The organism is Hymenobacter sp. HDW8 (genome assembly GCF_011305775.1).
Lineage (GTDB): Bacteria > Bacteroidota > Bacteroidia > Cytophagales > Hymenobacteraceae > Hymenobacter > Hymenobacter radiodurans.
The window spans coordinates 2,354,705-2,412,375 of the sequence record NZ_CP049907.1 but is presented as its reverse complement, the minus strand read 5'-3'; the positions used below and the strand labels follow the sequence as shown (position 1 = coordinate 2,412,375).

Genomic DNA, 57,671 nt, shown 5'->3' with positions numbered 1-57,671 from the left:
GCGCGCATTCCCGATACACCGCCATGCGCTGCCCTACCGACGGAAACGGCTCTAAATCAGGAGTGTTGGGGAAGAATTCGAAGTCACCGTTGGAGCGACTATAATCAGCTAGAACCGAGTATCGCTGGCCAATGCCGGTGACGCGGTAGAGCGCGCGCAGCTTGCGTGCCTCGTTGTCGTCGAGTTGCAGGGCCTCGGCCATAAAGGTGGCAATTTGGGGCTGCGGAATAACATGGGTAGGGTTGGCTGTGCCGATGGCACACAGGTAGCTGCTCATTAAGCGAAGTATACGCAAATTACCGCCCCGGTGCCGGTGCAAGTTTTTGCCAGATTGAAAGCTCTATCAAAGAGCCTGGATATGCTTACGTAGGAGACGGAGGATCAGGTTTTTCAATGTCTGCTCTACTTGATTTCCGGCGGAAATACTCATCTCAAAATACCTCTCCGTGCGTTTGCCGCATGAGGGCGCGCACGGCTCGCGGCCAGTAGCGCAAGCCAACCACTGCCGCTTCGCTCAAAATAGGCCTGCCGAAAAGGCCCTGCACGGCCCGCCCCACCCGCAAACGCCCCCCAAAGTGCGCTTGCCACTCCCGTCGATACGTTGCTTCCAGCGCTGGCCTGGTATGCTGTCCCGTCAGAAACGCATGCACGTGTGCGCTGGCTATTTGGGCGCCGTGAATGGCCATGGCCATGCCGTTGCCGCAGAGTGGCGTAATCAGGCCCGCCGCGTCGCCGCACATTAGGATATGGTTTTCCACGCAGTTTTTGGGGGCGAAGGATATCTCGTTGATAACCTCCGGCTGCGGATACAGAAATTCCGCATCCCGTAAAATGCCCCCCAACTGGGGATTACGGGCCAGCACTTGCTCTTCCATTGCCGGAATAGTGCCGTGAGTCTTTAAGTTCTGTCGAGTAGTAAGATAGCAGAAGCAGTACTTATCGTCTTCAATAGCCGAGATGCCCGCGTAGCCATCGGCGAAGTTGTGCAAGGCAATCAGGTTGCGCGGAAAGTCGAGGCGTACGTGGTATTTGACACCCAGGTAAGGTGAACGCCTGGTGAAAAACGGCCGCTGTAACTGGCGGTCAAGGTTGGCTCGCTTGCCGTACGCGCCCAGCACAATGCGGGCCTGTAAAACCCGGCCATCGGCCAGGGTTACGTGGTGCTGGTCAGCCTCGAAGGTGACATCCGTCACGGTAGCGCCCTGGTGAAACTCTACACCGCGTGCCTCAGCCTGCTGATACAGGAAATAATCCAGCGTGTAGCGGCTCACGCCAAACCCGCCCAGATCGAGCGGAACGGTAAGCGTGCGGCCCGCTGGCGAGCTGAGCAAAAACTGCGTGATGGTGGCTGGCTTTAGTATCGCTGGGTCTACGCCAAGCCGCCGCAGATAAGGCAGCACTTCATTAGATACATACTCGCCGCACACCTTGTGAAATGGGTAGCGCTTGCGCTCCACCACCGCCACGTGGTGCCCCCGACCAACTAAGTCCAAAGCGGCCGTAAGCCCCCCCAACCCTCCACCGATAATGAGAACGTCCAAATTTTTTTTGACTATAAAATGGTGAAAAACAGGGCCGAGACCTTTATTTATAGAAGATAAGTTATATTTTATGTATCTTGTTAAAATTGATGAGCTACCTTTGCAAACCAAATTGAGCGTCTACCGTTAAGAAAATTAACCGCCGCGCCAATCGCCTAACGGTCTGATATGATGAAAACTCTACGCTTATTATTGTGTTTTTGCGCCTTGGTGCTTGGGCCGCTGGGTACCAGCGCGCCGACTGCCAATGCGCAGCCCGCCAGTCCTACTACTGCTAGTCGCCCGACTGCTGATGAAAAAAACGTGTTGGTGTACCCCAACCCCAGCACGGGTATCGTTCATATTGATATCAACGGCTTCAATGGTCGTAAAACTGAGCTGCGTATTTTAAACGTCATCGGCTCCGTAATTTACCGCGAATCATTGACCGAATTGAATGGTCGCTTCACCAAAACGCTTGATCTAAGCAAGTTCGCCAGCGGTCTTTACTATGTAAAGCTCGAATCGGACAATGCCAGTGAAATGCGAAAGCTAGTCATTCGATGACCCAATAAATTTGTCGCTCATAAAAAAAGCAGCCTCGTCATATCAGAGGCTGCTTTTTTTATGAGCGACAAACAAAAAAACGGTCCTTACAAGGAAATAAGGACCGTTTTTACAACTTTGCAATCAAGCGTTGCCTAGCGATTTGGAATCCGAATCGGCTGGGGCTTGAGCATAGCCTTAAGGTTATCCAGAGTGTTGAGGGCGATGAGGGCAGTAGCTATCATCAACCCTACAAAAAGAAGGAAAGACATACGAGTGGGAGTTTAGGGCGAGAGAGGAATAAAACCGGGGTCGACACGCCAACGCAACAGGACCGGTTAGTAAATGTACTCTCTTGAACCACAGAACTGAGCATCAGGTTTCAGCATAATTATGTGCTTTTTGATCTTTTCCATTATCGAAGTCACTGGTAGTTGCTACCTAACCACTTGTTGCTTTGGCTACGCTTTGAGCAATTGCTCTACCACATAACTTGCGTCACGGCCGACACCGCCCATCAGGGCTGAGCCTCGGCTGTTGAGCCACGGCAAGCCGAGGAAGGCCAGGCCCGGCGTGGCGGTGAGGCCACGGTAGTGTTTGGGGTAACCAGCAGCATCGAAAATGGGGGCTTCAATCCAGCTAAAATCGGGTCCGTAGCCCGTGGCCCATACCACTGCTTCCAGCGCAGGCGTATTGGCGTGGCGACCGCGCAAAATGCCCCCCGGCTCTACGCCCAGCGCCCGCCCGATGAACTGAGCATTGGAAAAAGTGCGCAGTCGGGCTAGGTCGCCACTTACAACGGGTTCGGGCTGCTGTATCATGTGTCCGCCCACCAAGGAGTGCCGCGATGCCCGGAGCAATCTGGTAGCAATGAGCATCGCCCACATCAGCATGTTGTTGGGCATAGCCGGAGTGCGTTCGTCGAAGGCAGCGTACACGGGGCGGCCGGTTGTGGCCAAATCAGCTGCAATCTGGAGGGCTGAGTTGCCACTGCCTACTATTGCCACTGGCCCGGTGCCGGCTATCTGCTGCGGGCGTTGGTAGTCGCTACTGTGGAGCTGAGCAACATTAGAAGCAAGCTGGGGGGCAAATTCGGGCCGGCGTGGGGCATTATAAGCTCCCGTGCATATCACTACCCGCTGCGCCTGATAACACCCACCGGCCACAGTACTGATCGCGTAGCCGTTTGCGTTTGGCGTTACTTTGCTGACGCGCTGGGAAAGATGAATGGGGAAATGAAAGTGTTCTGCGTAGCTGGCTAGGTAAGCAGCCGCTTCGTCTTTGGTGGGGTAGCGAAATTTGCCCCCCGGCCACTCCAAGCCGGGCAAGCTGCTGGCCCAGGCTGGTGAGAACAAGCGCAATGCCTCAAAGCGAGAAGCCCAGACGTCACCCACGGCGGCTCGCTCATCCACAATCACGAACGATACGCCCCGGCGCTGTAGATAATATGCCGCCGCTAGTCCGGCCTGGCCTGCCCCGATAATAAGCGTGTCAACCGAAAAAACGTCAGGAGCAGCCATGGGGAAGTGTTGCGGAGAGTTGAAAAGCGTACCAAATGTATTTATTGTAGCGGGTCACAAATCGAAATGCCTTAAAGCGGAACTTACGCCTGCGCTTAATTTCGATGGGCAAGCCGTTACGTCCTCTAAAAAGCCCCCCCAAGCAATTCGAGATAGCACTTATATATAGTTCACACCTTCACACGTTTAGCCCTACAACACCGGCAGCAATATGTTGGCTTCACAGGTTGCACCTTTGCTAGTGAATTGATGTCCGTTTCTTGTTCTGGCCTACCCTCCTTGTTTCCTATGAAGCACACTTTCTTTCGATGGCTGAGCATGAGCCTGCTCAGCATTTTTGCCCTTTCATGCTCCGACGATTCCGTTGCACCTGCCGAAGTCCGCGACAATCCCCTGGCGATGGGCAATCCCAGCGGCGCGGTTACTGATCCTGCTTCCTACACCAATTACCTGCTGGAAAAGCCTCAGTATGCCCTGTCATATCACCGCGACCGGGGCACCCCCAACTGGGTAAGCTGGCACTTGAGTAAAGCATGGCTTGGGGAAGCCTCGCGTCAGGATAATTTTTTGGTCGACAACACGCTGCCCACCGGCTGGTTTCGGGCTACCAGCGCCAGCTACACTGGCTCAGGTTTCGACCGAGGCCACAACTGCCCCTCCGCCGACCGCACCGGCTCCGTAGCCGATAATTCAGCTACCTTCTTGATGACCAATATTATACCGCAGGCGCCTACCAACAATCAGCGCACCTGGGCCGACCTTGAAAACTACTGTCGTACCCTCGCAGATTCGGGCAATGAGCTATACATCATTTGTGGAAGCTACGGCAGGGGCGGCACTGGCTCCGATGGCGCAGCAAATACTATAGCGGAGGGTAAAATAACGGTCCCCAACCGCATATGGAAGGTAATTGTAGTGCTTCCGGCTGGCGGCAACGATGTGAGCCGCGTCACGGCTGACACGCGTGTTATTGCTGTCAATACTCCTAATACCAACAACCTAAACTCGGAGTGGGGCGCGTATCGCACCTCCGTAGATGCCATTGAAAAAGCAACGGGCTACGACCTGCTGTCGGCTGTATCAACTTCAGTGCAAAGCGCAATAGAAGCCCGGGTGGATGATGGTCCGGTAAACTAAAGCACTGCCTCCAGTAGCTACCAAGAGAAGTATGCAATGCTAACTGTAGGAGTAAAGATGGAGCAAATTAATATTAAAATAATTATAAATAAATTAAGGCATTACTTTTGTATTCATTATTTCGAGTGAATATGGAAGGGAATAGAAAGCCGCGCTGCAACGCGGCTTTCTGCTTTTAGCAGCCTTGCTATAATGCGCATATAGCGGGAAATTCAATAACTAATAGAATTCCTCAATCTGGCTGTAATCTAAATTCAGGCGGTAGGAGCATTTTGTTGCCTATACTCGCTCTTGCTACGGCGCCATAGAGTGTTTTTATCCTTATAGCAGTTGTGCGCTTGGCTTGGCTACCAAGTCCCTGGGTTAGTAACGGGGGGCTTTTTCATGCCTTTGGCAGCAGTTCGGCTGGCTATTCTTCACCATCAGGAGGTAAGCCTACTTCTCCGTCTTTGACTACAGGCTGGCTGTTCATGTAAGACCGAAAGGCCGACGCCACATCGCTGGCAATGGCATTGGCTTGGGCCGTTACACGCCGGTCGTTGCGCGTACGTGCATTGGCGCGGTCCTGACCAAGCTGCTTTACATATTCCTCTAGAAGCACCATAACGGTGGGCTCTTTTTCCTCTGGTACCACCCGAAAAGTGCCTACACTATAGCTATAGCCCTGCTCAGTTGCCCGAAACTGGAAGTTGAAGTGCAATATGCGCTCCTGATCAGGCCCGGAGGCTTTGGCCGCCGCCATCTTAATTTTACTCGTACCCGTTAAGCTGATTTCCTTCGTTTCCGGATTGACCTGTATATCGGTTTTAGGCTTGTACGGAAATTTTTCCTGGGTCCACGATAGCGCGTGATTATAGAGAGTAATAGCGCTGCCATCTTCCACATGCACCTTTTCGCCGTACTCAATGGAGGTGGATGGGGCAGTGCCCTGGGCTTGAGTTGGTGAGGCAAACAGACTTAAGCTACCTGCCAGCAAAGCCACAATCATTTTTTTCATACGTAAAGAATAAAGCGAGGAAAGGCTCAGCAATCAGAGCGCAAATATAGGTCCCAACCTATTGTACATTGCTGAGAGTAGTAGCAATATGTAATGATGCATGTTCCGCGTTTTACACTGCGCAATTGGATGAATAACAGTTCAGGTCAAGGGTAAAAGCTCCGCATCTGACGCTTGATACTATATAAGTACTACAGCAGAACAGCTCCCTAATTTAATAAATTGTATTATAATAATAACGTGCCTGTTGTCGATTTTCAATGTTTTGTTAATGAACAGGAATAAAGAGCTTACTATAGTAGGTGGTCGAAAGTAAATGATGCGTTGATGTAAAAATTTATTTTTCAGGCAGTTGACTTCCGTCGCAGACAAATTTGGCATGTGTTTTACTAAGCATATGAATTAAGGTTGGCAACACTGCGGTGACATGAAATTAATTTATCTTCTCTTGGAGGTATGGAAAGTATTAGTACTTTTGCGTCGTGCTCCACTCTAAGACTAACATATAATGAAGCGCAGAACGCCCCATAGCGCCGTTCTGCGAGAAGACCGGAAGGTCTTTTCCCTCGTTGGTTTTTCTGTTTTTCCTATTTTTCCCCTGTTCACCGCTCCGGTTTCCGAAGCGGTTTTTTTATGTCCGGCTGAGTCGGCCTCCAGCGGGAATGTTTTGTGCTCAACCCTGCACTCATAGACACTTCAATCTTCAGGTCAACATGCAAGACAACCTCGCCCCTCAAGCCGCTGCCTTCGCTGCCACCTGCAACGTTATCCTAACTACGGAACCTAAGCGCATGGCCATCATCGAAGAATGGGATGCCATGTTCCGGGGTGCCCGTAAGTATGTGGAGGCGGAAGGAGGCATGGTCATGCACAATATGCTCCATATAGTGGGTGTAACCGATGCTTGCGAAAGCACTGACACGCTGTCGGGCTTCGACTGGTGTTTCGACTTTCACAAAGAGCACGAAGTGAAGCTGCACTCCGGTGCTGGTGTAGGCATGGCCCGCGTGGCCCAGTTCATCCTCGGCCAGAAAGACATACGCGACTGCGTACCCTTCCTGATCAACAGCGAAAACGTAATCTAGCTAGCTGACCAACAAAGCGCCCGGTGATGAACCGGGCGCTTTGCTTTTAGAGTTATTTAAGTTGAGGCTTCGATAAGAGTCAATAGTTTAAAGTAAAATCAATCATGCAGTTAGGCGCAGTTACACTTCAAAATCCTATCTGCCTGGCCGCGGCCTCTTGGCATCTGGACGGGCCGGGCTATGAGCGACTGGGGGCTATTTTTACCCGCACCGTGACCATGGAGCCCAAGCCAGGGCTTTATGAACAGGGCATTTGGCAAGTAGCCGATCAAACCCTGCTCAACGCCACCAACATGCGCACCGAAAACGCGGAGATTCTGGTGCATGAGCATCTGCCGAATCTGTTGCGCTACGGCGTGCCGGTGCTGGTAAGCATTACGGCGCCGGGTATTCCGGGCTTCCGCAAAATCGCCCGCTTCCTCAAGCGTGAGGCTGGGGGGCAAATTGCGGGCGTCGAGGTTTATATAACTTGTACTGATACGGCCAAAGGCGCCGAGATTACGCCCAAGTTTGTGCGCGACGCTACCGAGGCGGTGCGCAATGAGCTGGGGCCCGAGGCCATTATCGTAGTGAAGCTGCCCCCGTGGCCCGACTTTATTCGCGGTCTGGCGCTGGGCGCGCAGGAAGGTGGCGCATCGGCCGTAGCCGCGTGCAATACGCTTAAAGGCCTTCACTTACCCGATGATGCTACCACTAAGCCGCTTATCGGAGGGTTATCAGGCGAGGCGTTGCGGCCAGTGGCTTTGCGCTGCGTGTACGAGTTAGCCCACGATGAGCGGATCACGCTGCCTATTTTTGGTACGGGGGGCATTTTTACCAGCAACCACGTTACTGACTACTTGCGCGTAGGTGCCAACGCTGTGCAAATTGCCAGTGGCGAGTGGCTAGACCCCGGCCTGACTGCCCGCCTAGCCGAAGAATGCGCAAACGACTCTCAAAGTGACGAGCAGGATATGTCCCGCTCCAATCTGGTCAGTCGCTAATAGTAAGCTAGCAGCCTTTCCACCCACTGTAACAACCTATAGCAGGCCTCATGAACAAACTAACCACCCGCGTTCAGCAAGCCAATTCCTTACTCTGCGTCGGCCTCGACCCTACCGGCGACGACAGCTTTGTGGCCGCTCGCCTGCGTGAAGTCATCGCGCAGACTGCGGAGTTTGCTGCCGCCTTCAAGCCCAATCTGGCGTTCTTTCTCTCCCGCGAAAACGGCGTGGCCCTGCTGCGCGAAACAGTAGCGCTGATTCCCAAGGATATTCCCGTCATCCTCGACGGCAAATTTGGCGACATCGCCAACACGGCCGAACACTACGCCCAATTCGCCTATGACCGCATTGGCGCCGACGCCGTGACGGTGAACCCCTACATGGGCGACGACGCCATTGTGCCCTTCGCCCGCCCCGACAAAATGGTGTTTGTGTTGGCTAAAACTTCCAACAGACCCGCTCACTCCCTGCAAGATGTTGCCCTAACTCGTGGTGGCTACGTGAGCGACTTGGCCGCTCGCGTATCGTGCGAGCTTGATGAGCATCATCATAATATCGGTCTGGTAGTAGGTGCCACTGATGCCGCGGCCATAGCTCGCGTACGCGAAAGCTGCCCAACGCAGTGGTTCCTAGTACCAGGCATCGGCGCCCAGGGCGGCGACTTGGCTGCCACACTCCAAGCCGGCTTGCGGGCCGATGGGCTTGGGCTGCTCATCAATACTTCCCGCGCCATTTGGCAAGCGGCCGATGCTGGTGCCGCCGCCCGTGAATTAATGCAACAAATAAATGACCTCCGTCCCGTTACCGCTCATGTCTGATTCTGCTGCTGAAATGACTTCTGAGACTCGTTTTGACGCCCCCCTGCTTGAGCAGCAACTGATGCAGGAAGATGCCTTGCTCAGGGGCCATTTTCGCCTGTCCTCGGGCTTGCACTCCGATACCTACGTGCAGTGCGCCCGCTTTCTGCGCCGCCCCGAGCTGGCTGCTCTGGCTATGGCCGAGCTGGCTCAGCGCATCCGCGAAGCTGGCTTGCAGCCCGATGTAGTTGTTGGTCCGGCCATGGGCGGCGTGGTGGTGAGCTATGAGCTGGGACGACAGCTGGGCGTGCCCGCCATCTTCACGGAGCGCGACGATACGGGCCAAATGACCCTGCGCCGCGGCTTCACTCTGCAACCCGGCGAGCGAATTATTATCGCCGAAGATGTGGTGACCACGGGCAAGAGTACCAAAGAAGTAGCGCGGATTTTGGAAGGGCTGGGGGGCAAAATTTTGGGTGTCGCCAGTTTAATTGATCGCACAGGTGGCAAAGCAGAGCTTTCTTTTCCGACCTTTGCACTGCTGCCGGTCACGGCGGCTACCCACGCACCCGATGATTGCCCGCTGTGCCGGGCAGGTATTCCGGTAGTAAAACCTGGCAGTCGGCCGGAGAAAGCGTTTTCTTAAACCTACCTGCTGGCTTCGGCCCGTAGGCAAGGCATTTTCGGCGTCCCGATTGTCGGGGCGCTTTTCCGCGGCCGGTGGTCGGCAGTGGGAAGTCGAAAAATAGCAAACCTGTTCCTTTTGGAAAATCATCTTCATTCCATTCAGCTGCTGCCCAAGCCCGGCATTCACGACGGCGACGGGCAGCGCGTAGCGGAAGCCGCGCAGCGCCACCTCGGCCTGCGCACGGGCCGGGTGCAAAGCACGGCCGTTTACTCGGTGCGTTACCCGCTCACCGCCCAGCAACTTCGCGATTTCGCCGAGCAATGCCTCCAAGATCCGGTATTGCATGAGGTAGCCCTGAACGAGTTTCGCCGCGACCCTCAATTCCAGTCCTACATATTAGTGGCCAAAGGCCCCGGCGTAACCGACGACGAAGGCACCTCGGCCCAAAATGCGCTCGGCGACTTTCTCAACCAGCCCCTCGACACGCGCACTCAGCATATTTTCAGCAAACGTCTGTATCTGCTGGAAGAAAATTTGCCCCCCGCCGACCTGCGTCGCCTGGCCGAAGAGCTGCTCGGCAACAAGCTCATCAACCGCTTCGAAGTAGGCCCCGCCGATCAGATCCGCGACTTCACGCCTCGCCCCGGCACCTCCGTTGACAACACCACCCACATCATCGACCTGAATGTGTCGGATGAGGAGCTGGTGCAGTTGTCTAAGGATAACCTCTATGCGCTGAACCTAGCAGAAATGCAGGCCGTGCGGGCGTATTATCAGCTGCCCGAAACCCAGCAGGAGCGCCAGGCTAGCGGCCTGCCCGCCGAGCCCACCGACTGCGAGCTGGAAATCATTGCCCAAACCTGGTCGGAGCACTGCAAGCACAAGGAATTCAGTGCCTTAATCAACTACCGCGACGCCGAAACGGGCGAAGAATACCAGGTTGATTCCCTGTTCAAAACATACATCAAAGACGCCACCGCCGAGGTAGACCGTCAGCTCCGCGCCAACGGCAACGACTGGCTGATCAAGGTGTTCTCCGATAACGCCGGCGCCGTCCGCATCAACGACGAGTCGCTGTTTGTCTGGAAGGTAGAAACCCACAATTCACCTTCCGCCATTGACCCCTACGGTGGGGCCATTACTGGCATTCTGGGCAACAACCGCGACCCGTTGGCTACTGGCATCGGCGGGGCTCGTTTGCTGTTTAATACCAACGTCTTGTGCTTCGGTAATCCTGATTACGACGGGCCGCTGCTGACCAACCAACTGCATCCGCGCCGCATTTTTGAAGGCGTGCGCAAAGGCATTGAAGACGGCGGCAATAAGTCGGGCGTACCAACGGTAAACGGCAGCATCGTTTTCGACGACCGCTACGCCGGCAAGCCGCTGGTGTACTGCGGCACCGGCGCCGTGATGCCCATGCAACTCGCCGGCCTCGACTCCTGGGAAAAGAAGATCGACGACGGTGACCGTATTATCATGGCTGGGGGCCGCGTGGGTAAAGACGGCATCCACGGCGCCACCTTCAGCAGCATTGAGCTCGACGAATCATCACCGGCCACGGCCGTACAAATCGGCTCGCCCATCACGCAAAAGTTGGCCATGGATTTCCTTATCCTCGCCACCCGCCGCGGCCTCATCAAGTGCAGCACTGACAACGGTGCCGGGGGACTTTCTTCCTCCGTCGGCGAGCTAGCAGGTATCAGCGGCGGCGCCGTGGTAGACCTGGAAAAAGTGCCGCTGAAATATCCTGGCTTGCGGCCGTGGGAGATTTTTGTGAGCGAGTCGCAGGAGCGATTTACGCTGGTAGTGGAGCCCGACAAGCTGAATGAAGTGCTGGCTTTAGGTCAGGAAATGGAAGTTGAGCTAACCGACATCGGCTATTTCACCGCCGATGGCTACCTGGATGTTCGCTTCGCCAACGCCCCAGTGGCTCGGCTGAACATGCATTTCCTGCACGAAGGCGTGCCGCGCAAACTTATGGAAGCCGAGTGGCAGAAGCCTGAAGCTCAGGAGCCAATTTTGCCCCCCAGCCTTGACTACACCGACGTTCTACATCAGCTGCTCGGCTCACTCAATATTTGCTCCCGTGAGTCCGTCATTCGCCAGTATGACCACGAGGTGAAGGGCCGCACTGTCATCAAGCCGCTGATGGGCGCCACTGGCCAGGCGCCGCAGGATGCCGCCGTGGTGCGCTTCAACTTCGAAAGCTGGGAAGGCGTGGCCGTGAGCAACGGCATTCTACCCCGCTTCGGTGACCTGGACGCTTACCATATGTCGGCCGGCGCCTTCGATGAGGCCGTGCGCCAGATTATTGCCGTGGGGGGCAAATTACCCAACCTCACGCCCGGCGACAATATCTTCTGGTCAGTGAACGATAACTTCTGCGTTCCTGATTCAGATTTTCATCCGGTAAGCAACCCCGACGGCAAGCAAAAGCTGGCCAAGCTGGTGCACATGTGCCAAGCCCTGCGCGATGCCACCGCCGCCTACTGCATTCCGCTCACCAGCGGCAAGGACAGCATGAAAAACGACTTCAAGGCCGACGGTGTGAAGATTTCAGTGCCGCCTACGGTCTTGTATTCAATGACGGCCAAAATCGAGGATGTGCGCCGCACCGTCACCAGCGACTTCAAGCAGGCCGGCGACGTGGTGTACATGCTGGGCCGCACCTACGACGAACTCGGCGGCTCCGAATTTTACCAACTATATAAGGAGTTGGGCGCCAACGTGCCGCAAGTACGCTTCGCGGAAGCTAAGGAACTCTACACCCTCATCGGCCAAGCCAACGACCAACAACTTATCCAATCCTGCCACGACCTGTCCGACGGCGGCCTAGCCGTGGCGTTGGCCGAAGCAACCTTCGGCGATGGGCTGGGGGCCAAAATTGAGCTGACCGGCGAACTGCCGTTGCCTACCCAACTGTTCTCCGAGTCGCACTCCCGCTTCGTGGCTACTGTAGCGCTGGAAGACGTGGTAGCATTCGAGAAGATTCTGGGAGATAAAGCCACCCGCTTAGGTGTTGTTACCAACGACAACTTCCTGCTCGTAACGCATCAGGGCCAGCTCGTGATAGAAGCCGACACAGAAGAGCTACGCCAGACTTGGACCAACGGGCCGGTGAATCAGACCATCGGTTTTGGCGAACACGTAATGGGGGAGGGGAAATGAAAGAGAACATGAATCAATTCGCTGCTGTCCAGGCGCTTATCCTGACTGGGTTCGGGATTAATTGCGAAGAGGAAATGGCTGCCGCCTACCGCTTAGCCGGTGCTGAAGCGACTATCGTCCACCTCAATCAAGTACTACACGGCCAGGTCAGCATCCACGACTACGATATCCTAAACTTTCCGGGGGGCTTTTCCTTCGGCGACGACCTGGGCTCGGGGGTGGTGCTGGCCAAAAAACTGCGCTACCGCCAGACGCCCGGCGGCTTCACTTTGCTCGACGACCTGCGCGAGTTCATTGCCCGCGGCAAGTTCGTGCTGGGTATTTGCAACGGCTTCCAAGTGCTGGTAAAGCTGGGCTTGCTGCCCAATCTGGAGGGCAATTTTCAGCCCGAAGTAACCCTGACGCACAACGCCTCCGGCCGCTACGAAGACCGCTGGGTGCGCTTGAAGGTGAATGCAAACAACCGCAGCCCTTTCCTACAAGGCTTAGACTCCTTTGAAGTACCCGTGCGCCACGGCGAAGGTCGCCTGCTCATCCCCGATGCAGCCACGCGCCAGCATATCCTCGATCAGAGCCTGAACTGCCTCACTTACTGCGATTCTACTGGCTGCGAGGTGTCGCAGTACCCGCACAACCCCAACGGTGCCGACCTGAACTGCGCTGGCCTGACCGATACTACCGGGCAGGTACTCGGACTAATGCCGCACCCCGAAGCTTTCTTGTCGCTCTACAATCACCCCGATTGGGCGCGCCGCAAGCGCGTAAATAAGGAGTTGAGCGAAGAAGGAGATGGGCTAAAGCTGTTCCGAAATATTGTGGAGCATGTAGCCTCGTTGCCGCATCGCTCAGCTTCCGCAGTTTCACTGCAATCAGTAGAGACGCCACTTCGCTAATTCGCCCTTTCCTCACCAAGACACAAATCATTCACTGGCGTCAGGCTTCCTATTCGAAAAAGCCCCCCAGATGAGCTAAATAGAAAAAAGGCCTGCTGACCCCGCAAATGAACACTCTGAACCACTTCACCACGCCCCAACTCGAACTTCTCCACCGTGGGAAAGTCCGCGACTCGTACCGCGCGCCCTCCGGTGAGCGGCTTATCGTGGTTACCGACCGGCTGTCGGCGTTCGACTCGGTGTTGGAGACGCCCGTGGCCCACAAAGGCGCGGTGCTGAACGGGTTGGCGGCTTTCTGGTTTGAGAAAACCCAGCACATCATTCCTAACCACGTCATTGCCCTGCTCGACCCCAACGTGACGCTGGCCAAGGAAGCCGAACCGATTCGGGTGGAAATGGTGGTGCGCAACTACCTCACCGGTTCTATGTTGCGCGGCTATCAGCAAGGCCAGCGCACGTTCTCGGGCGTGACGGTACCTGATGGCCTGACTAAGCACCAGCAGTTTCCCGAGCCCATCGTGACGCCGACCACCAAGGAAGAGTCGGACCGCGAAATCACGCCGGAGAATCTGGTGTCGGAAGGCTGGGTATCGGCTGAGCTGTACGAGCGGATGCGGGTGAAGGCGTTGGAGCTGTTCAATTTTGCCTCTCAGTGGATGGCCGAGCGCGGCATCATCCTGGTGGATACCAAGTATGAATTTGGTTTGCTGAACGGGGAGTTGATTCTGATCGATGAAATCCACACGCCCGATTCGTCGCGCTTCTGGAGCGCCGAGGACTACGCCAGTAACCCCGAAACGGCGGAGCAGATGGATAAGGAGTACGTGCGTCAGTGGCTCATCGCCAACAAAGTAGATGGCCAGTACCCCCGCGCTCTCACCCCCGAAGTTTCCGCTGAAGCTACCCGTCGCTACCTCGATATCTACGAGCGCATCACCGGCAGCCCGCTACCCACTGGCAACGAAACCACTCCCGGCGGCGACGTGCAAGCCCGCCTCGTGGGCAACTTAGTGCGCGCTGGGATCATGAAAGAAGCTTAGGAACCTGCTATGCTTGCGCGATCAACTCCTCAAGGAAATCAAGAGTACTAATGTCACCGACGCTGAGTCGCGGTATAGTCAAACCAATGGAAGCCTCTGATTTTAAACGACTCGTTCAAGCTTACATCGAAGCATATAACTGCTTCGATGTAGACGGGATGGTGCGCCATCTGCACGAGGAGGTGGAGTTCAGAAACATTGCCAACGGCGAGATTAATTTGACTACAACTGGCAAAGAAAGCTTCCGCCAGCAAGCAGAGCAGGCTAAGCAGTATTTCTCCCAGCGGGAACAGCGCGTCACCGACTGGCAGATAGCTGATAACCGCGTGGAAGTGCTGATTGACTACACTGCAGTGGCCGCCATGGAGTTTCCCAACGGCTTGAAAGCGGGCGATACGCTGCAACTACAGGGTAAGTCAGTGTATCAGATTGCTGATGGTCAGATTACTTCCATTGAAGATATCAGCTAGAAAATCTCTGTATTCTCAACCCGCAATCCACAACCACTTCAAACACCAACCTTGAGCACCAACACCAAACATATAGTTCTTCTCGGCGGCGGTGCCCGTGAACACGCCATGGCGTGGAAGCTGACCCTCGACGGGGCTACCGTGCATGTGCTGCCCGGTAACGGCGGCATCCCGAATAGTCACCCCGAAATTAGCCCCCTAGACTTCCCAGCAGTAGAGAATTTCTGCCGGGAACATGATATCAAGCTTATTGTGGTGGGCCCCGAGGCTCCGCTGGCGGCTGGTGTTACGGACTATTTTGCCAAGACCGATATTCGAGTGTTTGGGCCAACTCGGCAAGGAGCGTTGCTGGAAAGCTCTAAGGTGTGGAGCAAGAAATTCATGCGCCGCCACGGCGTAGCTACGGGCTTATCCTGGACCTTCCGTAGCGACGAGATGCAGGCCGCCCGCGCCAAAGCAGCCGAGCTGGGGGCAATTTGGTCATCAAATACGACGGTCTGGCCGCGGGCAAAGGCGTATACGTGTGCAGTTCCGTGGACGAGGCCAACGAGGCCCTAACTGAGCTACAAGACCAGCATCCCGAGTGGTTTTCGTTTCTGTTGGAAGAAAAGCTGAGCGGCCCCGAAATCAGCATCATCGGTATCACTGATGGCAACCGCATTCGGCTGCTGGCACCATCGCAGGATCATAAGCAGCTGCTGGCTGGCGACAAAGGTCCAAACACCGGCGGTATGGGCGCTTACTGCCCGGTGCCCTTCGCTGACGACAATGTACTAGCTGCTATCCGTCGCGACATCGTGGACCCTACCATGCGCGGCCTGCAAGCCGAACCATTTAATTTTAAAGGCTTTATTTACTTCGGTATCATGCTCACCCCGCAGGGTCCGAAGCTGCTGGAATACAATGCCCGCCTCGGCGACCCCGAAGCGCAGGTATTGCTGCCGGCGCTGAAAAGCAGCTTGCTAGAACTGATAGAAGCCACGCTCGACGGCAACTTGGCCCAAACGACCGTATGGCAGCGCAACGGCACTTTTGTAGGAGTGGTGCTGGCTTCGGGTGGCTATCCAGCCGCTAGTTTTCCAACTGGCTTCCCTATCAGCGGCCTAGAAAACGAAGCCAATTTTGCCCCCCAGACCTTGGTTTTCCACGGCGCGACTCGCCGTCAAGCTGATGGGCCGCTCACCACAAGCGGCGGCCGTGTTCTGACGGTGGTTTCGCGGGGCAATGACCTGGAAGATGCTGTGCAGCAAGTGTATGCCGAGTGCAAAAAGGTTACCTTTGAGGGTGTTTACTACCGCTCCGATATCGGCCAACGCCCCATGCCGGAACTGACGGCTGCTAAATTTTAGTCCTATCTAAGATGAGCCAGACTCCTTCCCCCAGCGAAAATCGGCCGACGTCCTTCCTTCCCGAAGGAACGCGCTCTGAGCAGACGCGGGGACTAGAGCGGGAAGGGGAGCAGCCCAGCGCTCCGCGCAAGCAGCGGTTGGCCATTTTGCTGTCCGGTCGAGGTTCCAACATGGTAGCGCTGGTCGATTCCGTACAAATGGGTGCCCTGCGCGAACTTGCTGAGGTGGCCGTGGTGTTCAGCAACAATCCTGATGCGCCGGGCTTAGCTACGGCCGCTGCCCTGGGCTGTCAAACGGCTAGCCTGGGTCCCGCCGGCCGCAAACGAGCCGATTATGATGCGGCGGTGGTGCAAATGCTGCGAGAGTATGAGCCTGATTATCTGGTATTAGCCGGCTATATGCGCATTCTCTCACCGGTGCTAGTGCGAGCTTACGCCGGGCGCATTCTGAATATTCACCCCGCCGATACCCATCAGCACCAAGGCCTGCACGCCTACGAGTGGGCCTTTGAAAACAAGCTTCCCGAAACAAAAATTACCGTCCACCTCGTGGATGAAGGCCTCGATACCGGCCCCGTGTTAGCCCAGCGCCCCGTTGATCTGCGGGGGGCAAATACGCTGTCCGAAGTCGAGCGCCGCGGCCTGCTCGTAGAGCACGAGCTGTATGCTGATACGCTGGTGCGCTTGTTTCGAGGCCAGATTTCCCCTTCCACCCCCGCCAGCTGCCCGGCCGCCCCGCCTGACAACCGGCAACTGACAACAGAGAATTGATATGTGCGGAATAGTTGGTTTTTACGGTCCTGAGCCAGTAGCCGCGGACATTGTAGTTGGCTTAACGGCCCTGCAACACCGCGGTCAGGATGCGGCCGGTATTGTCACGTTTGACGATAATTTCCACCTCTGCAAAGGCAACGGGCTCGTCAATGACGTGTTCAAGCCCAAGCATATAAAAAAGCTCAAAGGCAACATTGGCATCGGCCATGTGCGCTACACTACCCAAGGCTCCAATGATTCGGAGCTGGCCCAGCCCTTTACCACCAGCTACCCCTTCGGCCTGGGCATGGTACACAACGGCAACGTGATCAATTTTCGCGAAGTCGCTCAACGTCTGCATGATAAGTACCATGTGCTGCCCAAAACCAGCAACGACCTGGAGCTGATCATGTACACCTTCGCCTCGGAGCTGCGCATCAAAGACCTCGACCACCTTTCCGTAATCGACATCTTCGATGCCGTTGAGACGACGCAAGAACTGGTAAAAGGTGCCTACGCTACCATCACCGTTATTGCCGGCCACGGTTTGCTAGCCTTCAACGACCCACTGGGAATCCGTCCGCTGGTGCTCGGCTGCCGCCAAACTCCCGACGGGCCAGTGTACGCCTTCGCCTCCGAGAGCACCTGCTTTGATTATCTGGGCTTCGACTTCGTGAAAAACGTAGGACCTGGTCAGGCCATCTTCATTGATAAAGACCTCAAAGTCCACTACAAGAACCCATACAATGTGCCCAAAGCGTTCTGCGTATTTGAGCACATTTACTTTGCCCGCGAAGACTCCGTTATTCACGGCCGCCTAGTAGCCCGTGAGCGAGTGCGGTTAGGTAAAATACTGGCCCGCAAGGTAAAAGCTGCCGGAATTGAACCTGATATGGTAATTGACGTGCCATCGTCAGGCTACTTCGCAGCTTCCGGCTTGGCCGAAGCTATTGGCGTGCCCTACCGGCGCGGACTGGTGAAAAACAACCACATGGGTCGCAGCTTCATTGTCAGCAGTCAGGCCGGCCGTGAGGATGTGGTCAAGAAAAAGCTCAATCCCATTCGCGAGTTTGTAGAAGGCAAAAAAATAGCCGTGGTCGATGATAGTATCGTGCGCGGCACCACCTCGCGGCGCATCGTGCGCATCCTGCGCGAAGCGGGTGCGCTAGAAGTATACTTCATCTCCTCCGCGCCGCCCATCGTGAGCCCCTGCATCTACGGCATCGATATGGCCATGAGCACTGAGCTGATTGCCGCCAACTACACGGAGGAAGAAATCTGCCGCTACATCGAGGCTGATAAGGTTATCTATCAGGACCTGAGCGACTTGCAAGATTTATTTGCCGAAGAGCGCGGCCACGGCGGCTGCTTCGCCTGCTTCTCCGGCCGCTACCCCACCGGCGACGTCACCAAGTACCTGCGCCACATCCAAGAGGAGCGCGAAAGCCACCGCGACAAGAAAGACCGTCACCAAGTAGTGTCATCAGTAAGCGCTAAGGCTCCCGAGCCAACGGAACACTAGAACGTCAAACTCCCCTCCTCATCTGAGGAGGGGATGCGGCGGCGCAGCCGACGCTGGGGTGGTTGACCGGCGTTGCTGCTGTTGTTTAGCTTAAGTAATGAAAAGAGGTGGTCATGCAGAGCAAAGCGAAGCATCTCGCGTGCTGATGGCTGATTACCAATTCCACTAAACATGCGAGATGCTTCGGCCCCGCCTCTGCATGACGTTCTTTCCAATAACTAAACAACCAAACAACGACCTCAACCACCCCAGTCCCCGCTACGCGGTGACATCCCCTCCTCCTCTGAGGAGGGGAGTTTGCTTACAACTCCAACGATTACCTCACGCTTCATGTCCACTGCTTCCTCCAAACCTGCCGGCTACGACATCGACCTCGGCAACGCCTGCTCCCGTAACGCCTATGCCTGGGCTAAAAAAACCTTTCCTAACCGCGCTGGCCAGCCCGGCGAGCCGGCGCAGGATCTGGACGGGGGCTTTTCCAACGAAATTCGCTTCGGACAAGAGCGCCTGGGCATCAGCTCCGACGGTATCGGTACCAAAATCGAGGTGGCTGAGCGGGTGGGTCGGTTTGATACCTTGGGCTACGACCTGATTGCCATGGTGGCCGACGACCTAATTGCCGGCGGCTTCGTGCCCAGTAATCTGTCGAACATCATTGACGTGAATACCCTGGATTACGACGTAATCGACGAACTAATGCGCGGCTTGCACGACGCAGCCAACTTCAGTCGCATTGCCGTGACGGGGGGCGAAATCGCCGAGCTGGGCAACCGGATTGGCGGCTGGCCCGGCGCCCGCATGAACTTCAATTGGTGCTCTACGGCCGTGGGCGCCTTGCATCCGTCGCTAAAAAGCCCCCTAAGCGGCGCCACCGCCCAGGCTGGCCACGCAGTAGTATCACTTCGCTCCCCCAGCTTCCGCTCCAACGGCTTTTCCCTGGCACGTCGTACGTTGCAAGGTCTCTACGGCGACAACTGGCACACGGCGCCTTACACCGGCTCCGACGCCGCAGAGCTAGGCAACACGTGGGGGGAAGTACTACTGGCTCCGTCCCTGATCTACGCGCCCGCCGTAGCCCGTCTCCTAGACGCTGGCCTAGTTCTGCACGGCATTGCCCACATCACCGGCGGCGGCATTGCCGATAACTTCCAGCGCGTACTCAAAAACAACGGCGTTGGTGCCGAACTAGATAATTTGTTCGAACCCCTGCCCGCCATGCAGAATCTCACCAAACTAGCCGGCATCTCGCCCGCCGACGCTTACCTCTACTGGAACATGGGCAACGGTATGCTACTCGTCACCGAAGAAGCCCAAGCTACCGCCGTTGTAAGCCAGCTGCAAGCCGATGGCTACCAGGCCCAAGTAGCAGGCCGCATTACCGCTGAGCCGGGTATTAAGCTGAAAGTGGAGGCTGGTGAACTGACGTATTAGGTAGCGTCTTTGCTTAATTATTCACCAAAAAGCCCCCGACGAGAGTTGGGGGGCTTTTTCATATAACGACAATCAAACATTGTTTAAGCCGTACGTCATGCAGAGCGGAGCGAAGCATCTCGCGTGTTTCACTGGATTACTAATCTCACTACCGCTAGCGAGATGCTTCACTTCGCTCTGCATGACCGCCTATCATATTTATATGAATCTGATTTATATTAATCTAAAAAGCTCGAGCACTGAAAAAGCCCCCCAGAACCATTCTGGGGGCTTTTTCAGTGCTGATAACGGCTGCTACAACTTATAAAGCAATTTTACTCCTTCCTTAAGGGAAGTGGGTTTTCGACCTAGTGCCATTTCCAAATCGGAGCTTACTTCGGCTTCTTGCCCGTGCTTGATGTCGGCCATAAAGCCGGCGGTTCGTTGGATGGCAAGCTCTGGTACCCCGCGCTCCTGCATGCTGGTGGCAAAGGTGGCCTGCTCGATGGGCATGTAGGTTACTGGCTTCCCGGCGGCGGCGGCCAGGGCGTCGGCTACGTCGGCGAAGGAGTACGCCTCGCTGCCAGTGAAGTGGTAGGTACGGTTGTCGCAGGTACTTCCGAGCAATACGTTGGCAATGGCCTCGCCCATTTCGCTGCGCAAGGCGTAGGCTACTCGGCCCTGGCCCGCGGGCAGGCGAATGCCGGTTTCGAACACGCGCGGCCCGGTGAACAGCGGCAAAGTATCCATATACAGGATATTGCGGAAGAAAATGTAGTTCAAGCCGCTCGCCTGGATGTAGTCTTCCGTCTGGAAGTGCCGTACCATCAGCTGGTTAGCCAAGGTTCTGGGATTTTTTAACGCGCGACTTGTGTAGGCCAGGCAACGCACGCCGGCCCGCTTGGCGGCATCTACCACGTTGTAATGCTGCTGGAGTGCATCGTCTTCGCCCCCACCCGAGATAAGCAGCACTTTTTCAACGCCTTGCATGGCTTTGTCCAGCGAGGCTACATCCGTGTAATTGCCTACACGGATACTTACGCCCCGCGCTTGCAGGTCGGTGGCTTTTTGCTCGTTGCGCACCAGGGCGGCCAGCTGAGTGGCGGCGGTTTTTTGCAGGAGAGTGTGCAGTACGGCCGTGCCGAGCTGCCCGGTAGCACCAGTTATCAGGATCATATAAAAGTTGTTGTAGTTGACGAATAGGTTCGGACACCCGCCGCTTGGCCAAACCGGTGGCAAGCGGCTGGCGTCCGAAATTCATCCTACAAAACTCGGCGCTACCGCCAGCAGAAGAAATGGCCAGATGGCGGTAAGGTGTAGCCAAAAGGCGGCAAACGGGGTTAGCCTGCCTGCCGGTAGGCCGTGGGCGAAAGGCCGGTGCTTTTTTTGAAAAATCGGCTGAAGGCAAACTGGTCGGTGAAGTGCAGGCTGGCCGCGACCTGCTGAATACTCAGCGCCGGGTTTTGCAGCAAGGTCTTGGCTTCCAGCACCGCGGCGGCGGTTATCCAGTCGCCCGCAGTGCGGCCGGTTACGTCTTTGACCAGCTCCGTGAGGTGCTTAGGTGTGATACACAGCTGGCTGGCGTAAAAGGCGACGCCCCGCGCCGTGGCGCTATGCGTCTGCACGAGCTGCTTGAAAGCCGTTGCCAGCAATTGGCTGCGAGGTTTGCTCGTCGGGAGGGGCGCGGGCTGCTGCTCGTAGAGGGCGCCAATCTCAAAGAGCAGACTGTTGATGATGTTCTTTAGGATGTTATCTCGCTCAGCAGTTGAGGAATAATACTTCTGTTGCAAAAAGCGCAGGGAAACCGCTAAGCCAGCCGCCTCCGCCGCCGACAACGAAAGTACGTAGGTTGTGGGCGCCACCAAAAAGCGGAGCTTCCCCGTCGCCGCATTGTTGGCCGTGATAAACTCTTTAGTGAAAAAGACGGACAGCGTTTCGTAATCAGCGGGGATGTGCAGCCATTGCTTAATCACATCCGGCGTAGCCAGTACCAGGCAGTTGGGGGTTATAGTGTACGTTTCTAAGTTCGCTTTTAGCTCAGCCCTTCCCCGTAAGCACAGGCTGATTTTGTAATAGTCGCCGCGGTAGGGGCGGTCCAGGGGAATCCGGGGCTTTACGGATGCGTAATCCGGGAAATACACCTCCGTAGGCGCGTCGTTATAGCTGGCAAAAGCCTGAAGCTGATAGGTAGGAATATGTTCGCTCATCGGAAAGGATATAGCTCAGTGTAGACGAATTGTATTAGGTAAGCTACCTTTTCATCTGAAGTTGCCGTCGGCTCACTTTACCTGCTAAAAAAGCCCCCAGAACACTTCCGGGGGGCTTTTTTAGGTAGAGTTGGATGCAGTAGGAAGCTTACGCTGCCTGCCGAGGCTCAATATCAAAGCCGGCTTGGGCTACGGCTTTCATCACCTGCTCGGGAATGACGTTTTCGCCCTCCACGGTCAAGATTTTGTCGGGGTTGTTCGTGTCCACGCTCCACTTCTTCACGGTAGGTTCCGCATCCAAAAAAGGCGTGACGGCGCGCAGGCAGTTGGCGCAGTTGATCGAGGTTTTGAATTGTAAGGTAGGCATAGGAGCAAAGGTTGAGCCGCGGCAGCAACTGAGCAGCTTCAGCGGCGGATGATACTAAGATAACAGTGCATGTGCTACAAAAGTATCAACGTGAATAACGCCGGGAGGTATAGACTTTGGCTGATGAAGTGCAGAGTTTTGGCTTACTTAACCACTATTCAGCAATACATATGGTTCCTTGTTTATTCTTTCTCTTGTTCAGCTTATTCGGCTGGCAAATTCCCGCAGACAACCGCTTGTCAGAGGAAGCGCGACAAGTACAAGCTGCTTATAAGAGATTTAAGAAAGAACCAGCATCGTTGCAGGTTCAGCAAAGGTTCGTCGTCGCCTTTCCTGCTTCTCAGGCCGCATTCATTCGTGTATTTCACCCTGCTGATTTTGGTCAACTCTACGCAAGTAGCGATAAGTACATACAGACATTACAACAAGTAGGAAGCAACTATCCGAAAGAGGTGCTACACAAATGCTTGATTATCAGCAAAGACTTAGTGTGGGACGCAGATGCAACCGGATTCTTACAGCACGCTACAGCGAGGATGGGAGCGGCGCATCCCCGGATTTTTATGCAAGAAGCACGACAACTCAGTTTGGTAGAGCAAACTAAATTGTTTCGATTTTTAGCTGATGTTGAAAACCACAACCAGTATCCAGAATACCAATTGTTAATGAAACAGCTCAGCGAAATAGGCGCTACCGATCTAACTCAAATGATGCGTCAGGCTAAGGAGCAAAGAGTGAAACAAAAAGGCCATTAAAAGTGAGCATCCTCCTACGCCGGCCGCACTGCCCGCTTCTTTAGAATCAGCTGTATACGGAAGGTGTCAAAGCTTTCTTTAGGCTTTACCGAATACATGAGGGGTAGGTTAGCCAAGCTAACCTACCCCTCATAGTTGAATCTTAGACCCACCTGAACGGTTACTCATTTCTAATTCCATCCGCCACCTAAGGCTCGATAAACATTCACCTTAGCATTCAACTGCTGCATTCTGGTTTCGATAAGGTCAAACTTTGATTCTAGCGCCTCCCTTTGGGTAAAGAGAACTTCCGAGTAGTCAGCCCTGGCTGAGCGGAAGAGACTGTTGGAAATAGTGCTTGACTCGTTGAGAGCCTGCACTTGCTTTGCTTTCTCATCGTACCCCTTCTCCAAATTACTAATGTTGGAGAGTTGGTTGGCTACTTCAATGTAGGCATTAAGCAGAGTGCGTTCATAATTGTAGACGGCCTGGGTCTGCTGAGCGTTGGCATTGGAATACGCAGCCTTTATTCCATTTCTGTTGATGAGCGGCGCTGCCACGTCGCCAGCCAGCGAGAAAAGCATGGATTCGGGGGTGCTTACCAACAAGCCGGGTCGGAACGCCGCCAAACCGACGGCTCCGGAGATACCCAGTGAAGGATAAAAGTTGGCCCTGGCCACCTGCACATCCAGCTTGGCCGCCACCAGATTCTGCTCCGCCTGCCGGACATCGGGCCGGTTGCTCAGCAACTGGGAGGGAAGCCCCACCCGAATGGCTTGCGGTACGGCGTCGTTGAACGCCTCATCGTTGCGGGAAATAGGCCGTGGGTACCGACCCGCCAGAAAGTTGAGCCGGTTCTCCGTTTCGGTAATGCGCTGCTGGAGGGCGTACTGAATGCTGCGGGTGTTGTGCACCTGCGCTTCAAAGCGGCGCACGGCCAATTCAGTCACCCGAGCTGCTTCTTTTTGCAAGCGTACGATCTCCAGAGCATTGCTTTGAATCTCAATGTTCTGCTTCACGATGGCCAATTGATTATCAAGCGCCAGCAGTTCGTAATACGAGTTGGCAATTTCCGCAATCAGGTTCGTCACCATGAAGTTTCGTCCCTCCACGGAAGCTAGGTATCGGCTCACGGCCGCTTTCTTCGCGTTGCGCAGCTTGTGCCAGATATCCACTTCCCAGGTAGCAAAAGCTCCCACCTGAAAATCGGTTAACGGATCGGGCGTTCGTCTTTCCGGCTTGATATCGACGCTTTCCTCTGTTGCTCCCTGAAGCGTGTATCGCCCTACTTTATCGACGCCAGCCTTAGCACCTAAGCCCACAAAAGGCAAATACTCTCCTTGCCGGGCCCGGATTTCATTGCGGGAAATCTCAATCTCCTGCAACGTGATGTTCAACTCCTGATTGTTTTGCAGGGCAGTGTCAATCAGGGATTTCAGGTTTGGGTCGGTGAAAAACTCCTGCCACCGGACTCTGGCCGTGCTGCTACTGTCTTGCACGGAACTGTTGTAGCTAGCCGGAACCTGGCGGCTTTCATTCTTGACTACTAGCTCCGGCGTTTTACAAGCGGCAATGGTAAGCGCCAAGCCGGCGGCGCTCAGGCATTGATAAAAGCGTCTCTTAAGCATAAGGCTCTGTTTCTTCAATTAATACGCGAGGCTCAATGCCCTCCAGCATCGGGTATTCGTTTTCGTCCCGAATCAGCTTGCTCTTGCCGGCCAGCGTGCCGAAGAAGTAGTACAAGCCGGGAATAATAATTGCCCCGAACACGGTGCCGAACAGCATGCCGCCGAGGGCCGAACTGCCAATAGTGCGGTTGCCGATGGCGCCAGCACCCGTGGCCACTACCAGCGGAATAAGGCCTGCTATGAAGGCAAAAGAAGTCATCAGAATGGGGCGGAAACGAACCCGCGCTCCTTCAATAGCCGCGTCGCGCACCGACATCCCTTCCTCGTGTTTCGAGGCCGCAAATTCCACAATCAGTACGGCGTTCTTCCCCAGCAAGCCCACTAACATGACGAGGCCCACCTGCGCGTAAATGTCGTTGGCCAGGCCAAAGATTTTAATAAACAAGAACGATCCGAAGACCCCCGCAACAAGGGAGAATATTACCGCCAGCGGCAGCAGGAAGCTCTCATATTGTGCGGCGAGCACTAGGTACACGAACACCAGCACCACCATGAAAATAACGGTGGACTCGTTGCCACGGCTCACTTCATCTTTCGACAGGCCACCCCAGTCGATGCCGTAGCCGTGGGGCAGGTCTTGCGCCACTTCCTGTACAGCCTTAATGGCCTCGCCGCTACTGTAGCCCGGCGCCGCCCCGCCCCGAATGGAACCAGTGGTGTACATATTGTAGCGGTTGATTTCGTTGGCGCCCTGGGTCTTCACGATTTTCATGAAGGCCGAGAATGGCACCATCTCGCCCTTGTCGTTTTTGGCCCACATATTCAGGATGTCCTCGGGCAGCTTCCGGTACTCCGGTGAGGCCTGCACGAACACCTTAAAGAAGCGCTGGTATTTAATGAAACCTAGCTCGTAGGTAGAGCCTACCATGATACTTAGCGTATTCATGGCGTTGCCGATGCTCACGCCTTTCTGCATGGCCAGCTCATTGTCAATCTTGAGTTCGTACTGCGGATAGTTGGCCGAGAAGAAGGTGAACAGGCCTGCTAGCTCTTTGCGCTTTTTCAGCTTGGCCATGAACTCGTTGTTCACTTTTTCCAGCTCTTTGTAGTCGCCGGAGTTGGTTTTGTCGAGCAATTGCAGCTGGAAGCCGCCGGCGGCGCCGTAGCCCGGCACCGCCGGCGGCTCGAAGAATTCGATGGTCGCGCCGGGAATTTCGTGGGCTTTTTCTTCCAGGTTTTCGATGATTTCAGCAATAGACTCCTTGCGCTTCGACCACGGCTTTAAGTCAATCAAGCAAGTGCCAGCATTGGAGCCGCGGCCTTCCGTCAGTACTTCGTAGCCCGCCAAGGTTGAGATGTTGGCGATGCCGGGCACTTCCTTGGCCATGCTAGCCAAGCGCTGCGATACGGCGTTGGTTTGCTCCAACGTGGTGCCGGGCGGCGTCTGTACAATAGCGTAAATCAGGCCTTGGTCCTCACTTGGAATAAAACCGGCGGGTAGCTTCGCCGTGATGGCCCAGATACCCAAACCAAAGGCGATAAGCATAGCGAAGGTGATGATTCGGTTGGCTACAATCCGTTCCAACAGGCCGGTATAGGCATTGGTAAGCTTCTCAAACCCACGGTTGAACCAGTCGAAAAAGCGCTGCATAGGCGTTTTCTTCTTGGGCTGGCCGTGGTGGTTTTTCAGAATCATAGCGCAGAGTACCGGCGTCAGCGTGAGCGCAACCACCCCCGAAATCACGATGGCCGTAGCCATGGTAATGGAGAACTGCCGGTAGAAAATGCCCACCGGGCCGCTCATGAACGAGACGGGAATGAACACGGCCGTCATCATGATGGTGATGGCGATGATGGCCCCGCTGATTTCGCCCACCACCTTGCGCACCGCGTTGTAGGGCGAGAGATGCTCTTCCTCCATTTTGGCATGCACGGCCTCAATCACCACAATGGCGTTGTCGACCACGATGCCAATCGAGAGCACCAGTGCAAACAGGGTAATCATGTTGATGGTCAGCCCAAATGCTTGCATGGCCGCGAATGAGCCCACCAATGACACTGGTACAGCCAGCGCCGGAATCAGCGTGGAGCGCCAGTCGCCGAGGAACAGGAACACCACCAAGGCTACCAGAATGAAGGCGTCGCGCAGGGTGTGAATTACGTTTTCAATAGACGCGTCGAGGAAGTTCGACACGTCGTAGGTGATTTTGTAATCCATGCCGGGCGGAAAGCTGGTTTTCTTCAGCTCCTCCAGCTTAGCCTTCACTTCTTTAATTACGTCCGAGGCGTTCGAGCCGTAGGTTTGCTTTAGCACGATGGCCGCCGATGGGTACTGGTTCAGGTTGGAGTAGATATCGTAGTACTCCGAGCCCAATTCTACGTTGGCTACGTCGCGCAGGTGCAGGCTTTCGCCGTTGGCGTTAGCCTTCAGAATGACGTTTTTGTATTGCTCCACGTCATTAAAGCGGCCTTGGTAGCTGAGTACGTACTCCAGCGACTGCGCCTGCTTGCCGTCGGAGCGGCCAATGCGGCCGGGCGAGCCGATAACGCTCTGCTCGTCCAGCGCTTTCATCACGTCGTCGACCGAGATATTATACGCACGCATCCGGTCGGGCTTGAGCCACACGCGCATGGCATACTGTCGGCTACCCAGAATGCTGGCCCGACCAATGCCACTCAGACGCTGCAACTCAGGTATCATGTTTACCCCAGCGAAGTTGAACAGGTACTTCATGTCGGTGTTCTTGTCCTTGCTGTACAAGTTCACATACATCAGCATGTTCGGCACCACGCGGTTTACCACCACGCCCTCGCGCTGCACCAGCAGCGGCAGGCGGTTGAGCACCTGTGCAATGCGGGTATTCACGTTCACCACGGCCTGGTCGGGGTTGGTGCCCAGGTTAAAGACAATCTGGATGTTGGCTTCGCCGGCGCTCACGGCGTCGGAGGTCATGTATTTCATGCCCGGTACGCCGTTCACGGCTTGCTCCAGCGGAATCAGCACCGACTCGGTGAGCACCTTGGCGCTGGCGCCGGGGTACGACGCGCTGACCATGACCAGCGGGGGCGAAATTTCGGGGAACTGCGACGTGGGCAGCTGCATGATGGCCAGCCCGCCCATGAGCAGGATGACAATCGAAATAACGATGGCAAAGACGGGCCGGCGAATGAATTTACTAAACATAGTATGGCTATTCTGATAGGGGAAACCTTACTCGCTGTACACTTTCAGGTGCGCGATGACGGCTTTTGGGTCTTTGTAATTGAAGCTGATTTTGTCGCCATCCTTCACCTTTCGCAGACCTTCCAGCAGAATCTTGTCGTTGGCTGCTAAGCCGCCTTTGATGACGTACAGGTCCGGCATCTCCGACCCAATGGTGACCTCCCGCTGGTGCACCACGTTCTTTTTATCGACCACGAAGACGTACTTCTTTTCCAGATTCTCGAATGTGGCTTTCTGCGGAATCAGCAGGGCATCATTAAGCGGCACCGTCATCAGGACGCTGCCGGTTTCACCGTTGCGCAGGAGCCCCTCGGGGTTAGGGAAAGTGGCCCGGAAGGCAATGTTGCCGGTTTCGTTATTGAAGTCGGCTTCAATAGTCTGCACCAGGCCGGGCTGCTGAAACACCTCGTTGTTGGCCATCCGCAGCTTTACTTTTGCGGCCTTGTCACTGGCCTTGGCCTGCTGCTTATAATTTAGGTACTCCGCCTCGGGTACGTTGTAGTAAACCCACATTTTGCTGTTGTCAGACAAGGTGGTCAGCAAGTCTCCCTCATCAACTAAGCTGCCCAGCCGGCCCTGAAAGTGGTCCATGTAGCCACTGAAGGGAGCCCTGATAGTCGTGAATTGCAGATGCGTTTGGGCTAAGGCTACTTCCGCTTTGGCCTTGTCGAACTTGGCCTGAGCCAGCGCCAACTCATTTTTTGAGACAATATTGGTATCAGCCAATTTCTTGGTGTTCTGATATTCCAGCCCCACGTAGTTGGCTTCCGCCTGCGACTTTTTCAGTTCTGCCTGATAAACCAGGGGCATAATCTGAAACATGAGTTGCCCTTCTTTCACGAATTGGCCCTCGTCTACATAAATCTTTTGCAGGTAGCCCTTTTCTAAAGCCCGCAGCTCGATGTGCTGTACGGAGTGAATCTGGGCCACATACTCTTTGGTGATTGTTGTGTCTTTAGCCAACGGGCTGGTAACCAAAAGCTTGATGCGCTCTTCTTTCACTTCTTTTGCTTCCGAGCAGCTTGCACAGTAGTACAAGGCACACCAGCTCATGAGCATCACTATTCTTTTCATATGTATGTTGAGTAACCTGGGGCATTTATATACTCCTAGCCACGAGTGGTTAAGAGAAGTAGGCTGAGTAGAGAGCTTGACCCCGGCGGGGCATTAGGAGCCTGCGCCGACTGATGGATCAGCCTATCTACCCAATGATTGGCCCATTGATATTCCGGCAAGTAGTGGGGCCAGACGACGTAACTCCTTGAGTGGTTGGAGCGGCCTAGCGTGTATTCGCTCATGCTTCGCGGTCGACTTTACTTTTGAAGCAGGAAGTCGGCGAAAATGCCAGTCTTAACCCGAGGCTGGGGGGCAAAATCGCGGAAAAATGCAGGCGCTGCATAGCTTGTGTCTTGTATTGAAGACACAAAGAAACCGGGGCAACATGAAGCTAAGGTGAACGAATGGGCAGGCCCTTGCCTCACCTAATTCCGTCCTGCTGGGGGGCTTTTTATAATGTGCCTACTACGACGTAGCTAATCGAAAGCTTCGTTGGTCTGAGTGAATGAGCTTTCACCCAGAAAATGGGCAACAGAAATACCTATACAAGCAAAAAGCCACCCGTGGAACAGGCGGCTTTCTGCTTTTATGATTGAGGTAGTAAGGCTAGGCTATGCTGGCCGCACTGCGCGCTTTTCCAGAATCAGCTGCATGCGGAAGTTATTCAGGCTTTCCTCCAGTCCCACGGGGTACACATGCGGATTGAGGAAGCGCCGGATGCTGAGGTCGAGGGCGCCCACTTCGCGCTGGGCTTTGGCGCGGCTTTCCTCCAGCGTGGGCAGCTCCGCTACGAGTTTGCCAGCCCGGAACACCGGCTCCAGCAACTCCCGAAACTGCGTGGAGCGAATAGGGCGGCGGCGCGTGGGGTCGAGTGGGTCCACAATAGTGAGCTCATTGGGGAGAGGCTCGGCTGTATTGTAGAGCATATCGGCACGCGGCTGGCCTTTTTCCGTTTCGTAGCGGCGCACCTGCAAGATGCCGGGGATGCTGGTTTTGGCGAGTTGCTCAGACAGCTTGATGGTATAATCCCAGTCGCTGTCGGCCGATGGGCGCAGAGCAGCCAGCTTATAAACGCCCCCCAGGGCCGGCTGGTCGTGGGCCGTGACGAGCTTGGTGCCGATGCCCCAAGTGTCGATGCGGGCGCCTTGCTGCTTGAGGCTGGTGATAAGGTGCTCGTCGAGGTCGTTGCTGGCGACAATGCGCGTTTTCTGGAATCCAGCCTCATTAAGCAAAGCGCGAGCTTCGCGGCTGAGATAAGCCAAGTCGCCGGAATCGAGGCGAATGCCCCCCAGTTCGTGACCGTTGGCGCGCATCTGCCGGGCCACGCTGATAGCATGGCGTACACCTTCCAGGGTGTCGTAGGTATCGACCAAGAAAACGGAGTCGTCGGGGAAAGCGTCGCCGTAAGCAGCAAAGGCCGCTTCCTCTTCCCCAAATGCCTGTACCCAACTGTGGGCGTGGGTGCCGCGCACCGGAATACCGAAGCGCTGGCCCGCCATCAGGTTTGATGTGCCATCGACGCCACCTAAGTAAGCAGCCCTACTGGCGCTCAGGCCACCATCGAAGCCCTGCGCCCGGCGCAAACCAAACTCAAATACCTGGTCGGAGCCGGCGGCCTCCCGAATGCGGGCGGCTTTGGTGGCGATCAGGGTTTGGAAGTTAACCAAGGTCAGTAAGGCCGTTTCCAGTAGCTGGGCTTGCAGCAGGGGGCCTTTTATGCGCAGCAGCGGCTCATTGGCAAATACCACCGTGCCCTCGGCTATGGCGTCGATGTCGCAGGTGAGGCGCAGCGTACGCAGATATTCCAGAAAATCCGGGTCAAACATAGCATTGTCGCGGGTGCCGCGCAGACTACCCAAGTATGCCAAGTCATCTTCGGAGAAGTGAAAATTTTTGACCCAATCCACGGCGTAAGCCAGACCCGCGGCTACCGCGTACCCCCCATTGAAGGGCGGCTTGCGAAAGTACAAGTGAAAAACGGCTTCCTGATTCTGCTTGCCCTGCTTCCAATAGCCATAGGCCATGGTAAGCTGGTAGAGGTCGGTGAGCAGGCTAAGTGAGGGGCCGTACAGGCCGGAGAGGGGCGCGGAGTTCATGGGCTCAAAATACGAGGAACCCCGCAGTGAGTTGTGAACGGCAGATGGACGAACTGTAAAGGCAAAAAAGCCCCCAGCGAGTTTCTGCGTCAGAACTCCCTGGGGGGCTTTTTGCTTAATACCAAACGGAGGAAATGCCACCTATACGGCATCTGACCGGATGCTAGGACAGTGCAACGCCCCAGCCGGCCGTGGTAGTGGAAGGTGGCGGGCTGGTAGCCTGATGAGCCGCATGACAATACAATTCTGCGTCGAGCAACGTGGGAACGATGGGGGGGCAGGCCTCTTCCGGAGTCGTTTTTAAGCTATCCTGTACCTCATCGGTCAGGTGGCAGAGTACAAGCTGGGTATTGCGCCGACGTAGGCGCTGGCAATAGCTGGTCAGCAGCGCCAGCGCCCGACCGGAAATGTGGCGCAACGAACTGCAATCGACCCAAATGCTGGGTTTACCGCTCCGCGCGGCTTGTTGTAAGGCTCTGGCTAATCCGTATTCTTCGGAATGTGTATGGTCTTCGGCCAAGATAAGCAAATAGCTTTCTGGCAAGATTTCGCGATAAATCTCCATCAGGAGTAGATAACTTCAGTCGTTTTCAGGCTGTGCAACGAAGCGCACAGAGGGCAGGGGCAGCAGGAAGAGGCCGCGCAAGGCAGCAACGGGGAGCCAAGGGGGCCAGACCATGGAGTAGGGCACCACTTACTTACCTAATCTGGTCCGCCAACCTGGGTCGGGGTAGAGTCAATAGGAGGCTACCCGAAGCGGAAAAAGAAAGAGCTATCTGGCCAAAGAGCCATGATACAAAAGACACATTGTCAACGAAGACAGATGCGTATCCTTGCAAATTTAGTAATACGTATTACTAGTAAGCTCAGGCAATATACTGATTTTCAGTGTAGTTGCCTATACCAAGTTCTAGGTATTTATAGCGTCCGTATCTATACTTAGCTCTGCGTGCGACCAGAAAAAAAGGAGAAGCGACATGGCGGCGCTTCTCCTTTTTTTCTGGTCTTTCCTGTTATGCCGAGGCCAGATCCTGATTCGCTGGGCCAATAAGAAGTTTGCCCAGCGCATCGAATCGGGAGCCATGGCAGGGGCAGTCCCAGCTGCTTTCCAAGCCGTTCCAGTGTACTACGCAACCCAGATGCGGGCAGATGGCCGAACACTCATGCGTCTGGCCTTTAGGGTCGCGGTACACGGCTACTTTCGTGAGGCCGCGCCGCATTACGGCCCCGGAGCCGGGCTCGATTTCGTCGATGCTTGCTACATCGCCTCCGGTGAGTAGCTCGGTGTACTCGGTGGCCACATTCAGGTTTTCCTTTACAAACTCATACGCTGAGGCCGGGCGCAGGGTCACGCGGCCGGGGTCGTAGAGGTCGGCCCACGGATTGGCGCGGCCCTGAATAAGATCGGTAATAATAATGCCCCCCAGCGTGCTGTGCGTCATGCCGTGGCCCGAGTCGCCGGTGATGATGTACACGTTATCTTGGTCCAGTGGATTGCGGCCGGCGTAGCCCAGGCTGTCGCTGGGTTCCTGCACCTGTCCCGACCAGGCGTGGTCGATCTGCTGTATCATCGGAAACCGCTCGCGCGTCCAGTCTTCGAGGCGTTGCAAGCTTAGCTCAGGGTCGCCCTGGCCGACTTTATGGTCTTCGCCGCCCACAATGAGCAGGTCGTAGCGGGGCGTGCCGCCGCGTGGGCCTTCGGCTATTTCCTGCAAGCGAATGTAGTGGTATGGGTCGGGCGTGTCCCAGTACAGCGCTTTCGTTACGGAGCCTTTCGGAATGCGGGCTGCAATAGTGTAGGTGCGGTACGACGACTGCTTAGTATGCATCACCACGCGGTCGTTGGCGGGCGTATTGGTGGCCATCACTACGGCTTTGGCGCGCACCGTATGGCCGTTGGCAGTGGTCACGCTGGCCTCCGATCCGCCCTGCACCTCCGCCACGTGGGTGTTGGTATAAATTTGCCCCCCGCCGCCTTTAAACCGGCCAATTGCTTCGGCCAGGCCATACAAGTATTTCAGAATATGAAACTGGCCCTGGTTCGGAAATAGGAGGCACTCGCCGGTGCGGAAGCCCTGAGTAGGAGAGTCAGAAAGGCGCTCGACGCCGGTGAGGCCGGCGCGGTGGGCGGCTTTCAGCTCTTTGTCCAACTCGCTGGGGTTGCCATCTTCGGGCAGAAACAGGTAGCCGTTGAGGCGGGTGAAGTTGCAGTCGATTTTCTCCTCCTGTATAATCTGCTCGATCCGGTCGATGGCAGCGCTGTGGCTTTCGGCGGCCAGCTGGGCACCTTTCTCCCCAAACAAATGCTCCAACCGCGTGTAGCGGTCGTCGAGCGCGTTGGAGAGGTGGGCCGTGGTGCGGCCCGATTCGCCGCTGACCAGCTTTCCGCTTTCCAGCACGATTACTTTCTTGCCTTCACGCAGCAACAGATACGCCGTCGTAAGGCCCGCAATGCCCGCACCGACTACCACAACATCGGCAGTCATATCCTGGGTGAGAGAAGGAAAATCGGGGGCGGGGCCAAGGGTGCCAAACCACGAAGATTGGGTAGCGGCGGAAGTTTGTTTCATAGCAGAGAGTAGGGGTAGAGTTCGGGTTCAGGTTTTACGCCAGGCCTATAGGCCAAGTTTAATTGTCACTTCCTGTAGCGCAAGAAGCCATGCAGGGGCGTTTATAAATGCAGCTCCGGTGGAATCGGCATCTGATATGTTTCCCCTTCGCCCAGAAAGTGCAGCCGCAAGTCGCGAATGGTAAAAGGCGTCTCGGGCTGAATTTCGTGAATGTTGTTGCCCGTACACTCAACCCCATCCAGAATGGTAACCAAGCCGCTGCCAATTACTTCCAGCTGGTAGCCATCGCGCACTAATACGGCAGTGTCTTCTTCAAGCCCCAGTCCCATACAGGTAGGGTTGGTAGCAATGATCTGCGCCATACGCACGATGCGGCCCCGCGCAATGAAGTGCGTATCGATGGCTACATCGTGCATAAACTGTAGCCCGGTAGTAATGGATATTTCGCCTTTGCGAAAACCCGCATCGTTGAGGCCCTGATAAATCATGGGGGTGGAAAGAGCCGACGCGCCGGCACTGGTGCCCCCGATGAGAATCTCCTCGTAGGTATAGCGTTCTTTTAGCCGCAGTAGCATTTTGGTGCCCCCCAGCAGGGCTGTCAGGCGCAGCTGGTCGCCGCCCGTAAAGTAGAAGCCGGCAGCATCATCTACCAGCTTAAGCGTGGCTTCGCTGTTGGCCTCTTCCCGCTCCCGTATATCCAGCATTTGAACCCGAGTAATACCCAAATCGGTAAATATTCTCAAATAGTCTTCGGCGGCTTCCTTGGGTTCGGAGGAGGCAATGGGTAGCACAAGCACCAGTGGATCATTGCCTTTTAGCTCGTCACAGAAGCGTCGGAGGATGGATTCAGGGGCAAAGTTCAAGTTTTCGTCCTGATTAGACCCTCTTTCGGGCCCTTGCCCCTTGTTTTCGTGTCCGCCGACGACAAGCAACTTACCCTTTGGTGTAGGGCAAGTGTGCCTATGGGGGTGTAAATGACCTCGTTGGGACGGAGGAGCTTTCTTTTTAGTAGGCATCACAGGTGGGATTGTGGGAAAGTCTTTGTGCCGATAGAGCGCATCCTGCATGCGTAAATCCGGCTCTTTGAGTTGCGCGCCTTCCCGACCTTGCCCGAGGTCCCATACAAACGTAACTGGGGGGCTTTTTTAGCTGATCATCGGCTTACTATCTGCTATTCAACTAGTTGTATAAATAACTGGTACTCGCCGCCAGAAAAGGTAGCTGAACTGTGGTTAGTGTTTGCCGATCGAAAAATACGTACTACTCCCACCTAAAATAGGTATGTATTCGGTAGCCCTACCAAGCTTATTCCCGTTTATTGACTACTACTAAAAAAGCCCCCCAACGCATGCCAACGTGCGCGGCGGGTGTAGTATCCACTCTCGCTCTCGCAGACTCTATTTACCTAGAGGCCTTTCTGCGCTATGAAACAACCAAAACTACCTTTAAAACAGGAACGGCCGCCCCAAATTGGGCGGCCGTTCCTGTTTTAAAATGCTCGTAGTGGGTTATTCAATCAGGCCTTCACTCACGGCGAACTTGATGAGGGCGGCCGTGTTTTTGGCCTGGGTTTTCTCGATGATGTTCTGGCGGTGGGTCTCGATCGTGCGCTTGCTGGTGAAGAGCTTGTCGGCAATCTCGGCGTTGGTCAGGCCTTCGGCAATGAGGGTGAGCACCTCCAACTCCCGCTTCGATAGATCGTTGGCTTTGCGGGTTGTGGCCTCTGGCAGCGGGCCGCTCACGCTTACCTGCTGAAGTAAGTTCAGGCCTATTTCGGTGCACAAGTACTGTCGGCCTGACGCGACCGTGCGAATAGCATGAATGATTTCGGCTACGTCGGCATTTTTGAGCACATACCCCGAAGCGCCTGCATTCAGCATCCGCACTACATAATTGGGGTGGTCGAGCATGGAGAGAACAAGCACCTTCACGTCCGGGAAATCACGGCGCAGGTGCAGCATGGCCTCAAACCCATCCATCACGGGCATATTTACATCCATAAGCACCACGTCGCAGGGAGTCGTGGCCAGCTTATCCAGCAATTCCTGGCCATTGCTGGCCTCTGCTGTAATTTCCAACCCAGCATCCTCGGTAAGAAGCGCACGAATACCATCACGAATGATAGCGTGGTCGTCGGCCAGAATTAATCGAATCATAATACAGGGATTAGTTGGCAAGCAAGCTTCACTAGCTTTTAAGGACAACGCCAACTACAGTTAAATCGGTTCTTTGAAAAAGGAATGGGCTTGATGAGCAACGAGTTATATGCGCAGTTTCCGTTTTGCAACAGCGGCAAATGCAAATAGCTCGGCGGGCATGAAGCGCTACGAAAATGGGGTTTGGAGCTTTTCTTACCTCAGGTACTAGCTTACTCCCTATTCGGTTTCAGCGTTGTCTTGGCCAATGGGTTTTTAGCCGTGTAAAAGCGTATTGGCTTCTTAAATGTTTGCGCATGCTGCTGAAATGCTGGCTTATAAGTCCTAAAAAAGCCCCTCATCTGCGAGCAAGCTTCAATCGGCCGCGCCCGGTGCGGATACCAAGCGAATAGAAAAGAGAAAGCCCTGACGACTACTACGGGTTTATTACTATTCAGAAGCCGCGTCTAACTGTTTCGCCCGCGGTAAATACAGGTTTTAGCCGCTGAAGTTGACTGCGCAAACCGGTGCCTTTATCTTGTGAAAATTCGTGGCAAAAAACCAGGGGTCAAGCCGAAACAACTGCGACCTATTTCGGTTACCATCTGCATTCCCATTATCCTATTTCCTTTTCATGATCCGCATCATTTTAATAGATGATCACGCTATTATCCGCGACGGCATCCGCTCACTACTCCGCGAAGAACCCGAATTAGAGGTGGTAGGAGAGGCTTGTAGCGGTCAAGAACTGCTAAACACTCTGGCTACAACCTCCTGCGACGTAGTGGTGCTTGACCTGAATATGCCCGGCACCGATGGCTTTGCCACAATTCCGCTGCTTCGTGAGCACTACCCAGCGGTGCATATTCTGGTGCTGTCGATGCTGGATAATGAGCGCTACGTTGCTCAGGCCATCGAACTAGGAGCTTCGGGCTATGCCCTCAAAAGCAGCGGCCGCGCTGAGTTGGTGTATGCTATCAAGACGGTCGCATCTGGGCGGCAGTACTTGTGCAGCGTTATTGGGCTGGCCCTGCTGCGTAAGATGCACTCCCTGGAGTCGGCGGGGGGCGCTAGTGCCCGAGCAGCCAGTGGCTTATCGAAGCGGGAGCTGGAGGTGCTCACCCTCATTGCCGAAGGCCTGACCAACGCCGAGATTGCCGACAAGCTCTTCACCAGCAAGCGCACGATCGAGACCCACCGCCAGAACATCATCGAGAAAACCCAGGCCAAAAACACGGCCGCCCTCATCAAGTTCGCCGTGAGCCAGGGCATGCTAGCCGATTAAAAAGCCCCCCAACCGTCGGGATTTACATAAAACGAAAAAAGACCTTTCCGCTCGAAAGGTCTTTTTTCGTTGATGCTATTCTGAAAGATCAAGACAGTGTGGCCAGTAATCTGTTTACAGCTTATCCTGCCGAATCAGGCGCCGATACAAGTGCAGCAGGCGCTGTTGCGGTAGGCCCAGCCAGTAAAGCAGCGTTAGGAGCGAAAACACAGCCTGTAGCCGAAAAACACCGTTGTGCAAATATTTGCGGGCGGACGTAGTTACCGTGCCGGGCAACACCCGAAACGAGCCATACCGCCGTAACCGCCGCACAATTTCCTGATCTTCCAGCATAATCATGTCGGCACGGTAGCCTCCAGCCTGCTCAAATACCGCGCGCCGCACAAACAAGCTCTGGTCGCCGAAGCGCACCGCATCGATATCAAAGCGCGTAAACCAGCCGCTCAGCCGCAGAAACCAGTGCGGATGGTCGAAGGCCAATCGGTAGCAGCCGCTACTATAGCCGGCCGGCCCCAGCGCGTGCCGAATATCGGATAGAAAGGTAGGCGGCGGGTAAGTGTCGGCGTGCAGGAAATAAAGGATTTGCCCCCCAGCCGCGCCCGCCCCAAAGTTGAGCTGGGCGGCGCGCCCTTTCTGTGGACAAAGTACCACGCGCGCCCCAGCTTTCCGCGCCAGCGCAGCCGTATCATCAGTGCTGTGCCCATCCGCCACGATGATTTCTACGCCCAAATCCTGCCTGCATACCTCGCCCAGATAGCTAAGCAGCTCCCCAATACCGTCCGCCTCGTTGAAAGTGGGAATAATAACGCTTACGGTATCGGGAGCAGCTGAACCGTGAATCATGGCGAACTATACGCAGGTTATATAGAGTAGCGTACGCTGGAAGAACGGTAGCGTTGAAATTTGTTCGTGCAGTATTGTATTGAAGACAAAACCCACTTTCCAAAGCAGAAAGTGGGTTTTATGTGGCCCCGGCGAGAATCGAACTCACATCTAAAGTTTAGGAAACCCTTATTCTATCCGTTGAACTACGGGGCCAGATGCGCGTGTGGGGCAAAGGTAGCCCCAAACCATCGGCTCGGCCAAACCCGGTGCTGGGGTGCCTGCGTATAGGCGGCAGGGGCGACGAGCGTTGCCTCGTTCGTTTTAAGGTTTTTGGTTGTTGTATGGGCTTACTGGAGGATTTGCACGCGTCGCGACGGGCAGCAGGTAGCGGGCGAAAATTGCCCCCGGTGCCGATAGTGATGGGATGCAGCCGGCCCTGTTGTTTATTCCGGATATCAGCGGCTTTACGCGCTTCATTGAAGCCTCAGATAATCCTCAGGCCCCCTTTCTGATTGCTGACCTGCTTGAAATCCTTATCGAGGCGAATACGCTGGATATGGAGGTGTCGGAGATTCAGGGCGATGCTATCCTGTTTTATCGGCTGGGGCCGCCGCCGCCAGTGCAGGAGCTGGTAGCGCAATGCCGCCGCATCTTCCTCGATTTTCAGAACTACCTCCGCCTGGTGGAGCGCGACAATTCCTCGGCGCTGGGCGCGGCGCTGCGGACCCACGACCTGACCCTGAAAATAGTCGTGCACTACGGCCGGGTGAACGTGGCGCACATTCGGGAGTTTACCAAGCTGATGGGTCGCGACGTGATTGTGGTGCATCGCCTGCTCAAAAACAACATCATGGGTGGCGAGTACTTGCTGCTGTCGGAGGGCTACCTGAAAACGCAGAGCCTCACCGACCTGACGCGCAGCTTTTCCTGGACGCGCCTGCTGGGGGGCAAAACCACGTATGAGTACCTCGGCGACATCAATTACCGCTACGCCCACCTCACGCCCCTGCGCCTGCTGCTCAATGGGCACCACACGCCCGACGGGGCGCCGAGCGGCCGGGGCAACTCGCTGAAAGTGCGCCATACAATGCGGGTGCCCGCAGCGTATGCCTTCCGCTTGGTGCGCAATCTGCGCTTGCGCTACGTGTGGCTGGAAGGCGCTACCGCCGTGCATTACGACCTCAGCAAAGCCGACCGCTTGGGCGTGAGCTACAAAGTAGATGTCAACAAAGGGCAGATTGATTTCCAAACGGTGCAAAGCTTTCAGGGCGAGGAGCGTATTGAGTACGTGGAGAAAATTTCGCACTTCCGACTTTTCCCCAATTCCCTGCTATTCTTCTTTATTGAGGCCGTCGACGAGCATTCCTGTCTCATTACCCTCGATTTTCGCTATGGCTACGTGGCCAGCCCCAGCTCCCTGATTCGCTATGGACAGCTACGCCGCGTACACCGCTTTTGGGGCCGCTCGCTTCGCAATCTGGTTGCTTTAGGAGAGCGCATGGCCAACAAGGTATCGAAATGACGTGCAGCATCTTGGTAATCAATAAAAAAGCCCCCCAGATTGCGTCTGGCGGGCTTTTTTATTGATGGATAACGCGTCGGCTCTAGGCTTTATATAATAGCACAATACCGAACGACAACGCCGTCAGAATCAGGCCCACCATAAAGATGGTGTAGCTGATGCGCAGCAGCCGATATTTCCGGCTGAGCACCTCACCCAGATAGTAGATATCGGTGATCATGTTGGTGTACATCAGGTCTTTATCGCGCATCAGCTCGTTCATGCCGCCCTGAAACGCATCGAGGCTGAGCTTGGTGAAATTGCCGAAGAACAGGATGTTGATGCGGCGATTAGTAGCAATGGCTGGGCTTTTCTTGAGCCACTTAAAGGTCGTTACATCGGGTTGGGCCGAGAGAATAGCCGATACCACCGAACCCAGCGCCGTGGCTACCAGAAGGCCCATCGGCACCGTCAGGATAGGATTGCGGGTGAATGCCGGCCCGATAGAGGAAGTTTTGGCTCCCAAATAGGTAATCAGGATAGACAGGATAACCGCGTTCAGACTGATCATCATATTGGCCTTGTTATCAGCCATCTGTGAGAGGGAGACGTGGTTGTCGTACGTCGTCCGAAACATGGTTTCTACGCCGCGCTTGCCCTCCGCAAAGTTGCCCTGAACTTCCTCTTTCTTCTTTTTCTCCTTTTTCTCGGCTTTCTTCAGTCGTTCCTTCTGCTCCTTAATATTCTGCTTGTACTGCTCGCCGTAGCGCTCTTTGGCCGCTGGCGACCGAAACTTGGACGCCACCAGGAAGTCAAGCTGAATTTCGGCCCATTCGGTGTTCGAATAGCTGCGGCCCAACATGGTTTCCCACTCAGCGCGCATGAGCTCGCCGGAAGCGCAAAAATCTTCCCGGCCCATGCTGCACAAATCCGCGTCTACCAAAATTTGCTGCATCTCCGTTTCGCGCGGCTCGTCGCGGTGGGTGGCTCTGATTAAGTCCTGCACAACCGCAATCCGATCGGCGGGGTAGCCCTGCGCCTGTAGCCATTGTCCGGCCCGCTCCATGCTGCGGTACTCGTGGCCGTCGTACGTATCTAGATAGCCTGTGTCGTGAAACCAAGCGGCCAGCTCCAGTGCTTCCTGGTCGTGGGGCTCCAACCCGGAGGCCTCTCCCAACGCCCGGACCTCCTTCACCGTGAGGGCGGTATGTTTGAAGGAATGATAAACGAGCTGCTTAGGCAACTTTTCCTCGAAAAGTGTCGTGATATAAGCCTTAGCCTGCCGCAGAATTTCGGCTTTAGCCTTTTTAATAACAGGGGTTGTCTCCATGAGGGAAATTGAGATGCCGGGCTGACGGGAAGTACCCAAAGCTCCTAATTGGCTTAAAACGCGAATTGGTTCCTGAGGTTTTTTGCAATAGCTCAACCGCACGGCGTCTGCCTGCGTAGGGCAGGCCATTGCAATGCTTGTTGATGAGCCAATTTGGTGGTCAGTGGCTTGAATTTTAAGTTTACCAATTTTTAATTAAACTTTTAGTAGGTTTTTTTAACTTCGGTACACCTCCAGATACAGGCTGCTTTTGTTTTTAAAATCTTTACAATAGCTGTTTATACTTCCTTATGAGAAGGTTTACTCTGTCTTGTTATCTGCTGCTCATGAGCTCTTTTGGCTTACCCATGGCCATGGCGCAGACAACCCAAGCTCCCCATCCCGAACGTCCCAACTACAACCATGGAGGGGAGAACTGGAAAACAAGAACGCCCCCCGACAGCAGTACGCTGCGTTACTCTGTGTTCTTGATCGGCGACGTTGGTGCTCCCGAGCTAAAAGCGCCCGGTGAGCCCTCGCTCAACTTTATGCGCCGTCAGATGCTGGCTACTGGCTCGAAAAGCACGGCTATTTTCCTCGGCGACAACATTTATGAGTACGGCCTGCCCGAAGAAGGCGCCTACGACCGCAAAGTTTCGGAGCAGCGCATCACCGCTCAACTCGATATTTTGCGCAATTACGAAGGCGAAAAATATATGGTTCCGGGCAATCATGACTGGAAACAGGGAAACAAGGGTAGCTTGGAGCAAGTAAACCGGCAGCAGCGCTTCGTGGAGGACTACATGATGCGCGACTCAACGGCCTTTTCCTACACCGGCGACTTTTTTATTCCGCGCGATGGCTGCCCTGGTCCATTTGAGGTGCGCCTGCAGGATGATCTTGTAATGGTTGCCATTAACTCGCAGTGGTTTTTGCAGACTGCCGAGCGCCCATACGGCTCCAATAGCGGCTGCGGTGTGGCCAACGAAACAGACTTTTATACGCAGCTTGAAGACATAATTCAGCGCCACAAAGACAAGAACGTGATGGTGATTGCCCACCATCCACTGTTTTCGGATGGCATCCACGGGGGCTTTTTCACCCTCGCCGACCATATTTTCCCGCTGTCTATCGTCTACAAATACGCGTTTGTACCGTTTCCCATCATTGGCTCCGTTTATCCCTTTGCCCGCAAGTATGGCGGCATAAGCCAGGATATTCCGCACCCTTTGTATCAGGCCTACAAAAAGGGGCTGATGGATATCTTTCAAAAATATCCGAACGTGGTGTACGCCAATGGGCACGAGCACAACCTGCAATACTTTAAGGTAGATGCCACGCACTTTATCACGAGCGGCTCGGGCTGTAAAACCCAGCACGTACGCACGGGCCGCGATGCCGGCGCCATGTTCTCCGATAAAGAGAAAGGCTTTTCCCGGGTTAATTACTACGCCAACGGCGAGGTCTGGACAGAGTTTTGGGTGCCCAATGGCAATGGCGAAACTGGCCGGTTGGTGTTTCGTAACCCCATGTACGCCAAGCAGTCAGCGCAGGTGCTGGCGCAGGCCCAAACTGATTCTACTAACGCTTCCAATGCACTCGGCCCGCGCCGCGACTTCCGCGACAGCACCGTAACGATGGCTGTCAACCCGCGCTACGCCAAACGTAGCCGGTTTTTCCGCACCTTCTTCGGCGACCATTACCGCGCTGAATGGGCCACGCCTGTTCGCTTCCCCGTGCTTGACCTGGCCACCGAAAAAGGCGGTCTGACACCTTATCAGATTGGGGGTGGTAAGCAAACAGCTTCGCTGAAAGTGCGCAACGAGGAAGGCCGCAACTATACGCTGCGGGGCATCAACAAAGATCCGTCGGCGGTATTGCCAGAATCGTTGCGTGATGGCGCTGCGAAGGACATTTTGCAGGACCAGATTTCGGCCCAGCATCCTTACGCCTCTTTTGTACTGCCGCCGCTGGCCTCGGCGGCGGGTATTCTGCACACCAACCCGGAGTTGCGTTATATTCCGCAGGATCCGCTGCTTGGTCAGTACTACGAGCGGTTTTCGAACACGCCAGCAGCCTTGGAGGAAGACCCTAAGGACGACCAAAGCAACGTGGCTTCATTGGGGAATGCGACTAACCTAGTGGGCAGCGACCGGGTGCTGGAGCGCCTGATTGAGGACAACGACAATAAGGTAAAAGAGAAAGCCTTCGCCCGCTCCCGCCTCTTCGATATGTGGATCGGTGACTGGGACCGCCACGAAGACCAATGGCGTTGGGCCGAAAAGAAGGATGAAGAAGGCGACCGAACCTTTACTGCCGTACCCGAGGACCGGGACGTTGCCTTTTTTAAAGGTGACGGCATCTTGCCTTACCTGATCAGTCGGGGCTGGGGCATTCGCAACTTTCAGAACTTTGGCTACGACTACGCTGACTATAAGGGTCTCAACCTGACTGCCTTAGCTAATGACCGGGTGTTTCTGGCCTCAGTAACGAGAGAAGATTGGGTGAAGCACGCAGAGGAACTGAAAGCTTCTCTTACCGATGAGGTCATTGAAAAAGCATTCCGAGAGCGGTGGCCAGAGCAAATCTATAAGTTGCACGGCCCCGAAATCATTGCCAAGCTGAAAAGCCGCCGGGAGCTATTGCCGGAATTGGCCGCCAACTACTACGAGGTCGTTTCTAAGATTACGGAGGTGAAGGGCAGTAGCAAGAACGAGAAGTTTGTGGTGGATCGCCTGCCCGATGACAAAACCCGCGTAACAGTTCAGAAAATCAATAAGGACGGCGAGTTTACCAAAATCCTTTACGACCGTACGTTTGATAACAACGTCACGCAGGAAGTGCGCCTCTACGGTTTTGCCGGCAACGACATATACCAGATCAACGGCGATGTGCGGGATGGATTGAAGCTGCGCATCATTGCCGGCACCGACCGCGACTCGATTGTAGATAAATCGAACGTGCGCGGCATCGAGCACCAAACGCACATTTACGACGCCGATACAGGCAACGTTATCATTACGGGCCGCGACACGCGTCTGCGCCTAGAGCCTGGTATTGATGTGAGCCGCTACGACAACCCGAACCGGGCAGACCGCAAAGATTACCGCCTCGATTATCTGGGCCCCGCGCTGTACTTCGGTTACAACGTAGACGACCGGCTGTTTTTTGGCGGTGGCATTACTTACCGCAACTACGCTTTCCGCAAAGAGCCTTTCGCCTCAGATCAATCGTTGGTGGCCAACTATTCGCCTTCGCAGAAAGCGTATAATGTGCGCTATCGGGGCCAGTTTACCGATATGTTTGGCAAGTACGACTTGAACGTAACCGGCCAGCTCTACGGTCCGCAGTTGCTGTACAACTACTTCGGCCTGGGCAACGATACCAAAAACGAAGCTCCCGGTGAGGGTGGCCGCGTCCGCAACCGCGACATTAATGAAACCTACCGCATCCGTTTCTCGCGCTTTTACTTCTCGCCGGTGCTGGAAAAGGATGTGTTTAGCTTCCTCAAAATCGGCTTTGGTCCCCAGTATGATCAGTTCCACGTAGAGCGCGACCCCATTGGCAGCCAGATTGCCGCGGGCCTCGACGAAGATAACAACGGTGTAAGCGGCGCGGCCGTGGGTATCCGTTCTTCCGACTTTGGCGTGAACCGCTACGCTGGGGGGCGTTTTTACCTGAATATCGACGCGGCCAGCTCGCCCAAAAACCCGCGCATTGGTCTGCGTTGGTACAACTCGGCGGAGTATAACTTCCAGATGAACGGGGAGAAGCTCAACTTTGGGCGTTTGGCTTCGGAGTTCCGGTTTTATCTCACTCCCAACTTTCCTTTCCAAGTTACCTGGGCCGGTCGCATCGGGGGCGCCCGCAACCTCGGCGACTACCGCTTTTATCAGGCCAATACACTGGGAGGCACTACCAACCTGCGCGGCTACCGCCGCACGCGCTTTGCGGGCCGCAGCACTGTGTATGCCAACGCCGAAGTACGCCTTCAACTCTTCACGTTCAACGCTTATCTTTTCCCCGCCAAGATTGGGGTGATGGGTCTCGCCGATGCTGCGCGGGTGTATAGCCAATACGACGAGCGAACTGGCTTGGGCGCTTTCCATTCCGGCGTAGGTGGCGGCGTATGGGCCGATATTCTGAAGCAGTTTGTCGTTAATGCTACCTACTCGGTGGGCGAGGAGAACCTGGTTTTTGTGGGCTTCGACTTCCTGTTTTAAAGGGAATTCTACCCGCAGAAAATGGTCAGGTGGCAGTGGTTGATAATAGCCCGCCACTTGACCATTTTTTTTGAGCTTAATGACCTACTGGGTCGGCCATTTTTTGCAAAAAGACGTTAAGCCCAAAACTGAGCACTGGTAGCTTTTGGAGGAAGATTTTCCCATTTTAATATGATATCTATTTCTGCCTTTTTGCGCCGTGGGGGGCAAATTTTAGGGCTAACAGCTTTCCTCTTACCTGGTATTTGCGCGGAGGCGCAGGTGAAGCCTCCCCGCACACCTGTGTACCCGCGCCCCGCGCCGCCCGCCACCGATTCGCTTGCGCAGGATCAGGTGGGTGAAGACAAGGAATTTGCTAATCCCTCTGTGTTGGGGCAGGGTCCTAGCAAGGGCCTTATCTTTCACTATGAGCGCACTGCCGCTTTTGATATCACCTCCAAGTCGAGGAGTGAAGATTTTGAGGACCGGAAGGGTACGGTGAGCAATAACGACCGCTTTATCGTGAAAGGCTACATTCCGGTCTGGAATCGGCCGCACCTAAAAATGGTGGTGGGGGTAAACTATGAGCGGGAAGAGTTTGAGTTCAAAGACCGCCCCACCGGCTATACGCTCTACGACGAGCTGGAGGAGAAGGGACTCAAAACGCTGGGCACCCAGCTGGTGGTGCTGCGACCCCTCAATGAGGATAACTTCGTGCTGGGCCGGGTGAAAGGCGAGCTGAACGGCGATTACACTTCCTCGGCGCTCCAGCTCAAGGATTACCTGCGCATGTCGTACGAGCTGGTGTACGGCTGGAAGAAGTCGCCCACGTTTTCGTGGGGCATTGGCGCGCAGCTGGGCTACACATTTGGTCGGCGCAGCATCTACCCAGCCATCCTGTATAATCGCACCTGGAGCGACCATTGGGGCGTAGAGGCCCTGTTCCCGGCGCGCGTGCTGGTGCGGCACAACGCTTCGGCTAAGTCGCTGCTCTTCGCTGGCTACGAGGTAAACGGCCTGAGCTACATACTCAAGTTTCGGGAAACCCTGCCCATCGACCCGACCCTCACTACCGTGGAGCTGCGGGAGACAGAGGTGAAAATGCGGGGGCGCTGGGAGCGCGAAATTTATGATTTCCTGTGGTTTGGGGCCGAAGGTGGCTACCGCTACAACAATTCCTTCGACGTATTCGACCGCCGCAACGGCCGCACCAAGGTTATCGACAACAAGCTAGCCGGCACTCCTTACTTCAGCTTGGAGCTGTTCATTGTGCCGCCCCGTCGCTTTTTAAAGAAATAAGCATTAACGAGGAAGACAAAAAAGCCCCCCAGACTTACTCTGGGGGGCTTTTTATTGACCAATGACCAGTGTTGGCCACGGCTAAGCTGCTGGCTTCTTGCGGGGGGCTTTTTTGCCTGCCGGTTTAGCCGGAGCTTTCTCGGCGGGCCGGGCTTTACTGAGCTTTTTCAGGTATTCGTAGGTGGCTAGCTGAGCGCGCACTTGGGGGCTTTTTTATCGTCCTGTCCGATGAAGTTGTTATGAAAATCCCGGGACTTCACGTTGTCTTGGCGCTGAAGGTCGAGCAGGTGGCGCACCTCGGCGCGTATTTTAGGGTCGAGAATCGGGAAGCCAACCTCCACCCGCCGGTCTAGGTTGCGAGCCATCCAGTCGGACGACGCTACATATACTTTCTCGTCGCCGTCATTCCCGAACACATACACGCGGGCGTGCTCCAGGTAGCGGTCCACGAGGCCGCGCTGCTCTATGTTTTCGCTTTGGCCGGGCACCTGCGGAATAAGGCACGAAATGCCCCGCACCAACAGCTCCACGCGTACGCCGGCCGCGCTGGCCTCGTAGAGCTTATGAATCATGCGCTCATCCTGCAAAGCGTTTACCTTCAGGATGATATAAGCATCCTTGCCCGCTTTGGCCAGCTCTATCTCCTGGTCTACCAGCTCGTTGAGGCGGTCGCGCAGCTCGAAGGGCGCCACTAGCAGATACTCAAATCCGTCTTTGGCCTGACGGTCGAGGAAGTAGTCGAACACGCGACTTACTTCCTTAGTCAGGCGGTCATCAGCCGTAAACAGCCCGTGGTCGGCGTAAATCTGGCTGGTTACTTCGTTGAAGTTGCCCGTGCTTAGGTAGGCGTAGCGCTTGGGTTTGCCGTCCTCGGTGCGCGTCACCAAAGCCAGCTTACTGTGAACTTTGAGGTCAGGAATACCGAAAATGACGTTGGCGCCGGCCTTTTGCAGCTTCTCGGCCCAATACATATTCGATTCTTCATCAAAGCGAGCCTTCAATTCTACTACTACAGTCACCTGCTTGCCCTGCTTGGCGGCCTTCACCAAAGCTTTGGCCACCTCACTTTTGGCTGATACCCGATACAGAGTCACGCCAATGCTGGTTACATCCGGATCGAGGGCGGCTTCCGTGAGGAAGCGCGTAACGTAATCGAAGGACTGGTAGGGGAGGTGAAGCAGGTGGTCGCGCTCGGCAATGGCGGCTAGCATGCTGCCTGTGCCGCGCGGCAACGTCGGATGAGGCAGCGGCGGCTGGGGTGGATACGTAAGATCGGGGCGGCCAACGTCGGGGAAGCCAAAAAAGTCGCGGAAGTTGTGGTAGCGACTTCCTGCCACCAACTCACCTTTGCCAATACCGGTTTTCTGCATCACGGCCCGCAACACTTCCTGCGGCATGGCCGGGTCGTAGAGCAGGCGCGCCGGATAGCCCGTTTCGCGCTTTTGCAGGCTGCTCTTAATTTTGGCCATCAGGTTGCCGGATACTTCTTCCTGAATATCCAGCTCGGCATCGCGCGAAATCTTAATGGCATGTACCTGTACGCGCTTGTACTGCGGAAATAGCTCGGTGGCGCAACACCGAATCACGTCGTCCAGAAACAGGACGTAACGCTCATCGCCTTCAGCCGGCAGCTGCACAAAACGCCCCCCATGTCGCTTGGTGGGTAGTTCCATCACTAGGATTCGCTCGTCGGGCTGATGCTTTTTCTCCTTCACCGGCTCGGTCAGCAAGAAGGTGAGGTACACACTTTGATCCTTGAGAAACAGGTGGTGCAGGTTATCGTCGAGGCTGACGGGGGAAAGCAGGTCGCGCACGTTGTCGCGGAAATAATCGCAGACCCACTCCAGCTGCGTCTCGCTCAGATCGTGGTCGGAGAGCAGATGAATATGCTGTCGATGCAACTCCGGCAGGATGCTGCCCCGAAATGTGTCGCCAAAGGCTTCCTGCTGCTTATTTACCTCGGCCAGCAGGTTTTTGAGCTGTTCGGCCGGATCCTCGCCCAGCTTGGCGCGGGTTTTTTTCTTGAGCTTTACCAAGCGGCGCAGCGTGGCCACCCGCACTTTGAAATATTCGTCGAGGTTCGACGAGAAGATGGCCATAAACTTCAGCCGCTCCAGCAACGGTACATCCGGACTCTGTGCCTCCTGCAGCACACGGGCATTGAATGCCAGCCAGCTCAACTCCCGGTTCAGCAAAGTGGGGTGGGTCTTGGGGGGCATTTCCATGTGTTTTAAAAGGTAGTTAGATGATGATTCCAGCCAAATTATACATCGGCCAACTGCCTTATACGGCCAGCAGCCTGAATATGAGGTTCTCGGGTGGTATTTCCTGACGAGGTAAGGCTATTCCTTGTGCCGCGGATGATCGTAGAAGTAGTACTCGGCGTTGGTGCGGTCAACATGGGCCCAATGGTTGGTATCGAAGCGCAAACACAGGATAGCGGCCGTAGTCATCTCCGGTATTTGGCTGGGAGAGAGTAGGTTGGCGAAATCGGTGATGGTGTTGTTGTGGCCCACCAGCAACACGGAGTTGGCTTCATTGGGCAGTTCATGCACCACCCGCATCAGGTCGTTCACGTCAGCCTGGTATATTTTCTCCACTACTTGAATCTGGTCGTGCGGATACTTCAATACGCTGGCCACCAGCGCTGCCGTGCTCAGGGCGCGCACCGCCGGAGAGCTAACCAGCAGGTCGAGCTGCACATTGCGCTTCTCCAACGCCTCGCCCATCGCGGGCGCATCTGTACGCCCCCGGCCATTCAGGGGCCGCTCCCGGTCGCTCAGGTCGTCAAAGCTCCAACTGGACTTTGCATGGCGCATCAGATATAAGGTTTTCATAAAGTAAGAGGGTGGAATGAGGATTCGATACTACAAACGTTACGGGAGTTTTAGCTAAATGCCAACCTATGCCCACGAAGTTAAACGATTCGGACAGCGGGAAAATAGACGAGCATAGAGGTGAAAAGTCCCAAACAACAAGTCAAAATACGGCTGGTCGGGTCTAGGATGCTGCAAATGACAAGCCGTGATTTTTGGGAGCAAAAAAGCCCCCCAGATTCATTCTGGGGGGCTTTTTAAGTACTTGCTTAATGATTTATTCTTCCGGCACAGGTTGCTGATTGGGGTAGCGCTGGTAGTGCAGCTTAGCCACATGCCGAGCCAGCAGGCTCCGCAGCTCATCAATATTGGTGCGCTCCTGCGCCGAAATGAAGATAACTGGGTCGTGCATTTTGGCCATGTAGGTGGCCTTCAACTGCTCCAACGAAGGTCGCTCGGGAGCATCTTCGTCGGCATTCATCCCTTCAAACTGCTGCTCCGAAGTGTTGGCCGTGTCAGTGCTGTACTGATCAATCTTGTTGAAGACCAGCAGCATCGGCTTGTCGGCGGCGTTGATGTCCTTGAGCGTATCGTTCACCACCGCAATCTGCTCCTCAAATGACGGATGCGAAATATCGACTACATGCACCAGCAAGTCGGCCTCGCGAATCTCATCCAGCGTCGATTTAAAGCTTTCAATCAAGCGCGTGGGCAGCTTGCGGATAAATCCTACCGTGTCGGAAAGCAGAAACGGCATGTTTTCCAGCACCACCTTCCGCACCGTTGAGTCGACGGTAGCGAACAGCTTGTTTTCGGCAAACACATCGGAGCGCGAGAGCATATTCATAATGGTGCTTTTGCCCACGTTGGTATAGCCCACTAGCGCCACGCGCACTACACCCGTCCGCGACTTGCGCTGGGTATTGCTTTGCTTGTCGAAGGTCTCCAGCTTTTCCTTCAGAAAGTCGATCCGGTCGCGCACCACGCGACGGTCGGTTTCAATCTCGGTCTCACCCGGTCCACGCTGCGACACGCCACCGCCCCGTTGCTTGTCCAAGTGAGTCCAAAGACCCGTCAGACGTGGTAGTAAGTATTGGTACTGAGCTAGTTCAACCTGCGTGCGCGCCGTGGCCGACTTCGCCCGCCGGGCAAAAATGTCGATGATCAGCAGGGAGCGGTCCACGATTTTTACCTTCAGTTCTGCCTCCAAGTTGCGCAGCTGCGAGGGCGACAACTCATCATCGAAGATGACCATGCTCGCCTTCGTATGATTCACGTAGGCCTTGATTTCGGCCAGCTTGCCCTCGCCCACAAACGTGCGGGTGTCGGGCTTTTCGAGGCGCTGCACAAAGCGCTTGGTAACCTGCGCCCCAGCCGTTTCAGCCAGAAAGGCGAGTTCATCAAGGTACTCCTGCGTGGTCGTGTCGGGCTGGCGTTTGTCGGGCACGGCTACTAGAACGGCTGTTTCGGCCACTACGGCTGTATTATAGGTGCCCGTTACGGGGTCGCGAGTGGGCTGGCTGCTGTCGGCGCTATCGGTGGTATTGTGCCGGTTGCTGGTGGTCGGGTTCCAGCTATGTGAGTTTGTCTTTTTTGCCATATCAGTAAGAGTAAGTTTTCAGCCGCTACAACGGCCGCTACGAGGCGTCGTTGAGTGGGTAGCAGCTAGTGTAAGGTGAGGGAGTATGCGGCTACCTGCTCAATTTCTTGTTCGGTGAGTTGGTCTTTGAACGCCGGCATTTTGCCCATGCCCTTGGTAACAATGTACACGCGCCCATTGCTATTTAGGTTGCTTTTGGTCAGGTCGCGGGCGCCATTATTTCCCAGCTTTCCATCGGGGCCGTGGCACACCACGCAGCGCTCCGCAAAAATCGCCTGGCCCGCGGCCAAGGCGTCCGTTTCTAAAGCGCCCAAAATTGCGGCCGGCGCGGCCGGATCAGGCGCGGGCAGCGGTGTGGGGGCCGACTGCACCGGATCGGCGGATTGGCAAGCCGCCACACTCACTAAAAAGCCCCCCAGCACCCACTGGCGCATTACATAAGCAGTTGATACTTTCATTTCTGGACCTATAACACACAAACGTCGCGCAAAGTACCATCGGTAATGTGCTTGGTTGCAATCTTTTCGCGTAAGGCCTTCTACCTTTGCGCCAAATTTTGCCTGCCTGATGCGCGTTGCTATTGTTATTAATACCTCTTGGAATATCTGGAATTTTCGCCGCAGCTTGGTGAAAGCGCTGCAGGCTGCCGGCCACGAAGTGCTGGCCGTAGCGCCCCCCGATGAATACTCCGCCCGCCTCGAAACTGAATTAGGCTGCCGCTTCGTGCCCATCCGCATGGAAAACAAAGGGACTAATCCGGTGAAAGATGCCCAGCTGACGCGGCGCTTCTATAAGCTCTACCGCCGCGAACGGCCCGATGTAGTGCTGCACTACACCATCAAGCCCAATATCTACGGCACCTTGGCCGCCAAAATGGCCGGTATTCCGAGCGTGAATAATGTGTCGGGTCTGGGTACGGTGTTCATTATCCGTAATATGGTGAGCCGAGTGGCGCTGGGCCTGTATCGGTTTGCGTTTCGGTTTCCGCAGCGGGTATTTTTTCAGAACAACGATGACCGCCAGCTTTTTCTGCAGCACGGCCTTGTACAGCCTCATATAACGGACCTGCTGCCTGGCTCCGGCGTAGATACTAAGCGCTTTCGACCTGCTGCAGAATTCGTTCGGCAGCAGCCCTTTACGTTTCTGATGGTAGCCCGAGTGCTGTATGAGAAAGGTGTGGAAGAGTATTTTGAGGCTGCCCGTTTGGTACGCGCCGCAGTGCCCGGCACCCGCGTACAGTTGCTCGGCGGCGTAGATGAGTCGGGAAATATTGGAGTAAAGCGCACGGTACTGGATGAATGGCTCCGCGCCGGCCACATTGAGTATCTGGGTACTTCCGATAATGTGGCCGAACACTTGGCCCAGGCCGATGCAGTAGTGCTGCCCTCGTACCGCGAAGGCACTCCCAAAACCTTATTGGAAGCTGCGGCCATGGCGAAGCCCATCGTTACGACTGACGTGCCGGGCTGCCGAGAAACCGTAGAAAATGGCGTGAATGGCCTGCTCTGCCAAGTGCGCGACGCCGCAGATTTGGCCGCCAAAATGCTTCAGATTCTACGCCTCAGCGACACCGAGCTGGCTACCATGGGTCGCGCGAGTCGCCGGCTCGCCGAGCAGAAGTTTGATGAGCAGCTGGTGTTGGATAAGTATCTGCGCGTAGTAGCCGAGGTGGATAAGCAACGTGCGTAAGCTGCCCGATACCTATAGTTTAAGATTAAATTGAATAGAAATAATGGAAATTAAAGAACACGCCATCAGCGGCGTTTTTGAATTTACGCCGCGCGTATTCACCGATGCCCGGGGGGCTTTTTTTGAGTCGTTCAGTGCCCGGCAGTTGGCTACGGTTGGCATCACAGACGAGTGGGTGCAGGATAATCAGTCATCCTCGGCGCGCGGGGTGTTACGGGGCCTGCATTTTCAGAAGCCACCGTACGCCCAAGCCAAGCTAGTGCGCGTAGCTGCCGGTCGCGCGCTTGATATCATCGTGGATATCCGATCCGGTTCGGCTACTTACGGCCAGCACCTTAGCGTGGAGTTAGATGCGCAGCGCTGCAATGTGCTGTACGTGCCCATCGGCTTTGCCCACGGCTTTGTGGCGCTCGAAGACGACACGCTGTTTCTGTATAAGTGCTCTAACTACTACCACCCCGGATCCGAGGGCGGCCTGCATTGGAACGACCCCACGCTTAACATTGACTGGCAGGTAACCAACCCTAATGTATCGGATAAGGATCTGATACTGCCGTTTTTCAAGGATTTCGCGAGTCCTTTTTAGAAAGCATCACTACACGGAAGAAAAGCCGCTCACGCCGATAGTTCTGGCGTGAGCGGCTTTTCGGGTTTCCGGGGAAAGCGCTACAGCAGCTCCACCAGCGTTTCCAAGCCCATTCCTCGGGACCCTTTTACCAGAATCTGAGAGCCGACTGGGGGGCTTTTTTGCAGCCACGCGGCGGCTTCGGCCTTGGTCGGAAAATAATGAAAGGCTGCATTCGCATCGGCGGCATAGCGCATATCGGTGCCGCAGAGCACGATGGTATCCAGATTTTGCTTCGCCAGCAATTGACCTAAGGCGCGGTGCTCGGCCTCGCTTTCCGGGCCCAATTCAAACATATCACCCAGAATCACCATTTTTTGCCCCCCGCCGGGCCGGGCCGCGAAGCTACCTAGCGCCGCCGCCATCGACGACGGATTGGCATTATAGGCATCCAGAATGATTTCGTTGTGAGCGGTGCGCACCAGCTGAGAGCGGTTGTTGGTGGGCGCGTAGCTAGCCAGCGCCTCGGCTATGTCGGCGGCGGGTACACCAAAAAAGCCCCCCACTGCGGCGGCGGCGGCCAAATTAGGGAAGTTATAGCTGCCCGTGATTTGCGCCTCTACCGTAGTGCCATCAAAGAGCCGAATAACTACTTGCGGATCGGTGCTTAGCAGCTCGGCCGGATAGGTGTCGGTGGGGCCGGGGTAGGTAATCACGTGGCTGATATTGGCCGCCAACGCTGGCAGCTTAGGGTCGGCGGTGTTTAGAAAGGCCGTACCGCCGGTCGCTGCCAGAAAGGCGAATAGCTCGCCTTTGCCTTTGGCTACGCCTTCCTCGCCCCCAAACCCTTCCAGATGCGCTTTGCCAATGTTGGTAATCAGGCCGTGGGTTGGCTCGGCTAGCTCGCTCAACATTGCAATTTCGCCTTGGTGATTGGCTCCCATTTCCACGATGGCCAACTCATGCTCATCGGGCTGAATGCTGAGTAGCGTAAGCGGCACCCCAATGTGATTGTTGAGGTTGCCCCGGGTGTACTGCACCCGATAGCCCTTGCTCAATACGCTGTTAATGACTTCTTTGGTCGTAGTCTTGCCATTGGAGCCCGTGATAGCCAGCACTGGAATGCGAAGCTGCCGCCGGTGGTGCTGGGCCAGTTGCTGAAGCGCCTCCAGCGGGTCGGCGGCGTAGGTGTATCGGTCAGGGTCGGTAGCAACCAGGTCCGCATCGTCCACGACGGCGTAGCGGGCGCCTTTGGCCAAAGCCTGGGGGGCAAAATCGCGGCCTCGGAAGGTGGGGCCATTCAAGGCAAAAAACAGGGTGCCCTCCTGAGCCTGCCGCGAGTCGGTGCTGACGGCCGCGCACTGTTGAAACCGAGTGTAAAGGGCCGCTATATTTTTCATGAATGTTGGTCGAAACTTAGGGACGAAATCTGGGTTCTTACTCGTTACTTGTACTGTATGCTGCTACCTACTCGCTCCCGCTGGTTACTTGTGCTATTCTTAATGCTCCCGGCGCTCGGAGCGTGGGCCCAATCGGGGGTACCGTTTGGATTTGAGCAGCGGGCGGTGGCAAAAGTAACGCACGGCTCCCAGACGCTGGCTAACCCGTGGGTTGGGGGGCTAAATTCGCCTCAGTTCTCCGCAATCGACCTGAATAACGATGGTCAATCGGACCTGTACATCTTTGAGCGGCAAACTAATCGGTCCCTCACTTACCTTAATGTAGCGGCTCCTGGCGGTGGGCGTGCTTGGCAATATGCGCCTGAGTACGAAGCTTTATTCCCCACGGACCTGCTCAACTGGGTGCTGCTCCGCGACTACGACTGCGACAATCGGCCCGACATCTTCACCTTCGCCAACGGTGGCGACATCCGTGTATTTCGCAACGTAGCGGGCGCGTCCGGTCGGCCTTCTTTCGAGCTGGTCAGCAATCAGCTTACGTTTTTCAATAACACCACCAACAACGGCAACATCGTAACGGGCAGCTCCAATCTGCCTGCTATTCAGGATGTAAACGGCGACGGACGGCTGGATATTCTCAGCTTCGACTTTGCCAGCAGCACCCGCGTGGAGCTCTATTTGAATACGGCCGCCGGCAACTGCGGTAATTTGCAGTTTCGGCAGGAAGCCGACCGATGGGGGAATTTCTCGGTGTGCTTGCCAGGGTGCAGTACGTTTGCCTTCGGCAGCCAGACCTGTCCGGGGGGCAAACCTACTCACACCACAGGCTCCAATCTGCTGACGTTGGACCTCGATGGCGACGGCGACCAGGATATTCTCACGGCCCGCGATGCTTGCCCCGAGCTGGTTAGCCTCACCAATCAGGGCACGGCCGCCGTGGCCAATATGACCAGCGCCAGTCTCAATACTAATTTTCCATCGGCCGCCGCGCCGGTGCGGGTAATCAACTTTCCGGCTGGTTATTACCTGGATGTGACCTTCGACGGCCGCCCCGATTTAATTGCTGCCCCAGCCCTTTTCGATAACCACGACCAGGTGAGCACGACGCAATCGGTGCGACTGTATGAGAACGGCAGCGCCACTGCCGTGCCCAGTTTCACGCTGCGCCAACCCGATTTTTTGCAAGGTGAGATGATGGATGTAAGCGAAGCCGCAGCACCTGCTTTCGGTGACCTCAGCGGCGACGGCCTACCGGACATGGTGGTGGCTGGCACCGATCGGCGCGCTGCTGGCTACGCTACTTATCTGCACTATTATCGCAATATAGGTACCGCTACTGAGCCTAATTTTCAGCGCGTCAGCGATGATTATCTGGCCTTAGGGGGCAAAAAATACACAGGCATCAAGCCGGTCTTAGTCGACTTAAACCGTGATGGGGCGCTTGATATGGCCTTTTCGGCTACCACCGGAACCACCAGCCAAGTGTTGTATGTGCTCAACCAAGCGGCAACCGGGCAGCCCGCCATCTTTGATGTAGCGCAAGCTACGGCCATTGCTAATATGCCCAACCGCGCCCACGATGCGCCCTGCTTCACCGACGTAGACGGCGACGGCAACCTCGACTTGCTGCTCGGTACTAATGTCAACACGGCTACTACGGGCACGGCGCGCTACGGCATTCAATATTTCCGTCACAACGGAAGCGCGTCGCTGGCGCAGGCTTACACGCTGAGCACGGCTACTTTTGGGCAAATCCAGAGTGCCGCTGGCAACTTGCACCCCACCGTAGCAGACTTCGACGGCGACGGAAAACCTGACTTGCTGACGGCTGATGCCAGCGGAGAGCTGCGGTTTTACGCCGATTTTCGGACCCAGCTTCTTACGCCTGCCACTCCATTTGTTGGCCGGGCTGACATTCTATACAACGGACTGCTGAATACGTATCGGCCAACCCAGTTGGGCGTGCAGCGGAGTGCGGAAGGCAAAAACCGTGTGGCGCCCGCCGCGGCTGATCTGAACGGCGACGGCGCGCCCGAGCTTTTGGTAGGAATGGAAGGTGGTGGCATAACTGCTTTCGCCGCCCGTGGCCGCGTGCTCAGCACCACTCCGGCTGCCGAGGCCGCCCTAGAACTTCGTCTGTTTCCCAATCCGGCTACCGGCACTACCAGCCTCGAAGCGGCTCAACCCGTTCGTCTGACGGTATTTGACCTCACGGGCCGCCGCATTCATACCGCCGCTGCGCCCGCTCGCCGCCATACCCTCGACCTGACCAACGTAGCCGCTGGGGTGTATTTGGTGCGTGCCGAAAGCGTAGATGGCGAAATGGCTGCCGTCCGACGCCTTTTAGTGCGTTAATAGGCTGTTTGTTGATAAAAAAGCCCCCACGCTAGCCTCAATGGCCGCTGGGGGGCTTTTTTGGTCTGATATCACTTAACCGCTACTGGCTGACCGATCATGAATTCATCGGCGTCGAGCAGGGCGGGGAAACGTTCTCGAAAAGCGTCTAAATCTTTGCGGCGTAGGGTGCGGGTGATGCCCGTCTCCTGGTTGCCGACTTCTACCAGATACTCGCCGCTCATGTCAAGCAGGGCGGAATCGCCGGCGTAGGCGTGGTCGTTGCCATCAATACCAACGCGGTTTACGCCCATGGTATAGGCTACGTTTTCAATAGCGCGGGCCCGCAATAAGGTCATCCAGGCCATCCGTCGAACTGCCGGCCAGTTAGCTACATACAGCAGCAAATCGTAAGGAGCTGCGGCCGGATTCCGACTCCAGACGGGGAAGCGCAAATCGTAGCATACCAGGGGACAAATGCGCCAACCGCGCCACTCCTCTATTAGCAATGTATTGCCGGCTGCATACACGTTGTGCTCACCCGCCATCCGGAACAAATGCCGCTTATCGTAGTGGCTGAGCGTTCCGTCGGGTCGTGCCCAAATCAGGCGATTATAATACTGTCCGTCTTCGTGGATAATCAAGCTGCCTGTCACCACAGCGTTTCGACTCTCGGCGGCGGCCAACAGCCAAGCGACGCTTGGCCCATCCATGGTTTCGGCCAGCTCGGCGGCCTTCATAGAAAAGCCCGTCGTAAACATTTCCGGCAGCACAATGAGGTCCGTGGCCACCGGCAGATCCTGAATATAGCGTAGCAGCCCGTTTCTATTCGCCTCGGGGTCATGCCATTGCAGGCTGGCTTGTATAAAAGAAACCGTCAGATCAGTCACGGGAGCAACAGGGTAAAAGGGTGTTTATACTAACGTAAAAACTACGTATTAGTAGCACCAATATCGTGCCTTTTAGAATAATGTATATATATTTTTTAATTATTTAATGACGCTTACCAT

General features: G+C 55.4%; 47 protein-coding genes and 1 tRNA gene (2 of these 48 running past the window's edge). 23 read left to right on the top strand and 25 right to left on the bottom strand.

What is annotated here, in order from left to right:
• Together G7064_RS10045 and G7064_RS10040 are read right to left on the bottom strand one after the other, a co-directional pair.
• Positions 1–277: the 5' end (the start) of a type III polyketide synthase gene (locus G7064_RS10045; RefSeq protein WP_166073466.1), read on the bottom strand. 842 nt of this gene lie to the left of the window's left edge; 277 of the gene's 1,119 nt are visible here — the first part of the coding sequence; the start codon lies at positions 275–277; its stop codon lies beyond the left edge, outside the window.
• A 154-nt stretch (positions 278–431) separates the two neighbouring features.
• Positions 432–1,541, bottom strand: a complete 1,110-nt coding sequence (locus tag G7064_RS10040) for an NAD(P)/FAD-dependent oxidoreductase (protein ID WP_166073465.1) — start codon at positions 1,539–1,541, stop codon at positions 432–434.
• A 168-nt stretch (positions 1,542–1,709) separates the two neighbouring features.
• Between G7064_RS10040 and G7064_RS10035 the strand changes: the two genes are divergently transcribed.
• On the top strand, positions 1,710–2,087 hold the full coding sequence (locus G7064_RS10035) for a T9SS type A sorting domain-containing protein (protein WP_133271466.1): 378 nt from the start codon (positions 1,710–1,712) through the stop codon (positions 2,085–2,087).
• Between the two features lie 440 nt (positions 2,088–2,527).
• Here G7064_RS10035 and G7064_RS10030 read toward each other — a convergent pair whose 3' ends face one another.
• Positions 2,528–3,586 carry a flavin-containing monooxygenase gene (locus G7064_RS10030; RefSeq protein WP_166073464.1) on the bottom strand — a complete coding sequence of 353 codons (1,059 nt, stop codon included), beginning with the start codon at positions 3,584–3,586 and terminating at the stop codon, positions 2,528–2,530.
• Between the two features lie 288 nt (positions 3,587–3,874).
• Between G7064_RS10030 and G7064_RS10025 the strand changes: the two genes are divergently transcribed.
• A complete protein-coding gene (locus G7064_RS10025; RefSeq protein WP_166073463.1) occupies positions 3,875–4,723 on the top strand; it encodes a DNA/RNA non-specific endonuclease in 849 nt (282 codons plus the stop codon).
• Positions 4,724–5,132: 409 nt separating this feature from the next.
• Here G7064_RS10025 and G7064_RS10020 read toward each other — a convergent pair whose 3' ends face one another.
• A complete protein-coding gene (locus G7064_RS10020) occupies positions 5,133–5,720 on the bottom strand; it encodes a DUF4468 domain-containing protein (protein WP_166073462.1) in 588 nt (195 codons plus the stop codon).
• A gap of 713 nt (positions 5,721–6,433) precedes the next feature.
• On the opposite strand from G7064_RS10020, the gene G7064_RS10015 reads away from it, so the two are divergent.
• The 13 genes from G7064_RS10015 to G7064_RS09955 all read left to right on the top strand — a co-directional run bounded on the left by G7064_RS10015 (position 6,434) and on the right by G7064_RS09955 (position 19,841).
• Entirely contained in the window at positions 6,434–6,805 is a 372-nt protein-coding gene (locus G7064_RS10015; protein WP_166073461.1) for a hypothetical protein, read from the top strand.
• Between the two features lie 104 nt (positions 6,806–6,909).
• On the top strand, positions 6,910–7,788 hold the full coding sequence (locus G7064_RS10010; protein WP_166073460.1) for a dihydroorotate dehydrogenase: 879 nt from the start codon (positions 6,910–6,912) through the stop codon (positions 7,786–7,788).
• A 50-nt stretch (positions 7,789–7,838) separates the two neighbouring features.
• Positions 7,839–8,606, top strand: a complete 768-nt coding sequence (pyrF, locus tag G7064_RS10005; RefSeq protein ID WP_166073459.1) for an orotidine-5'-phosphate decarboxylase — start codon at positions 7,839–7,841, stop codon at positions 8,604–8,606.
• On the top strand, positions 8,599–9,231 hold the full coding sequence (gene pyrE / locus G7064_RS10000; RefSeq protein ID WP_240935435.1) for an orotate phosphoribosyltransferase: 633 nt from the start codon (positions 8,599–8,601) through the stop codon (positions 9,229–9,231). Before pyrF ends, pyrE begins: the two co-directional genes overlap by 8 nt.
• A 117-nt stretch (positions 9,232–9,348) precedes the next feature.
• Positions 9,349–12,384 (top strand): phosphoribosylformylglycinamidine synthase subunit PurL, encoded by a 3,036-nt coding sequence (locus tag G7064_RS09995; protein ID WP_166073458.1) that lies wholly within the window; start codon positions 9,349–9,351, stop codon positions 12,382–12,384.
• Between the two features lie 8 nt (positions 12,385–12,392).
• Positions 12,393–13,277, top strand: coding sequence for a phosphoribosylformylglycinamidine synthase subunit PurQ (locus tag G7064_RS09990; RefSeq protein WP_166073457.1), 885 nt, complete (start codon positions 12,393–12,395; stop codon positions 13,275–13,277).
• 107 nt (positions 13,278–13,384) lie between these two features.
• Positions 13,385–14,317 carry a phosphoribosylaminoimidazolesuccinocarboxamide synthase gene (gene purC, locus G7064_RS09985; protein WP_166073456.1) on the top strand — a complete coding sequence of 311 codons (933 nt, stop codon included), beginning with the start codon at positions 13,385–13,387 and terminating at the stop codon, positions 14,315–14,317.
• Between the two features lie 86 nt (positions 14,318–14,403).
• Positions 14,404–14,787, top strand: coding sequence for a nuclear transport factor 2 family protein (locus G7064_RS09980; RefSeq protein ID WP_166073455.1), 384 nt, complete (start codon positions 14,404–14,406; stop codon positions 14,785–14,787).
• Positions 14,788–14,838: 51 nt separating this feature from the next.
• Positions 14,839–15,345, top strand: coding sequence for a hypothetical protein (locus G7064_RS09975; protein ID WP_166073454.1), 507 nt, complete (start codon positions 14,839–14,841; stop codon positions 15,343–15,345).
• Positions 15,264–16,136, top strand: coding sequence for a phosphoribosylamine--glycine ligase (purD, locus tag G7064_RS09970; RefSeq protein WP_166073453.1), 873 nt, complete (start codon positions 15,264–15,266; stop codon positions 16,134–16,136). The genes G7064_RS09975 and purD overlap by 82 nt, the downstream gene beginning before the upstream one ends.
• Before the next feature lie 11 nt (positions 16,137–16,147).
• Positions 16,148–16,906 carry a phosphoribosylglycinamide formyltransferase gene (purN, locus tag G7064_RS09965; RefSeq protein WP_166073452.1) on the top strand — a complete coding sequence of 253 codons (759 nt, stop codon included), beginning with the start codon at positions 16,148–16,150 and terminating at the stop codon, positions 16,904–16,906.
• Between the two features lies 1 nt (position 16,907).
• Positions 16,908–18,410 carry an amidophosphoribosyltransferase gene (gene purF / locus G7064_RS09960; RefSeq protein ID WP_166073451.1) on the top strand — a complete coding sequence of 501 codons (1,503 nt, stop codon included), beginning with the start codon at positions 16,908–16,910 and terminating at the stop codon, positions 18,408–18,410.
• A gap of 330 nt (positions 18,411–18,740) precedes the next feature.
• Positions 18,741–19,841, top strand: coding sequence for an AIR synthase-related protein (locus tag G7064_RS09955; protein ID WP_166073450.1), 1,101 nt, complete (start codon positions 18,741–18,743; stop codon positions 19,839–19,841).
• 294 nt (positions 19,842–20,135) lie between these two features.
• On the opposite strand, the gene G7064_RS09950 is transcribed toward G7064_RS09955, so the two are convergent.
• The 3 genes from G7064_RS09950 to G7064_RS09940 all read right to left on the bottom strand — a co-directional run bounded on the left by G7064_RS09950 (position 20,136) and on the right by G7064_RS09940 (position 22,394).
• Positions 20,136–20,996: an SDR family oxidoreductase gene (locus G7064_RS09950; RefSeq protein WP_166073449.1), complete on the bottom strand. Its 861-nt coding sequence runs from the start codon at positions 20,994–20,996 to the stop codon at positions 20,136–20,138.
• Positions 20,997–21,160: 164 nt separating this feature from the next.
• A complete protein-coding gene (locus G7064_RS09945) occupies positions 21,161–22,027 on the bottom strand; it encodes an AraC family transcriptional regulator (RefSeq protein WP_166073448.1) in 867 nt (288 codons plus the stop codon).
• 148 nt (positions 22,028–22,175) lie between these two features.
• A complete protein-coding gene (locus tag G7064_RS09940; protein ID WP_133271482.1) occupies positions 22,176–22,394 on the bottom strand; it encodes a heavy-metal-associated domain-containing protein in 219 nt (72 codons plus the stop codon).
• Positions 22,395–22,510: 116 nt separating this feature from the next.
• Between G7064_RS09940 and G7064_RS09935 the strand changes: the two genes are divergently transcribed.
• The gene (locus G7064_RS09935; protein WP_166073447.1) at positions 22,511–23,149 is read left to right on the top strand and encodes a hypothetical protein; all 639 of its coding nucleotides are present in this window, start codon (positions 22,511–22,513) and stop codon (positions 23,147–23,149) included.
• Positions 23,150–23,319: 170 nt separating this feature from the next.
• On the opposite strand, the gene G7064_RS09930 is transcribed toward G7064_RS09935, so the two are convergent.
• From G7064_RS09930 to G7064_RS09895, 8 genes are all read right to left on the bottom strand, one after another.
• Positions 23,320–24,756 carry a TolC family protein gene (locus tag G7064_RS09930; protein ID WP_166073446.1) on the bottom strand — a complete coding sequence of 479 codons (1,437 nt, stop codon included), beginning with the start codon at positions 24,754–24,756 and terminating at the stop codon, positions 23,320–23,322.
• Positions 24,749–27,940, bottom strand: coding sequence for an efflux RND transporter permease subunit (locus G7064_RS09925; protein ID WP_166073445.1), 3,192 nt, complete (start codon positions 27,938–27,940; stop codon positions 24,749–24,751). The genes G7064_RS09930 and G7064_RS09925 overlap by 8 nt, the downstream gene beginning before the upstream one ends.
• 27 nt (positions 27,941–27,967) lie before the next feature.
• The gene (locus tag G7064_RS09920) at positions 27,968–29,053 is read right to left on the bottom strand and encodes an efflux RND transporter periplasmic adaptor subunit (protein WP_166073444.1); all 1,086 of its coding nucleotides are present in this window, start codon (positions 29,051–29,053) and stop codon (positions 27,968–27,970) included.
• 593 nt (positions 29,054–29,646) lie between these two features.
• On the bottom strand, positions 29,647–31,131 hold the full coding sequence (locus G7064_RS09915) for a nicotinate phosphoribosyltransferase (protein WP_166073443.1): 1,485 nt from the start codon (positions 31,129–31,131) through the stop codon (positions 29,647–29,649).
• A gap of 163 nt (positions 31,132–31,294) precedes the next feature.
• On the bottom strand, positions 31,295–31,696 hold the full coding sequence (locus G7064_RS09910) for an STAS domain-containing protein (RefSeq protein WP_133271488.1): 402 nt from the start codon (positions 31,694–31,696) through the stop codon (positions 31,295–31,297).
• A 448-nt stretch (positions 31,697–32,144) separates the two neighbouring features.
• Positions 32,145–33,701: an FAD-dependent oxidoreductase gene (locus G7064_RS09905; RefSeq protein ID WP_166073442.1), complete on the bottom strand. Its 1,557-nt coding sequence runs from the start codon at positions 33,699–33,701 to the stop codon at positions 32,145–32,147.
• A 101-nt stretch (positions 33,702–33,802) separates the two neighbouring features.
• A complete protein-coding gene (locus tag G7064_RS09900) occupies positions 33,803–34,564 on the bottom strand; it encodes a cyanophycinase (RefSeq protein WP_240935434.1) in 762 nt (253 codons plus the stop codon).
• Positions 34,565–35,209: 645 nt separating this feature from the next.
• Complete coding sequence (locus tag G7064_RS09895) at positions 35,210–35,857, bottom strand: response regulator transcription factor (protein WP_166073440.1); 648 nt, start codon at positions 35,855–35,857, stop codon at positions 35,210–35,212.
• A 613-nt stretch (positions 35,858–36,470) separates the two neighbouring features.
• Between G7064_RS09895 and G7064_RS09890 the strand changes: the two genes are divergently transcribed.
• On the top strand, positions 36,471–37,121 hold the full coding sequence (locus G7064_RS09890; protein WP_166073439.1) for a response regulator: 651 nt from the start codon (positions 36,471–36,473) through the stop codon (positions 37,119–37,121).
• A gap of 114 nt (positions 37,122–37,235) precedes the next feature.
• Here G7064_RS09890 and G7064_RS09885 read toward each other — a convergent pair whose 3' ends face one another.
• Both G7064_RS09885 and G7064_RS09880 read right to left on the bottom strand, forming a co-directional pair.
• Complete coding sequence (locus G7064_RS09885; RefSeq protein ID WP_166073438.1) at positions 37,236–37,964, bottom strand: TIGR04283 family arsenosugar biosynthesis glycosyltransferase; 729 nt, start codon at positions 37,962–37,964, stop codon at positions 37,236–37,238.
• Between the two features lie 123 nt (positions 37,965–38,087).
• Positions 38,088–38,159, bottom strand: a tRNA-Arg gene (locus G7064_RS09880).
• A gap of 211 nt (positions 38,160–38,370) precedes the next feature.
• On the opposite strand from G7064_RS09880, the gene G7064_RS09875 reads away from it, so the two are divergent.
• A complete protein-coding gene (locus G7064_RS09875; protein ID WP_166073437.1) occupies positions 38,371–39,468 on the top strand; it encodes a DUF2652 domain-containing protein in 1,098 nt (365 codons plus the stop codon).
• An 82-nt stretch (positions 39,469–39,550) separates the two neighbouring features.
• On the opposite strand, the gene G7064_RS09870 is transcribed toward G7064_RS09875, so the two are convergent.
• Positions 39,551–40,777 carry a Pycsar system effector family protein gene (locus G7064_RS09870; protein ID WP_166073436.1) on the bottom strand — a complete coding sequence of 409 codons (1,227 nt, stop codon included), beginning with the start codon at positions 40,775–40,777 and terminating at the stop codon, positions 39,551–39,553.
• Positions 40,778–41,103: 326 nt separating this feature from the next.
• On the opposite strand from G7064_RS09870, the gene G7064_RS09865 reads away from it, so the two are divergent.
• Together G7064_RS09865 and G7064_RS09860 are read left to right on the top strand one after the other, a co-directional pair.
• Positions 41,104–44,979: a metallophosphoesterase gene (locus tag G7064_RS09865; protein WP_166073435.1), complete on the top strand. Its 3,876-nt coding sequence runs from the start codon at positions 41,104–41,106 to the stop codon at positions 44,977–44,979.
• A gap of 171 nt (positions 44,980–45,150) precedes the next feature.
• On the top strand, positions 45,151–46,257 hold the full coding sequence (locus tag G7064_RS09860) for a DUF6268 family outer membrane beta-barrel protein (RefSeq protein ID WP_166073434.1): 1,107 nt from the start codon (positions 45,151–45,153) through the stop codon (positions 46,255–46,257).
• A gap of 185 nt (positions 46,258–46,442) precedes the next feature.
• On the opposite strand, the gene ppk1 is transcribed toward G7064_RS09860, so the two are convergent.
• From ppk1 to G7064_RS09840, 4 genes are all read right to left on the bottom strand, one after another.
• Positions 46,443–48,476 carry a polyphosphate kinase 1 gene (gene ppk1 / locus G7064_RS09855; protein WP_240935433.1) on the bottom strand — a complete coding sequence of 678 codons (2,034 nt, stop codon included), beginning with the start codon at positions 48,474–48,476 and terminating at the stop codon, positions 46,443–46,445.
• A gap of 123 nt (positions 48,477–48,599) precedes the next feature.
• Complete coding sequence (locus G7064_RS09850; protein WP_133271498.1) at positions 48,600–49,094, bottom strand: SixA phosphatase family protein; 495 nt, start codon at positions 49,092–49,094, stop codon at positions 48,600–48,602.
• 256 nt (positions 49,095–49,350) lie between these two features.
• The gene (gene hflX, locus G7064_RS09845) at positions 49,351–50,673 is read right to left on the bottom strand and encodes a GTPase HflX (RefSeq protein ID WP_133271499.1); all 1,323 of its coding nucleotides are present in this window, start codon (positions 50,671–50,673) and stop codon (positions 49,351–49,353) included.
• A gap of 65 nt (positions 50,674–50,738) precedes the next feature.
• Positions 50,739–51,131 carry a c-type cytochrome gene (locus G7064_RS09840; protein WP_133271500.1) on the bottom strand — a complete coding sequence of 131 codons (393 nt, stop codon included), beginning with the start codon at positions 51,129–51,131 and terminating at the stop codon, positions 50,739–50,741.
• Between the two features lie 109 nt (positions 51,132–51,240).
• Here G7064_RS09840 and G7064_RS09835 point away from each other — a divergent pair, with 109 nt between their 5' ends.
• A complete protein-coding gene (locus tag G7064_RS09835; protein WP_166073433.1) occupies positions 51,241–52,362 on the top strand; it encodes a glycosyltransferase family 4 protein in 1,122 nt (373 codons plus the stop codon).
• Between the two features lie 43 nt (positions 52,363–52,405).
• Positions 52,406–52,948 carry a dTDP-4-dehydrorhamnose 3,5-epimerase gene (gene rfbC / locus G7064_RS09830; protein ID WP_166073432.1) on the top strand — a complete coding sequence of 181 codons (543 nt, stop codon included), beginning with the start codon at positions 52,406–52,408 and terminating at the stop codon, positions 52,946–52,948.
• An 80-nt stretch (positions 52,949–53,028) separates the two neighbouring features.
• Here rfbC and G7064_RS09825 read toward each other — a convergent pair whose 3' ends face one another.
• Positions 53,029–54,327 (bottom strand): UDP-N-acetylmuramoyl-tripeptide--D-alanyl-D-alanine ligase, encoded by a 1,299-nt coding sequence (locus tag G7064_RS09825; protein ID WP_166073431.1) that lies wholly within the window; start codon positions 54,325–54,327, stop codon positions 53,029–53,031.
• Between the two features lie 57 nt (positions 54,328–54,384).
• Here G7064_RS09825 and G7064_RS09820 point away from each other — a divergent pair, with 57 nt between their 5' ends.
• The gene (locus G7064_RS09820) at positions 54,385–56,682 is read left to right on the top strand and encodes an FG-GAP-like repeat-containing protein (RefSeq protein ID WP_166073430.1); all 2,298 of its coding nucleotides are present in this window, start codon (positions 54,385–54,387) and stop codon (positions 56,680–56,682) included.
• A gap of 71 nt (positions 56,683–56,753) precedes the next feature.
• On the opposite strand, the gene G7064_RS09815 is transcribed toward G7064_RS09820, so the two are convergent.
• Together G7064_RS09815 and G7064_RS09810 are read right to left on the bottom strand one after the other, a co-directional pair.
• Positions 56,754–57,551, bottom strand: a complete 798-nt coding sequence (locus G7064_RS09815; protein ID WP_317172850.1) for an amidohydrolase — start codon at positions 57,549–57,551, stop codon at positions 56,754–56,756.
• 113 nt (positions 57,552–57,664) lie between these two features.
• Positions 57,665–57,671, bottom strand: the 3' portion of a protein-coding gene (locus G7064_RS09810; RefSeq protein ID WP_166073429.1) for a methionine aminotransferase. Its footprint extends 1,154 nt past the window's final position; the window shows 7 of its 1,161 coding nt (coding positions 1,155–1,161); the start codon falls outside the window, past its right edge; its stop codon occupies positions 57,665–57,667.

Bases quoted from the DNA above. Each gene is read 5' to 3' on its own strand.
- G7064_RS10035 (WP_133271466.1), top strand. From the start codon at position 1,710: ATGATGAAAACTCTACGCTTATTATTGTGTTTTTGCGCCTTGGTGCTT.
- G7064_RS10030 (WP_166073464.1), bottom strand. From the start codon at position 3,586: ATGGCTGCTCCTGACGTTTTTTCGGTTGACACGCTTATTATCGGGGCA.
- G7064_RS10025 (WP_166073463.1), top strand. From the start codon at position 3,875: ATGAAGCACACTTTCTTTCGATGGCTGAGCATGAGCCTGCTCAGCATT.
- G7064_RS10020 (WP_166073462.1), bottom strand. From the start codon at position 5,720: ATGAAAAAAATGATTGTGGCTTTGCTGGCAGGTAGCTTAAGTCTGTTT.
- G7064_RS10015 (WP_166073461.1), top strand. From the start codon at position 6,434: ATGCAAGACAACCTCGCCCCTCAAGCCGCTGCCTTCGCTGCCACCTGC.
- G7064_RS10010 (WP_166073460.1), top strand. From the start codon at position 6,910: ATGCAGTTAGGCGCAGTTACACTTCAAAATCCTATCTGCCTGGCCGCG.
- pyrF (WP_166073459.1), top strand. From the start codon at position 7,839: ATGAACAAACTAACCACCCGCGTTCAGCAAGCCAATTCCTTACTCTGC.
- pyrE (WP_240935435.1), top strand. From the start codon at position 8,599: ATGTCTGATTCTGCTGCTGAAATGACTTCTGAGACTCGTTTTGACGCC.
- G7064_RS09990 (WP_166073457.1), top strand. From the start codon at position 12,393: ATGAATCAATTCGCTGCTGTCCAGGCGCTTATCCTGACTGGGTTCGGG.
- purC (WP_166073456.1), top strand. From the start codon at position 13,385: ATGAACACTCTGAACCACTTCACCACGCCCCAACTCGAACTTCTCCAC.
- G7064_RS09980 (WP_166073455.1), top strand. From the start codon at position 14,404: ATGGAAGCCTCTGATTTTAAACGACTCGTTCAAGCTTACATCGAAGCA.
- purN (WP_166073452.1), top strand. From the start codon at position 16,148: ATGAGCCAGACTCCTTCCCCCAGCGAAAATCGGCCGACGTCCTTCCTT.
- purF (WP_166073451.1), top strand. From the start codon at position 16,908: ATGTGCGGAATAGTTGGTTTTTACGGTCCTGAGCCAGTAGCCGCGGAC.
- G7064_RS09955 (WP_166073450.1), top strand. From the start codon at position 18,741: ATGTCCACTGCTTCCTCCAAACCTGCCGGCTACGACATCGACCTCGGC.
- G7064_RS09950 (WP_166073449.1), bottom strand. From the start codon at position 20,996: ATGATCCTGATAACTGGTGCTACCGGGCAGCTCGGCACGGCCGTACTG.
- G7064_RS09945 (WP_166073448.1), bottom strand. From the start codon at position 22,027: ATGAGCGAACATATTCCTACCTATCAGCTTCAGGCTTTTGCCAGCTAT.
- G7064_RS09940 (WP_133271482.1), bottom strand. From the start codon at position 22,394: ATGCCTACCTTACAATTCAAAACCTCGATCAACTGCGCCAACTGCCTG.
- G7064_RS09930 (WP_166073446.1), bottom strand. From the start codon at position 24,756: ATGCTTAAGAGACGCTTTTATCAATGCCTGAGCGCCGCCGGCTTGGCG.
- G7064_RS09925 (WP_166073445.1), bottom strand. From the start codon at position 27,940: ATGTTTAGTAAATTCATTCGCCGGCCCGTCTTTGCCATCGTTATTTCG.
- G7064_RS09920 (WP_166073444.1), bottom strand. From the start codon at position 29,053: ATGAAAAGAATAGTGATGCTCATGAGCTGGTGTGCCTTGTACTACTGT.
- G7064_RS09915 (WP_166073443.1), bottom strand. From the start codon at position 31,131: ATGAACTCCGCGCCCCTCTCCGGCCTGTACGGCCCCTCACTTAGCCTG.
- G7064_RS09910 (WP_133271488.1), bottom strand. From the start codon at position 31,696: ATGGAGATTTATCGCGAAATCTTGCCAGAAAGCTATTTGCTTATCTTG.
- G7064_RS09905 (WP_166073442.1), bottom strand. From the start codon at position 33,701: ATGAAACAAACTTCCGCCGCTACCCAATCTTCGTGGTTTGGCACCCTT.
- G7064_RS09895 (WP_166073440.1), bottom strand. From the start codon at position 35,857: ATGATTCGATTAATTCTGGCCGACGACCACGCTATCATTCGTGATGGT.
- G7064_RS09890 (WP_166073439.1), top strand. From the start codon at position 36,471: ATGATCCGCATCATTTTAATAGATGATCACGCTATTATCCGCGACGGC.
- G7064_RS09885 (WP_166073438.1), bottom strand. From the start codon at position 37,964: ATGATTCACGGTTCAGCTGCTCCCGATACCGTAAGCGTTATTATTCCC.
- G7064_RS09875 (WP_166073437.1), top strand. From the start codon at position 38,371: ATGCAGCCGGCCCTGTTGTTTATTCCGGATATCAGCGGCTTTACGCGC.
- G7064_RS09870 (WP_166073436.1), bottom strand. From the start codon at position 40,777: ATGGAGACAACCCCTGTTATTAAAAAGGCTAAAGCCGAAATTCTGCGG.
- G7064_RS09865 (WP_166073435.1), top strand. From the start codon at position 41,104: ATGAGCTCTTTTGGCTTACCCATGGCCATGGCGCAGACAACCCAAGCT.
- G7064_RS09860 (WP_166073434.1), top strand. From the start codon at position 45,151: ATGATATCTATTTCTGCCTTTTTGCGCCGTGGGGGGCAAATTTTAGGG.
- ppk1 (WP_240935433.1), bottom strand. From the start codon at position 48,476: ATGCCCCCCAAGACCCACCCCACTTTGCTGAACCGGGAGTTGAGCTGG.
- G7064_RS09850 (WP_133271498.1), bottom strand. From the start codon at position 49,094: ATGAAAACCTTATATCTGATGCGCCATGCAAAGTCCAGTTGGAGCTTT.
- hflX (WP_133271499.1), bottom strand. From the start codon at position 50,673: ATGGCAAAAAAGACAAACTCACATAGCTGGAACCCGACCACCAGCAAC.
- G7064_RS09840 (WP_133271500.1), bottom strand. From the start codon at position 51,131: ATGAAAGTATCAACTGCTTATGTAATGCGCCAGTGGGTGCTGGGGGGC.
- G7064_RS09835 (WP_166073433.1), top strand. From the start codon at position 51,241: ATGCGCGTTGCTATTGTTATTAATACCTCTTGGAATATCTGGAATTTT.
- rfbC (WP_166073432.1), top strand. From the start codon at position 52,406: ATGGAAATTAAAGAACACGCCATCAGCGGCGTTTTTGAATTTACGCCG.
- G7064_RS09825 (WP_166073431.1), bottom strand. From the start codon at position 54,327: ATGAAAAATATAGCGGCCCTTTACACTCGGTTTCAACAGTGCGCGGCC.
- G7064_RS09820 (WP_166073430.1), top strand. From the start codon at position 54,385: ATGCTGCTACCTACTCGCTCCCGCTGGTTACTTGTGCTATTCTTAATG.